The organism is Bradyrhizobium aeschynomenes (assembly GCF_013178945.1).
GTDB classification, from domain to species: Bacteria; Pseudomonadota; Alphaproteobacteria; order Rhizobiales; family Xanthobacteraceae; genus Bradyrhizobium; species Bradyrhizobium aeschynomenes.
The window spans coordinates 222,831-265,239 of the sequence record NZ_JABFDM010000010.1; the positions used below are offsets into that span (position 1 = coordinate 222,831).

Genomic DNA, 42,409 nt, shown 5'->3' on the forward strand with positions numbered 1-42,409 from the left:
CGCCATCGCGCGGAAGAAATCGGGCCCGGTGATGCGCTGCACCGCCGGATAGATCGCAATCAGCGACTCGATCAGGCTGACCGTGACGTTGTTGCGGTAGACATCGAACCGCCGCCCGGCGGCCTTGGCCCCGGGCGCCGTGACGGCAACGGGCGTCGCGCCATCCGGCGTCAGCAGCGCCGCGGCGAACTGGGCGGCGTAGCCGGAGGCCTGTTCAGGCTGCAGCATCGCGGACCTCCTGCGAGCAGTCCGGTGCGTGGTCATCGAGGATCGTCTGCGCGGCCGCCGCCTCTGCCTGCAGCACCGGCCAGTCCGGAATGTTGCTGTCCCATTCGATCAGCGTCGGCACCGGACCGTTGCGCGCGATCACGTTGGCGAACAGCGCCCACACGTCATAGGCGACGGGGCCGTCATGGCTGTCGATCAGCAGCGGTTCGCCTTCATCGTCGGCCTGCACGGCGTGACCGGCGAGGTGAATCTCGCCGACGGCGGCCAGCGGGAAGTCGGCCAGATAGTCCTGCGGCGAGAAGCCGTGATTGATCGCGGACACGAACACATTGTTGACGTCGAGCAGGAGCCCGCAACCGGTGCGGCGGACAATGGCGCGGATGAAATCGGTCTCGCTCATCGTCGACTCGTGAAAGGCCACGTAGGTCGACGGATTTTCCAGCAGGATCGGCCGGCGGATGGCGCTCTGGACCTCGTCGATATGGTCGCAGACCCGCGCCAGCGTGGCGGCCGTGTAGGGCAATGGCAGCAGGTCGTTGAAGAACGTCGTATCGTGCGTCGACCACGCCAGATGCTCGGAGACGAGGCTCGGCTGATAGCGAGCGACGAGCTTGCGGAAGCGTGCGAGGTGCTCGCGATCGAGCGGCTGCGGACCGCCGATCGACATGCAGACGCCGTGGATCGACAGCGGATGATCCCTGCGGATCGCCTCCAGCTGATGGTGCGGCGGTCCGCCGGCGCCCATGTAGTTCTCGGCATGCACCTCGAAGAAGCCGCGCTGCGGCGCCCCGGCGAGAATCGCCGTCAGGTGCGACGGCTTGAAGCAGGTGCCGGCGACGCCGCCGAGGGGCGGCGGAAAGCGAAGCGGCAGGGTCGGGCACGGTGCAGGGGGGGCATCGTTGCGCATGCTGCGTCTCCGCTTTCCGCTTGGGGTGAACGAGGTCGATCAGATCGGCTTCAGCGAACCCTTCTTGCCGCCGGGCACGTCGATGCTGGTGCAGGTGCCACCGGCAACGAACTTCCACGCGTTGCCCTGGTAGTCGACGGTCGACGTGCCCTGGCAGGTGGTGCCAGGGCCGGCGGCGCAGTCGTTCTGGCCCTTCAGCGACACGCCGAAGCACTTCTCCTTCTTGGCGGCCATGGCGGCATCGACCTGCTCCTTGGTCAGCGGGCCGGCCATGGCCAGGCTGGCGAGCGCGGTCGTGACGGCGCCGGCAAGCGCCAGCGTGGTGACGGTTTTCTTGGCAGACATGACATTCCCTCTCGTGTTCTGCATCGCTCGCTCGGCGACGCGCTTCTCTCTTTCGCCCGCGGCCACGAGAACGTTACGCGACGGCTCCACTCACGAGTCCGTGAGCGGTATTGCGTGCTCCAGAGTCGTCTCCATTCGGGCGCAAGCCTGCTCGGAGAGCCAATGCTTTCCAGGCATCGTCGGCTTAGCCAGTCGGCATTTGCCGGGCGCAGCCTGCCGATGTTGTGGTGCAGACCTCGGCACCCCGGTCCGACGGAGATCGATCTGCGATGATGGGCAGCCCAGACGACTCGGTACTGCGCGGCGCAGGCGGCGGCGAACGGCTGACCGTCAGCATTCGCTTTGCCGTCTCGGCGCTTGTGCTGACCGCGATCCTGTTGACCGCCTTTGCTTCGAGCCTGCTGTGGTGGCGCACGTCCGAGGCGATCAGCCGCCAGCTCGCCAGCACCATCAATGCGCAGATCGCGGGCGCGGTGCGCAAGGAGGTGACCGCCATCGTCGGCGAGGCGCGCGCCGCGCACACCGCCATCCGCACGCTGTTCCTGCAGAACGTGCTCGACACCCGCGAGGCCGACAAGCGCGAGTTCGTGTTCCTGTCCCAACTGCAGTCGCAGGCGACGATCTCATGGGCGGCGTTCGGCTGGCCGGACGGCTCGTTCTTTGCGGCCCATAAGCTCGGTGACCAGCGTCTGGAGATGATGGAGATCTCGCTCACCGATCACCCCGGCCAGCGTCGCGTCGACGAATACGACGTCGTGCCCGGCGACATCGAGTTCGCCGCTCGTCGCTTCGAGCCGACCAACTTCAAGGTTGCCGACCAGCCCTGGTTCAAGGAGAGCCTCGCCGCGGATGAGCCGCGCTGGTTCAGTGTCGATGTGCATCCCGGCGGCGACCGCCCTGCCATCGCGCTGGCTGGGCCGATCGACGTCTATCAGGAGCGGCAGGGCGTGCTCGCCATCATCATCGAGCACGCGCGCATCTCCCGTTTCCTCGCGCAGCTCCATGTCGGCAGCACCGGCAGCGCATTCATTCTCGAGGGCGACGGCCGCGTCGTTGCCGCGCCCGACGAGCGCGCGGACGAGGTCAATGCCGGGCAGGTCCGCCAGCCGCTGCTGCCGGTGGCGCAGCAGGCGATGCGGCTCTCGCCGGGAGGTGACGAGGCCTGGCGCGGGCGCGTGCAATCGGGCGATGACGCCTTCGAGGTGGCGCGCACGGCGCTGCCGTTTCCCGGCTGGTCGCTCGTCACGGTGATTCCGGAAGCGGAGTTTCTCGGCCCGGTCGACGCGGCGCTGAGGCGCGTCATCATCGGTCTCGGTATCGGTGCCGTGCTCGCGGCCCTGGTCTCCGCCGCGTTGGCGCGCGCGGTGATCGCGGCGCCGCTCGGGCGCGTGGTATCTGAGCTGCGCCACGTCGAGGCTTTCGCGCTCGAGCAGGTGCGCCGTCATCCGTCGCGGCTGCGCGAGATTGCCAGCCTGTCCGGCGCCATTCACGACATGGCCGGCGGTCTGTCGTCATTTGGCAAGTTCATTCCGGCCGATCTGGTCCGGCAATTGCTGCGGCAGGGCGTCGATGCCAGGCCGGGCGGCCATGTCCAGGAGCTCAGCGTGATGTTCATCGACATCGCCGGCTTCACCGGTCTGTCGGAGCGCATGGGCGACCGCGTCGTGCCGCTGCTGTCGCGCTATCTCGATGTGATCTCGACCGTCATCGTCGATCATGGCGGCACAATCGACAAGTTCATCGGCGATGCCGTCATGGCGTTCTGGGGAGCGCCGGTGGCGCAGCCGGATCATGCCGCGCTGTGCTGCCGTGCCGCGCTGGCCTGCCGTGCCGCCGTCGCATCCAGCGGCCTGTGCGACGATGACGGCCGGCCGCTCGCGATCCGCATCGGCATCAACTCCGGATCGATGCTGGTCGGCAATATCGGCTCGGAGCTGCGCCTCAACTACACGGTGATCGGCGACGCCGTGAACGTGGCGAGCAGGCTGGAGGGCGCCAACAAGACCTACGGCACCGCCATCCTGATCGGCGAGGGCACCGCGCGGCTCGCAGGCGCGGGGTTTCTCACCCGCGAGATCGACCGCATCGCCGTCTATGGCCGCGAGGAGGGGCTGCGGGTCCATGAGCTGATCGGGCTCGCGCCGGATGTATCGGCACAGGACATGCGCTGGATCGCGCATTACGCGCGCGGACTTCAGGACTATCGCGCGCAGGACTTCGCGGCGGCCGTTGCGGCCTTCGAGGCCGTTCTCGCGCTCAGGCCAGGCGATCGCGCCGCACAGCTCATGATCGCGCGCTGCCGGACGCTGTCGCAGACGAGGCCGGGTCAGGGCTGGCGGGCGGTGACGGCACTCACGACCAAATGAGACCCTCCGTCATGATCCGGCCGACCGCACCTTGCCGCGCAGCCGCCGCTCCGCAAACACGGCGGCGAGATCCTCGGTCGGCATCGATCCGTCCGCATCGAGCCGCAGCCGGCCCTCGACATGCAGGAAGTGCTCGCGCGACACCGCGATCGCGCGCAGCAGGTCGCGATCGCGCAGCGCCGCGACGATCGCGCCGTGCTCGTCGACCGCGCAGATCGACTGCGCCGCCGGCTCGTACACCGAGACCATCACCGAGGAGCGGCTCAGCAGGTCGGCCAGCATGCGCGACAATTCGGGATTGCCGAGCGCTTCGACGAGATGGACGTGGAAGGCGCCGGACAGCCTGACAGAGGCGGCGCGGTCGCCGCGCTGGGCGGCGCCGCGCTCCTCGGCGAGATGCGCATCGAGGCGGGCGAGCAGGAGATCGTCGACCCGCAGAACCAGCTGGCTGAGCACACCGGCCTCGAGCACGCGATGCGCCTCATAGACCCGCCTGACATCATCGAGCGTCGGCCGCGGCACGCGCGCGCCGCGGTTCGGGATCATCTCCAGCCGTCGCTCCGCGCCGAGGCGGTGAAGAACTTTCCGAATGCGCTCGCGCGAGACGCCGAAGATCGCAGCGAGCGGCGTTTCCGCGAGCTTGGTGCCGGCCTTGAGCTTGCCCTCCAGCAGCGCGCGCAAGACCGCCTGGTACACCGCCTCATCCTCGGCGGGATTGGCCTTTCCGATTCGCTGCGCTCGCATCGCCATGGCGAACTGCTAGGCCCAAAGGCGCGGCACGTCACCTCCAAAAAATGTGCACATTCTGCCTGTGGCGGGCCAGATGCGGCGTGGTGTGACTATGCTAGAATATTGATATAACTAATGAAAGAAAAAATGTGCACATTTGGCACGGCGCTTGCTGATCCCCTGCATGCCCCTCGACAGCACACACGGGATCTCCTCATGAATGCCTTCTCCCGACGCAGCCTTCTGAAGACCGGGGCGGCCTTCGCCGCCACTCTCGCCTCACCATCCCTGGTGCGCGCCGCCCCGAAAGAGATCGTGATCGGCGGCCCCGCCGGCGCCGCCAAATATTTCAACGCCGACCTGTTTCCGGCGCTGGAGAAGAAGCTCGACTGCAAGGTGCTCTATGAGGGCACCAACTCGCTGACTAACCTGCAGAAGATGCAGGCCGACAAGGCGAGCCCAAAGATCTCGGTCGTGATCATGGACGACCCGGTGATGCTGCCGGCCGCGGCCGAAGGGCTGATCACCAAGATGTCGTCCTCCAGCATTCCCAATCTCGGCAAGCTTGTCGGCGACGCCGTGCACCAGGACGGCATGTGGGCGAACTATCAGAAGCCGTGGGCCGGCATCGCCTACTCCACCAAGCGCGTGAAGACGCCGCCGGTCAGCTGGGCCGAGCTGTGGGATGCGAAATACGACTCCAAGATCGTCGTGCCGTCGCTGTCCAACACCGAAGGTTTCTGGACGCTATTGGCTGCAGCGCATCTCGAGACGGGCAAGCCCTACAAGGAGGCGCAATACGACATCGACGCCGGCTTCAAGAAGATCAAGAGCCTGAAGGCCAATCTGCTCAACGTCTATACCAACGCGCCGCAGGCCATCAACCTGCTGGAGCAGGGCGAGGCCTGGATGATCGGCGGCCAGTTCTCGGCCTACACCTTGATCCGCAAGGCCGACGGCTCGCCTGTCGATCTCGCGATCCCGAAGGACGGCGGCTTCTCGATGCCGTCGGGCATTGCCAAGGTGACGGGCGCTCCGGCCGGCGATCTCGCCGACGCCGTGATCGACTTCTATCTCAGCCCGGAGGCGCAGAGCATCCTCGCCAAGACGGCCTTCATCGCCCCGACCAATCAGGCAACGCCGCTTCCCGCCGGCTATCCCGATCCCGCATCCTTGTTCGCGCCCGACTGGGCGTTCATCGCCAAGAACCGCGCCGGCTGGGTCGATCGCTGGAGCAAGGAGATGACATGAGCGCCGCGCCGCATCTCGTCATCAGCGGAGTCTCCAAGCGTTTCGGCGCCGCGACCGTGCTCGACCGCGTCGATCTCACGATCCGCCGCGGCGAGCTGGTCACGCTGCTCGGGCCCTCCGGCTGCGGCAAGACCACGCTGCTGCGCGCGATCGCGGGGCTCGCGCCGCCGGACGGCGGCACGATCGCGCTCGCCGGGCGCGACGTCACCCATGTGCCGCCGCACCGGCGCAATGTCGGCGTGGTGTTCCAGAGCTACGCGCTGTTTCCGCATCTCACTGTCGCCGGCAACGTCGCGTTCGGCCTGAAGGTGCGCGGCGCGCCGAAGGCCGAGATCGATCGCGCGGTCGAGCGGGCGCTGTCGCTGGTCAAGCTCGGCCATCTCGGCAGCCGGCGCATCTCGGCGCTGTCGGGCGGCCAGCAGCAGCGCGTGGCGCTGGCGCGCGCGATCGCGGTCGAGCCGGACGTGCTGCTGTTCGACGAGGCGCTGTCGGCGCTCGACCGCAAGCTGCGCGAGGAGATGCAGGTCGAGCTGCGCCGCCTGCTGCAGGAGGTCAAGGCGACCGCGATCTTCGTCACCCATGACCAGGACGAGGCGCTGACGATGTCGGACCGCGTCGCGGTCATGAACAAGGGCCGCATCGAGCAGCTCGCCGAACCGCGCGAGCTGTATGCGCGCCCTGCGAGCCTGTTCGCGCTCAACTTCGTCGGGCTGTCGACGCGCATCGCCGGCCAAGTGGTCGGAGGGAGCAACGGAACGGTCGAGGTGGTGACCCCGGTCGGCCGGCTGTCGGCGCGCGGCGCGTTCCAGCCCGGCGCCTCGGTGATCGTCGCGACCCGGCCGGAGCAGTTGCGTCTCGGCACCGGCGACGGCGCCAACTCGGCAGCCGGTCGCGTGCGCTCGGTCGTGTTTCAGGGCTCGCGGACCCTGGTGGATGTCGACGCCGGCGCCGGCGCGAGCCTGCTCGCCGAATTGTCCGGGCGCGAGGCCGAGCTGCCGCGCGTTCACGACGAGGTCCGCTTCGCCTGGCCCGTCGCCGAAACCTTCGCCTTCGCCGCCGAGGCCTCATGACCGACGCCGTGCTACCAGCGCCCATCGTCAAGGCCGCGCCGGATCGCGAGCGGCTCGCCGCGTTCGGCTTCGTCGCGCCCTCGGTGCTGATCATCGCGCTGGTGTTCGTGCTGCCGCTTGCGCTGCTGCTCGGCGTCAGCGTGCTCGACCCGAAGGGCGGCGTCACCGTTGCACATTACGCGCGGCTGCTCGGCACGCCGTATTATCTCGGCGTGATCTGGAATTCGCTCCGGCTCGGCCTGCTGACGACGCTGATCGCCTTCCTGATCTCCTATCCCGCCGCCTTCGCGCTGGCGCGTGCCCGCGGCGCGCTGCGTTCGATCCTGCTGGCAACGTTGTTCCTGCCGCTGGCCGCCTCCGTCATCGTCAAGGCCTTCGCCTGGACCATCCTGCTGCGCAGCGACGGCCTCATCAACACCGTGCTGATCGCAGTGGGGATCATCGAGGATCCGATCCGCATGATCTTCACCCAGACGGCGCTGATCGTCGGCGCCGTCAACATCTTCCTGCCGTTCATGGTGCTGCCGATCTACGCCGTGGTCGCGCAGCTCGACGGCCGCTACGCCGAGGCCGCCGCGACGCTCGGCGCCTCGCCGCTCGTCGTGTTCTTTCGCGTCATCCTGCCGCTGACGCTTCCCGGCATCATCGCCGGCGTCGCGCTGGTGTTCTCGCTGTCGGTGTCCGCCTATGTGGTGCCGACGCTGCTGATCGGCGAGAAATATCCGACGCTCGCCACCACCATCGCCAAGGCCTATCTGCTGGCGCGCGAGCCCGGCTTCGGCGCCGCCGCCGGCGTGGTGCTGCTGGCGATCGCCATCATCGTCGTCGCGCTGAGCGCCATGCTGTCGCGGGAGCCGAAATGATGACGCGCACAGCCATCATCATCTGCTGGACGCTCGCGATCGGGCTCGCGCTGTTCCTGCTGCTGCCGCTGGTCGTGATCGCCGCCGCATCGTTCTCGCCGACGCCGGTGTTCGACCTGCCGCTGTCAGGCGCATCGACGCGCTGGTATGGCCGCATCGGACGGCTCGACGGTTTCTGGCCGTCGCTGTCGTTGTCGCTGCAGATCGCCGTGCTGTCCACCGCGCTGTCGCTGGTCGCCGGCACGCTCGCCGCCATTGCGATTGCGCGCGGCAGGCTGCCGGGCGCGACCGCGCTCGGTACGCTGCTGGTGTCGCCGCTGATGATGCCCGGCCTCGTGCTCGGCATCGCGCTGCTGCAATATTTCCGCATGATCGGCTTCACCGCGACCTGGAGCGCGCTTCTCGTCGCGCATCTCGTGGTCACGCTTCCCTACGTCGCGCGCACCATGATCGCCGGCCTGTCGCGCTTCGACTTCACCCTGATCGAGGCCGCGCGCACGCTCGGCTGCACCTATGCCGGCAGCGTGCTGCGCGTGATGGTGCCGGCGCTGGCGCCGTCGTTCCTGATCTCAGGCCTGTTCAGCCTGCTGGCGTCGTTCGACAACTATCCGGTCTCGATCTTCCTCACCGATGTGCGCTCCAAGACGCTGCCGATCCGCATGCTGCAATATATCGAGGAGGCGCCCGATCCGACGCTCGCCGCGCTCTCCACCCTCATTCTCGCCGGCACCTTGGTGCTGCTGCTGATCAGCGATCGCCTGGTCGGTCTGCACCGCATGGCCGGAACCGCGGACTGACCCGATGAGCTCACAGCCTGCCTTCCGCCGCGATCTCGCCGGCTATGCCGGCAGCCCGCCGCATCCGCGCTGGCCGAACGAGGCGCGCGTCGCGGTGTCGCTGGTGGTGAATTTCGAGGAGGGCTCGGAGTTCTCCGTGTCCGACGGCGATGCGACCAACGAGGCGATCTACGAGGTCGTGCACCGGCTCGACGGTCCCGATCCCTGCATCGACAGCCATTTCGAATATGGCACGCGCGCCGCGTGGTGGCGCATCATGGACCTGTTCGATGCCTATGGCGTGAAAGTCACGGTCAGCGCCTGCGGCCGCGCCGTGGAGCGTTCGCCGGATCTGGCGCGCGATGCGGTCACGCGCGGCCACGAGGTGTCGGCGCATGGCTGGCGCTGGCAGAGCCATGCCGGCATGGGCGAAAGCGAGGAGCGGCGCGTGATCGCGCGCACGGTCGAGACCATCCAGCGCGTCACCGGACAGCGGCCGCTCGGCTGGCACACGCGCTCGGCAAGCTCGCCGAACACGCGCCGTCTGCTGGTGGAAGAGGGCGGTTTCCTCTACGACAGCGATGCCTATAACGACGATCTGCCCTACTACCTCGATGTCGCCGGCCGGACGCATCTCGTGCTGCCCTATGCCTTCGACAGCAACGACATGCAGTTCTTCAACGGCTCGCGTTTCCGCGGCGCCGATTTCGCCGACTACGTCATCGATGCCTTCGAATGGCTCGCGCGCGAAGGCGCGAGCGCGCCGAAGATGCTGTCGATCGGGCTGCACCTGCGCATGATCGGCCGCCCCGGCCGCATCGGCGCGCTCGACCGCATCCTCGCGCACATCACCGGCAGCGGAGCTGCCTGGGTCGCGCCGCGCGCCGACATCGCGCGACACTGGCTCGCGAACGTGCCGCCGGCGCGCTGAGGATCAGTCGTCCTCGGCGAGATCGTCGGGCGTGAGCGGCAGCTCGATGTCGCCGCCTTCGCCGGTGGCGAGGTCGCGCTCGTCGTCGGCCGGCAACTCGGCGTCGGGCTCCTCCAGCGGCCAAAGGCCGCGGTCGTGTCCGTTGCGTGGCGTCATGGCAGGTCCTCCCGGCGGGATAAGAGTGGCAGCGCGCATTGGTTCACGCCGGCGCATCCGCACTGCGACGGTCTGGCGCGGCTCGGTTCCGGCGACTACATGTGCGTGGTCATGGCCGATCCCACAGCGCTGAAATCCTTCCTCGACAGCCACAGCCGCATCGTCGTGCTCACCGGTGCGGGCTGCAGCACCAATTCCGGCATTCCCGATTATCGCGACACCGACGGCCAGTGGAAACGCACCCCGCCGGTGACCTATCAGGCCTTCATGGGCGCCGAGGAGACGCGCCGCCGCTATTGGGCGCGCAGCATGGTCGGCTGGCGGCGCTTCGGCCGCGCCCAGCCGAACGGCGCGCATCACGCACTGGCGCGGCTGGAGGCGCAAGGCAGGAGCTCGCTGCTGGTGACGCAGAACGTCGACCGTCTGCACCAGGCCGCCGGCGCCAGCAACGTCATCGATTTGCACGGCCGGCTCGATCGCGTGCGCTGCATGGGCTGCGGCGCGACCCTGTCGCGTGCGGAGTTCCAGCACGAGCTGGCGCACGCCAATCCGCATTGGCTCGCGCATGATGCCGCGGATGCGCCCGACGGCGATGCCGATCTGGACGGCGTCGATTTCGCTGAGTTCACCGTGCCGGCCTGCCGCGCCTGCGGCGGCATCCTGAAACCCGACGTCGTCTTCTTCGGCGAGACCGTGCCGCGCGACGTTGTCGCCACCGCGCGTGATCACGTCGACCGGGCCGACGCGATGCTCGTCGTCGGCACCTCGCTGATGGTCTATTCCGGCTTCCGCTTCGTCCGCGCCGCCGCCGACCGCAACATCCCGATCGCCGCCGTCAATCTCGGCCGCACGCGGGCGGATGATCTGCTGTCGCTGAAGGTCGAGGCGCCATGTGACGAGGCGCTGGCGTTTTTGTTGGAGGGGTAGACTGCACTCTCTCAGCTGTCATGGCCGGGCTTGACCCGGCGATCCATCACTTTTCGCAAGGCGATGGATGCCCGGGTCAAGCCCGGGCATGACGAGTAGTGACGTTCGAGGACCTCACCGCGACTGCGGCTCCTCGCGCTGCTCGATGCGGTCCTTGTTGTTGACCTGCTCGCCTTCCGGCTTGCCGACCTCGACCGTCTTGCCGGCTTGGTTGCCCGGATTGTAGTGGAACTTGCCTTCTTGATGCTCGCCCGGCTGCTTCTGATCGGGATTGACGTTGTCGGCCATGAGACTCTCCTGTTGTCCCGGCGACAACGGGCCGAGGTCACGAGGGTTCCGCTACGCTCCCGTGACCCGCCAGATGCAGTTGCCGACGTCGTCGGCCACCAGCAGCGAGCCGTCCGGCCCCAGCGTCACGCCGACCGGGCGGCCGTAGGAGAAGCTCTCGTCGGGCGCCAGGAAGCCGGACAGGATGTCGCGCGCCGGGCCGGAGGGCTTGCCGTTCTCGAACGGAATGAACACCACCTTGTAGCCGGACAGCTTGCTGCGGTTCCACGAGCCATGCTGGCCGATCACCATGCCATCCGGGAAGCCGGGCACCGTGCCCTTGGGCAGCCAGCACAGGCCAAGCGAGGCGGTGTGGCCGCCGAGCGCGTAGTCCGGCGTCAGCGCGGTCGCCACCAGCGCCGGATCCTGCGGCACGCGGTCGTCGACCGTCTTGCCCCAATAGCAATACGGCCAGCCATAGAAACCGCCGTCGCGCACCGAGGTCAGATAGTCCGGCGGCGTCTCGTCGCCGAGCCCGTCGCGCTCGTTGACGACGGTCCACAGCACCTTCGTATTCGGCTCGAACGCCAGCCCCACCGCATTGCGCAGGCCGCCTGCGAAGATGCGCGACGCGCCGCTCGCGATGTCCAGCTCATAGACGCAGGCGCGGCCTTCCTCGACCTCAAAACCCTGCTCGGCGATGTTGCTGAGCGAACCGACGCCGGCATAGATCTTGGTGCCGTCGGGGCTGACCAGCAGGCTGCGTGTCCAGTGACCGCCCGGCTTGAACGTCGTCAGCCGCTTGCCCTGCGCGGTGATGCGCTCGGCGCCCGCGCTGTACGGGAAAGCGACGATGCCGTCGGTATTGCCGACATAGAAGGTGTCGCCGACCAGCGCCATGCCGAACGGCTGGCTGAGATTCTCCATGAACGCATTGCGCCGTTCGGCGGTGCCATCGCCGTCGGCATCGACAAGCCGGGTGATGCGGTTGGCGCTGACGCCGAGCGCGGCGGCGCGGCGCATCGTCGCCTGCATCGCATAGCCGAACATGTTGCGCACCGGGCTCGGCACCTGCGTCGCCTCCGCGATCAGCACCGACTTGTCGGGCATCGCATAGATCCAGCGCGGATGGTCGAGCCCGGTCGCGAACGCATTCACCTTCAGCCCCGGCGCCGCCACCGGCTTCTCGCCGTCGCGCCAGCCGCGCGCCGTCGGCATCTTCAACGTCGGCAGCATGCCTTGCGGCTTGGCTTGCGGAATCTGCGGCGCCGCGCCCCAGGCAGGCTGTGGCGTGTCCCCCTGCAATTTGCGCCACTGCAGCGCCGCATTGCCAACCAGCGCGACACCGCGCGCGACGATGGAGGAAAGCGTGGTCATGGAACGTCCTGTGGGGCTTGGGCGACGGATGTGGTGAGTGGCCATCGGGCGACGGCGGAAAAGACCATGCCGTTTATGGTCTACCACGGCCAACGTGACAACTGCATGCGCTGCGGATGGGGGCTGCGGAGTCGCGGGCACGCCGGCCTCAACCGTTCTGCGGTCACCGTGGCGCAGTCACTGAATTGCGCTAAAGTGCCGACGGATGCGAAGCGCGCGGGTGCAAGGGGAGGTGAGATCGGCATGACGGGGGTGATCGTTCCAAGCGCGGCCTTGCCCGCGAGGCGCGTTGCGGCTGCAGGCGCGTCGTTGACGCAGGTGGCTGCCTCGACACTTGGACCCCGCGCACGCGGAGCCCGCCGATGACCGCGCTCGACATGTCCGCGTTCACCCAGCATGCCCTGCGCGAGAGCGTGCTCAACGAGGTGCATGCGCGGCCGTTCACGCCGCTGATGCAGCCGGTTTCTGTCGTTCGCTTCGCGGTCATGGCGAAAGGCGACAGCGCGGATGCCGATCGCGACAGCCTTGCGGCGTTCTGCGCCCGGCATGGCGCGCCGGCGCCGGAGCCCGGCATCAAGCACCACCAGGTCGCCGTCGGACCGGCGCGGCTGCGCTGGGAGCAGCATTCGGAGTTCGCGACCTTCACCTGGATCTGGAGCCCGCCGGCCGACGCGCCGAAGCTTGCCTTCGGCGAGCTCGCGCCGGAGCTGCAGGCGCTGATCGCATCGCTCAACCTGTCCGGCGAACTGCTGGTGGCGGTCAAGCTTGGGGTCGAGAGCGTCACCGATCCGGTCAAGCGTGCGGAAGCGCTGTTCGACAAGAGCAGTTTGGCGCTGGTTGCGGTGAAGGGCTCGATCGGCGCGCTTGCCTCCGACTTCCGACTCGACGAGGAGGGCTTCACCCGCATCCTCGTGTGCATCGAGGGGCCGACGCCCGAACGTCTCGGCGCGCTGGTGCAGCGCGTGCTGGAGCTCGAGACCTATCGCACGCTGGCGCTGCTCGGTTTGCCCGCCGCGCTGGAGCTGGCGCCGCAGGTCGATCGCATCGAGCGGCGGCTCGGCGAGGTCTTGGTGGAGATGCAGGGCGCCGAGACGCTCAAGCTCAACAATCATCTGCTCACCGAGCTGACCGAGCTCGCGGCGTCGCTGGAGCGCGGCGCCACCGGCACGCTGTTCCGCTTCGGCGCCAGCCGCGCCTATTGGGAGTTGGTGCAGGCGCGGCTCACCGTCATCGAGGGCGAGCCGATAACGCCGTATTCGAGCTGGTCGTCGTTCCTGTCGCGGCGCATCGCGCCGGCGATGCGCACGCTCAACACGCTGGAGCGACGGCAGGACAATCTGTCGCGCAAGCTGTCGCGCGCCGCCGACCTCCTGCGCACCCGCGTCGACGTCGAGCTCGAGGAGCAGAACCGCGATCTCCTGCGCTCGATGAACGAGCGCACCAAGCTGCAGCTGCGCCTGCAGAGCACGGTCGAGGGCCTCTCGGTGGCCGCGATCGGCTATTACGTCGTCAGCCTGTTCGGCTATCTCGCCAAGGGCGCGCATGATTTCGGCCTGCCGGTCGACCCGACCTTCGCCACCGCCGCCTTCGTGCCCGTCGCGATCGCGCTGATCTGGTTCACGACGCACCAGATCCGCAAGCGGCACCTCAAGGAGGACCACGAGGCGGAAAAGGCCGAGCAGGAGTGATGCGCGGCGGGCGCTTGCCAGCGCGCGCCGAGGCGGCTAAGCGGCGTGCTGATCATGAAAGGGCGATGAGACGATGAGCGGCACGACGATCGATGTCCTGGTTCACGCAAACGGCGGAGCGACGCGGCAGCCTGTCACGCTGGACCGCCTCGTCATCGCCGGCTGGACCGGGCGCGATCCGGTCGCGCGCGACAAGCACATCGCCGAACTGGAGGAGCTCGGCATTCCCCGCCCGGCGACGACGCCAATTTATTACGAGGTCGCGGCGAGCCGGCTGACGACATCCGACCGCATCGAGGTCAGCGGCGGCGACTCCTCCGGCGAGGTCGAGTTCGTGCTGGTGAAATCCGGCGGCAGGCTGCTGGTCGGCGTCGGCTCCGATCATACCGACCGCAAGGTAGAGACCTACAACATCACGGTGTCGAAGCAGATGTGCGACAAGCCGGTGGCGCCGGAGCTGTGGCTGGTCGACGACGTTGCCGCGCATTGGGACCGGTTGATGCTGCGCGCCTACGCGACCATCGGCGGCGAGCGCGTGTTGTATCAGGAGGGCGCGCTGAGCGGTATGCTGGCGCCGGCCGATCTGATCGCGCGCCGCTATGGCGAGGCGGGGATGCCCGAGGGCACCGCGATGTTCGGCGGCACCTTCGCAGCCCTGGGCGGCATCCGCCCGGCCGATCGCTTCGACTTCGAGCTGGTCGATTCCGTGCTCGATCGCGTCATCCGTCACGGCTACGCGGTTCAGCAGCTCGTCATCGCCGGCTGAGATCGACGCGCGCGATCACGATCGCGTGCGGCGGGAGCGTGCGACGCGGAGTCCGCGGCGCGTCGTCGCGGTCGTCGCTGCGCATGGTGTCATGCGCGCAGGCGTTGCGGTCGGCAAGGGCCTGTTAAGCAAGGCGGCCTATGGTGCCGAGTGTGCCGAAGCGAGACCATAGCCGTGTTGTTCGTTCTGGTCCGGCACACATGTCGCAAATCGAGACGCGGCGAGGCTTATATATCCTTAACCGATCCTTACCTGATAGCAGCGGATTCGACGGGTCGGAGGACAAGGGCGATTAACTAGAAGTTTAGGATTGGTTTTGTGCGCGTGAACGCCTCCCTTAAGGGTTTGTTCAAATACCCAGGGACTTGGGAGAGCGGGATGCGCGTCGCGATCGTCCACGATTGGCTTTACGTTCTCGGCGGCGCCGAGAAGGTGCTGCAGGAGATCCTGCGCTGCTACCCCGGCGCGGATGTCTTCACGCTGTTCGATCTGCTCCGTCCCGAGGACCGCACCAAGCTCGGCTTCGAGCGGTCGCAGACGAGCTTCCTGCAGAAGATGCCGTTGCTGCGGAAGTATCACCGCTCCTACTTGCCGCTGATGCCGCTGGCGATCGAGCAGCTCGATCTGTCGAGCTACGACCTCGTGATCTCCTCAAGCTGCGCCGTGGCCAAGGGCGTGCTGACCGGGCCGGAGCAGCTGCACATCGCGTATGTGCATTCGCCGATGCGCTACGCCTGGGACCTGCAGCACCAGTACCTGGAGGAGAGCGGCTACGCGACGGGCATCAAGGGCCTCATCGCCCGCACCTTGCTGCACAAGATGCGGATCTGGGACGCGCGTACCGCGCACGGCCCCGATGCCATCTTCACCAACTCGCAATTCGTCGCCCGCCGCATCAAGAAGATCTACGGCCGCGACGCCAAGGTGATCTATCCGCCCGTGACGATCGGCCAGCGCGACGCGATCCTCCCGGTCGGCAACCACTTCCTGGCCGCGAGCCGTCTCGTTCCCTACAAGCGCATCGAGCCGATCGTCCGCGCCTTCAACACCATGCCGGACCTCGACCTGGTCGTCGCCGGCGACGGTCCGGAAGCGGCGCGGTTGAAGTCGATCGCGGGCCCGAACGTGACCTTCGCCGGCTTCGTGCCCGACAAGCAGTTGCGCGATCTCATGACCACCGCCCGCGCCTTCGTGTTCGCGGCGGAGGAGGATTTCGGCATCATCCCGGTCGAGGCGCAGTCCGAGGGCGCGCCGGTCCTGGCACTGGGCCGCGGCGGTGCGCGGGAGTCGATCCTGGCCACCGGGCCCCGTCCGACCGGCATGTTCTTCGAGACTCCCGAGCCCGCGGCGATCGCCGAATGCGTCCGCGCGTTCGTGGCCAAGGAGAAATCGATTTCGCGTCTCGACTGCCGCCAGCGTGCCGGCTTCTTCTCGGCCGATCGCTTCCGCAGCCAGTTCGTCGCGGCGGTCAACGAGGAGATCGAGAGCTTCCGTGCGGGACATCAGAGCCGCGCGACGCGGTTGATTGCGTGAGTTGGCATGTGGTGTGAGCGCAGATCATGAGGCAGGCGGCTCTCTCGGAGGCCTTGTCGGGCTTTGACGCCGTCGCCCGGATCTGGCGCCGCCGCGACGTGTTCGCCATTGTCGCGTGCGCAGTGCTCGGTCTTGCGATCGCCGCACTGGTCCTGTTGCCCGTGCGTTATCTGGCCACCGCGTCCGTGATCATCGCGGAGCAGGAACCCGGCGCCAACACGTCGGCGGCCTGGGCGCAGAAGATCGGCGATCCCGCCGACATGGAGAGCCAGCTCTTGGTGATCCGCTCGCCTCGCTTGTTGCGTCAGATCATGTCCTCGCCCGGCGTCGTCGACGCGGTGGTCGGCGAATGCGAGCGCGGCCGCCTGATGGGCTCGACGGATGCGTGCCAGCGTCTCAGGACCGACTCCGGTGCCTTCATCGATCACGTCGACGGCCGTTTCAGCGTCGCCTCGGCCGGCCGCTCGCGCGTCATCAACATCTCTTATCAGTCCGGCAGCCCCGAGGTGGCGAAGACGCTCGCCAATGCGCTGACGCAGGCCTTCCTCGAAGACCAGCGCACCGAAGGCGCCAACAGCCGCGAGGTCGCGACCTCCTGGCTCTGGCAGGAGCTGAAGCAGCTCGATCAGCAGCTGCGCGAGTCCGACGAGAAGATCCAGAAGTTCCGTCGCACCAAGGGCCTGATGCGCGGCGCCAATGCGCCGATCTCGTCGGAGCGGCTGACCAGCATCGGCCAGCAGCTGTCGCAGGCGGAGGCCGCGCGGGCCGAGGCGGCCGCGCGGCTGCAGGAGATCAAGTCGGAGCAGGAGCGCGGGCCGACCGACGCGCCGTCGGTGCTGCAGAGCCGCACCATCGCCGACCTCAAGCAGCAGCTGACCACGGTCAGCGCCCAGCTCGCGAGCGCCGCCGGCGTGCTCGGCCCGAAGCATCCGTCGATCCTGGCGCTGACGCGAGAGCAGGCGATCATTCAGCAGCGGCTCGTCGAAGAGATGCAGTCGATCGCAGCGAGCGCGCAGAAAACCTTCGACGCCAACAACGCGCTGGTGAACTCGCTGAAGAAGCAGATGGACACGGCCAAGGCCGAGGCCGGCTCGGCGACGTTGGACGAAGCGTCGATCGAGAGCATGGTGCGCGACACCGAGATCAAGCGCCAGCAATATGCCGAGCTGTACAAGAAAGCGAGCGAGCTCGAGACCGAGCGTCGCGTCCTGCGCGGCAGCACGCGCCTCGTCAGTCTCGCCGAGCTGCCGAGCAAGCCGTTTTTCCCGAAGAAGATTCCGTTCCTCGCTGCCGGCCTGACGCTGGCGCTGATCTTCGGCGCCGGCGCCGCGCTGCTCGCCGATCAGCTCGGTTCGCGCGTCATCGAGCCACCGGTGCCCGCGGCCCCGGACGCATCTGCGCAGCCGACCGACGCCCCCGACGTCGCCGAAGCTCCGACGATCGTCCCGGACCTGGCCGAGCCCGGCATTGCGCCGCCGGAGATGACGACGACGACGTCTGCCGCATCGCCGGAGCGAAGATCTCATCTCCCGAGCGTCGCCGACGTTTCCATTCTGGCCTGCCTGCCGCGCCTGAAGAGCTTGCGGCAGATGTCCGCCCTTGGCGCCATCCTCCAGGGGCATCAGCCGCTCGCGATCCCACACGTGCTGCGCCTCGCTTCCGAGGACACGGACTTTCAGCACACGCTGCACGACCTCGTCCACGAGCTCGGACTGGAGCAGTCGGCGCGGCCGCACCGCATCGTCGTGACATCTCCGGATGCCGGCGATGGCAAGACGACCACGGCCTGCGCGCTCGCGGAGCATCTGGCGGCCGCGGGCCGGCGCGTTCTCCTGGTCGAATGCGACATCGCGCATGCACGGTTCGCCGAGGTCATGGCCCTGCCGCCGAGCCGGGGATGGCTGGGCGCGCTGGAGCATGGCACGGCGTTGCACGAGGCGGTGCTGCGCACCGAGCATCCCTGCCTCGATGTGCTTCCTGCGGGCGCGGCCAACGGGCCGGTCGGAGACATCCTCGATGCGATCAGCCTCGACGTTCTGCTCTCCGGCCTCGATGGCTATGACGCCGTCATCGTCGATACGCCCCTGCCGTCGCAGCGCGACGATTTCCTGGCGGGCACCGACTGGGTGATCGTCTGCGTGCGCAGCGACCGTTCGCTGATCGAGCCGGCGGTCGCTACGGTGAACAAGAGCAGGGCGCTCGGAGCGATCGACGTCGGTATCGTCGTCACCATGACCGAAGCCGAGCAACACGCCACGACCGCGCCTCAGACCACCCCAGCGCCAGCCTTCGCCGGAGTCGGCTGATGTCGGCCGAGCGCGTCCTGTTCGTCGACCACACCGGACAGATCGGCGGCGCCGAGCTGATCCTGCTCGACGTGGTCCAGGGCCGTCGGGACTCGTCGGCTTTCCTGTTCGAGCCGGGGCCGCTCGCCAGGGCACTGTCAGACCGCGGACTGTCCGTGATCGCGTCGCGCTGGGGCCGTGGCCTGTCGCAATTCAGGCGCGACAGCTCGTGGCTCAGGGCGTTGCCGCTGTTCGGCCGCCTTGCTGCGATCACGGCCGAGCTCGCACGCGTCGCCCGCCGCCATGACGTGGTCTACGCGAATTCGCAGAAGGCGTTCGTGCTGGCGGCGATCGCCAACATCGTGGCGCGCCGGCCGCTGATCTGGCATCTGCACGACATCATCAGCCCGGCCCATTTCGGCAAGCTACAGCGGCGTATGCAGGTGTTCCTCGCCAATCGCTTCGCCGCGAGGGTGATCGTTCCGTCCGAGGCGGCCGCCGCCGCGTTCATCGATGCCGGCGGCCGGCGCTCGCTGGTCGACGTCGTGCCCAACGGCCTGGCCATCGAGCCCTTGCCGGTGTCGCAGCAGGAGCTGAGGCTGCGCCTCGGCCTGCCGTCTGGACCGCTGGTCGGCGTCTTCAGCCGGCTCGCACGATGGAAGGGCCAGCACGTTCTGATCGAGGCGCTGGCCAAGCTGCCAGGCGTTCATGGCATCGTTGTCGGCGATGCGCTGTTCGGCGAGCAGGACTATGCGACCGAGCTGAAGCGGCTCGTCGCCGAGCTCGGCCTCGGGGATCGCGTTCACTTCCTCGGCCATCGCAGCGATGTGCCGCTGTTGATGCAGGCCGTCGATGCGATGGTGCACCCGTCGATCGACCCCGAGCCATTCGGTCGTACCCTGGTCGAGGCCATGCTCGCGGGTGTGCCGGTGATTGCGACCGATGCCGGCGCTGCGCCCGACATTCTGGAGCATGGCCGCGCCGGCATGCTCGTGCCGCCCGGCGACGCGCGGGCGCTGGCCGAAGCCTTGGATGCCGTGCTCGTCGAGCCGGAGATCCTCAAGCCGCAGCTCGACTACGCTGCGCGCCGCGCGCGCACGCACTACGGTCTCGCGCGCATGCTCGACTCCATCGGACTTCTGATCCGCAGCGTCGGTGCCGGAGCGGCGGTGTGAGCGCCTCCGGTCACTCGCTCAAGCGCTTCAGTGCGCTGCTGATCAGCGGTGCGCTGGCGAGCAAGCTGCTCGGCTTCGCCCGCGAGGTGCTGATGGCGCATGTGCTGGGCGCCTCGCTGATCGCGGACGGGTTCCGTGCCGCCATGGCCGCCGTGCTCATCCCGCTCGCTTTCCTGCAGAACGAGAGCGTGCCGGCGATCATGATCCCGATGCATCGCGAGGCGCTGCAGCGGCCGAATGCCGCGCGCAGCCTCGGTGCGCTGACGATCGTCATCGCCGTCGTCTCGAGCGCGGTGACCGCGATCATCCTGCTGCTCGGCGAGCTCTGGGTGAGCGCGGTCGTCGGCGGCTTCTCGGCGGAGGGGCGCGAGCTCACCTTGCATTTCGTGCGCATGATGGCGTTCGGCATGCCGGCCTCGGCGATCCTCAACGTGCTCGCGGCCGGCGAGATCGCGCTTGGCCGCACCCGGCTGACCAATGTCCGAGCCAGCCTGCTGAACGTCGCAGTGATCGGCGGCATCGGCCTGCTCGCGCTGACCGGCGATGCCTATATGCTCGCCTGCGCCTTCACCGTTGCCTTCAATGGCCTTGCGGCATGGGGGCTGTTCTCGCTGTGGCGCGAGGGCGAGTTGAGCTTCTCCGGACTGACCGTCCGCACGGTCGCCGACAAGGGCATCGAGTTCTTCAAGCGGCTGCGCGTGCTGCTCGCGCTGCCTCTCGCCGAGCAGGGCAATGTCTGGATCGAGCGTCTCACCGCGTCGCGCCTGACCACGGGGGCCGTCGCGTCGCTGGACTACGCCCGCTCCCTGACCGAAAGCGCACTGCTCCTGATCAGCCAGCCGCTCGGCATGGCCGTGCTGTCGCAGCATGCGCCGGGCGATCCGCGGGCCCAGACCGAGGCGCTGCTCCGGCCGCTGCTCGCGCTGACCCTGCCGGCGTCCGCGTTCCTCCTGGTGTTCTCGACCGACATCGTGCGCCTGATCTATTTCCGCGGTGCCTTCGGTGACGAAGCACTGCTGCTGACCTCGCACGCTCTGAAGGGCATCGCCTGCGGCGTGTGGGCCGCGACGCTTGGCTGGATCCTGATCCGGCTGCTCAACGGCGCCGGCCGCAACGGCGTCGCCGCGCTGATCATCGTCTCGGCCTATCTGTCCAATATCGGCTTCAATCTGCTGACCCATCTGTTCGACCCGTCACCGGCCGCCGGCATGCAGCTGCTTGGCATCGGGGAGGCGATCCGCAGCCTCGTGCTGCTGGGTGGCGTCGTCTTCGTGCTCGGCGATGCGCGAAAGCTCCTGCTCGTGATCGGCCTGGCGCTGCTGCCGACGGCGTTGATGGTCGTGCTCGGCATGATGATCCAGGACGCAGTCCCGACCCTGCTGCCGCGTCTGTTCCTCGGCGGCTTGGCGTATCTGCTCTGCCTTGCTTTCGCGATCGGAATTCTGCTGCCGTCCAATGTGGCCGCTGCGTTCAGGCATGTTCGTCGCACGTTCAAGATGAAGGGAGAGCTGAGTTGACGATTTTGGCCCTCGCCGCCGCCAAGGCCATGATGGCGTCCAGCGCATTCGTTCTTCCGCTCGCCAAGGCCGCCGACCGCGTGCTCGGTCCGCGCGGCTGCTGCTTGACCTTCCACCGTGCGGCGCCGTCGCAGCAATGGGAGCGTCTGCCCAACCGCGACTTCTACGTCGATGCCGATTTTCTCGACCGCTTCCTCGGCTATGTCCGCGATCAGGGCTGGAATGTCGTGACCATCAGCGAGGCGTTGCGTCGGGCGGCGGGCGCCGAGTCGACCCGCCGCTACGTCAATTTCTCGATCGATGATTGCTACCGCGACACGTTCGAGCTGCTGGTGCCGGTGTTTCGTCGGCACAATGTGCCGGTGACGCTGTTTGTCACCACGGGGATTCCCGACGGCACCTTGCCGCTGTGGGCGGCCGGCCTCGAGGATGCGCTGCTGAGCGAGGATCGCGTGACGGTCGATGGTGAGGAGATGACGCTCTCGAGCCCCGAGCAGCGCCGCGCGGCGTTCGCCCAGATTGCGGCAAGCTGGGACGGCCCGCAGGCGGCCGATCGTTACGCCGCGTTCTGTGCCGCCAACGGCATCGACATCGATGCGATGCATTGGAAGCACGCGATCTCCTGGGAGATGCTCGAGACGCTCGCGCGCGATCCGCTGGTCGAGATCGGCGCGCACACGGTGTCGCATGCGCGGATCGCCTCACTGTCCCCTCGGGACGCGATGCATGAACTGGCAGACGCGCGGCTGCGTCTGAACGCGCGGCTGGGAATCGAGGTGGAGCACTTCGCGTTTCCTTACGGGCGCGCGGCCGATTGCGGTCCGCGCGATTTCGCGCTTGCGCAGAAGGCCGGATTTTCGAGCGCTGCGACCACGCGCAAGGGGCTGGTCCATGGCGGCCAGGATCCGTTCTCGATCCCGCGCAACACCATGAATGGATCGCATCGGTCCGTCGCGACGATGGAAATGCATCTGACGGGTCTGAGCGGTGCCGCAGCAAAGGTGATGGGCCGTGTCTAGCAGGGGGCGTTTGCGGATCGTCTCGATTGCGCATCCGGCCACCAGCAGCGAAGCGGGCCGGTTGCGTTATCGTCATCTCGCGTCCCGGCCGGACGTCGATCTGCACCTCGTCATGCCGGAGGTGTGGAAGGAGTTCGGCCGTACGATCACCGCTGCGCCCTTTGACGATCGTTATCCGGTCCATCGCCTGCCGATCCGGCTGCCGGAAGTCGGTCCGATGAAATGGTACCTGCATTTCTATCCGGCATTGCGCCGGCTGTTGCGCGAGCTCGATCCCGACGTGATTCACCTTTGGGAGGAGCCGTGGAGCATCGTGGCGTTGCAGGCGCAGATGCTGCGCGGCCGTGCAGCGCTGGTGCTGGAGGTCGACCAGAACATCCTGAAGCGGCTGCCGCCGCCGTTCGAGGCGATCCGCAGGTTCGTCCTTGGCCGCACCGACCACATTCTATCGCGCAGTCCCGCGGCAACCGATGTCGTTCGGGCGCGCGGCTATGCGGGTCCGGTGACGCCCATCGGCTATGGCGTCGATCTCGCGACCTTCGCTCCGGCCGGTGAGCGGCCGACCCGGATTGCGGATGCGCCGCTGCGGCTCGGCTATGTCGGCCGGCTCGTGGTCGAGAAAGGCCTCGATGACGCCCTCGAGGCGCTCGCGCGCACGAGGTCCGCGGCCACGCTGAGCATCATGGGCGAAGGCCCGCACGAGGCACATCTGCGCCAGCGGGTGAAGGAACTCGGCCTGGGTGCTCGCGTCGATCTGCAAGGGTGGGCCTCGCCAGCCGAAGTTGCTTCGTTCCTGCGCGGCCTGGATGCGCTGCTGCTGCTGACACGGACGACCGGTGCGGTGCGCGAGCAATTCGGCCGGGTAATCATCGAGGCGCAGGCCTGCGGCGTTCCGGTGATCGGATCGACCTGCGGTGCCATTCCGGATGTGGTCGGCGAAGGCGGCTGGATCGTGCCGGAGCGTGATCCGCACCGCCTGTGCCGGCTGATCGACGGTCTCACGGCCGACCGGCTGGAACTGGCGACGTGCGCACGGGCCGCGCGCACCAATGTGCTTGCGCGGTTCACCTACGACGCCGTGGCAAGTGCGATCGAGACGGCGTGTCGTGCTGCAGACATGTCGAGGAATGCGTCCCGCATGGTGCAGCGGCAGCCGCTCCAGGCGAGCCGTTAGCGCGCTATGCTTTGGCCGACAGCGTCATCGCCGACTGGCTCGGTGCCCGTTTGGCTGCATCGATCTGCCTGAGCAGCTCGATATATTTCAGCCCGACCTCATCCCAGCCATAGCGCTGCGCCGTTGCGCACGCGCCGTCCCGGAGCCGCTGCAGCAGCGCGGGATCATCGAGCACGGCAGCGATCCTGGTCGCGATGTCCTCCGCGTCCATCCGGACACGAAAGCCGTTGATGCCATCGCGGAGATAGTCCTCGATGCCGCCGGCCGGCGTTGCGAACACCGGCACCCCGCAGGCCATCGCCTCCATGCAGACCAGCGAGAAAGTCTCGTAGCTCGTCGGCAGGACGAACGCGTCGGCGGCGGAGTAGATCGCGGGCATGTCGGATCGCGAGCCGGCAAAGATGAGCCGATCCTGCGCCTTGCGCGTCAGCTTGCGATAGGGGGCCGGATTGTCCGAGCCGACCACCAGCAGCCGGACATCGTCGCCGAGCCGATCGAGCGCGCCGACGACATGGGCCAATCCCTTGCGATGGAATTCGTGCCCGACGAACAGCAGCACGCGCGCATGCTTCGGAATGCCGAACTCGTGCCGGATCACCTGTCCCGCCTGCTCGTCGCGGCTGAAGCGATGGAGATCGATTCCATTGGAGATGACATGAACGTGTGAGGAGGGAACGCGATAGAAGCGCTGCAGCTCTGCGGTCACGCGCTCCGATACTGCGACGAAGGCGCGATAGCGAAGCCCGCCGATCATGAACCGGTCGCGCAAGGCCACCCAGAGATGCATGGGATTGAGCAGCCAGCGCCAGCTGCCGGCGGCTCGTTTCTCGGCAAGGCTCTGCGCATTGACCGCGTGAACGATCAGCAGGTCGCCTTTGAGACTGTCGCCGTGGCTGATGACGAGGGCGTCAGGATGATGCGCAAGCGCCCGGGTCGCTGCGAGCGTGAACAGCGGCACGACGACCGCGCGACCGATGTACCGGAAGAGCCCGCGGGTCGGAATCCGCGCAAGCCATGGCGCAACCCGCTCCACCCGGATCGACTGTTCGAGATTCTCAGCCACCGTGCTGGCCAGAACGACATTCGATAAACCATTCCGGCCGAAAACACGTGCCAGCTCGATGGCAACGGTTTCCACGCCGCCGGCATTGCTTATCTCTTGAACGACCTGGACGATCTCAAACGTCATTACGGACATCTACGGGACTAGACATTGCGACTTCGTTCCAATCTGCTGGTCATTAGCATAGTGCTGTTAACGATTGGCTCGGCAACGCCGGGCGTTGCCGACGTTGTGAACGGTGCTACGATCCGGTCTTTCATGGGCGGCGGCAATCTCGTCACGCATCTCGCCGGCAAGAGCACCCAGCTGTACCAGGCGCTGCATGGCGTCGGCGCCAGGATGGGCCGGATGGATTCCTATGGCTGGCGTACGCTCGCGCGTGTTCCGACGCCGCGGGATTTCGATGCGGCCATGCTCGAAGCGCACCGGCACGGCATCACGCCGCTGATCCTGCTCGAATATGAGGGCAGCTATCAAACCCTGAGTCCGCCGCAGCCGATCGGATCCTATCAGGACTGGTTTGCTGCGGGACAGGCGATGGCGAAGCGGTTTCGCCCAGGGGGCGATTGGGGCTTGGAAAACGGCATTCCCGACTGGGGCGCAACCATCTTCACGGCGATCAACGAGCCCGACGTGCAGGCCTCGATTCCGCGCAAGGACTACCACGATGCGTTGGCGGGACTGGCCGACGGTGTCCATAGCATCGATCCGAAGCTGCGGGTCGTTCCCGGCGGCTTCGCCACCTGCAACTCGCATGGCGACGCGACGCTGCGCGGCTATGGGCCGGCGATTGCCGATCTGCTCGCGGACGGGCGGCTCGACGGGATCGATCTTCACACCTACTACAATGATCGATGGTATCCCATGACCAGGGGACGCGAGTTCTCGGTGCAGACCTGCTTCGATCGCGTCAAGCAGGCGATGGGCCTTCGTCGGGATGTCAACTTCTACACCACCGAGTTCAACGTCGCGCGCGCTGGCGCATGGGATAACGAGCAGGTGGCGGCCAGATTGTTTCTGAGTGCGATCTGGGATCAGCTCGCCGTGGTTGGGCAGGATGGTCGTTCGCCGGTCTCGGTGGTGGCTTTTCCCTGGAATCTCGGCGACACACCGCGTGTCGATGGCCTCGCTTATGCGATGGCCAGCGGTGAGGATCCGTGGGTGCCCGAGGCGCGCAGCCTGGTCTTGAAGACGGTGCTGCAGCTCGCCGGCCACATGAGGATCGTGTCGATCGACCGGCAGCTCGCGCTCTACCGGTTGACCGGCGCCGATGCCGAGCTGATCGTCTGGCAGAACATCGCCGGATGGACCGAGCGGCCGGGCCGCGCGGTCGAGATCGAATTGCCCGATTGGGCGCGCAGCCTCGAAGTGTGGGGATGGGACGGGCTCCAGCGTCGCATCGACGTAAGACCCGGCCGCTTCTTCGTCGACGGGCTCAATGCCAACGAGACCTACATGTTTCGCGTGCCGCGGCCGTGACCGACCGCCGCTGACGATGGCGGACGGCGGAATCCATGTCGCGCGTTAACGCGATGGTAATGACGGCACGATGTGGTTCACTGCGACACACCCATTTTAGGCTAATTGCAGCGGTAACATCGCTTGCTGCGGCGAGCGTGCACAACGATCATCGGTCGAGTAAATCCGGAATGCTGCCGATCAGAAAGACCGGTCTTGCGAGCGAGGGGGCTGTGCCGGCCCAGCCGGTCATTGGCGTGCGCATCCGCGAAATTGGAACGGCCGATCTTGCTGCAGTTGCTGCGCTGCTGACGCGCGGCTTCCCGTTCCGCCGTGAGGACTACTGGTTGCGCGGGCTCGAGCGCCACGCCGCCCGTCCACGGCCCGCGGGCTGTCCGACATTCGGCTATTGTCTCGACCATGGCGGCACGCCGGTCGGCGTCATCCTGCTGCTGTTTTCCGAAGTGCAGTGCGACGGCGTATCGATCGTCAGGGCCAACGTCTCCAGCTGGTACGTCGAGGCCGCTTTCCGTGCCTTCAGCTCGATGCTGGTTCGTGCGGCCACGCGCGACAAGACCGTGACATATTTCAACATCACACCGGCGCCGCACACCTGGCCGCAGGTCGAGGCGCAAGGCTTCTCGGTCTATTGCCGCGGCCAGATCTACGCGGCCCTGGCATTGTCACCGCCGAAGGCCGGAGTGACGATCGGCGAGTTCGCGGAGAGCAATTCAGCGGGGCTCTCCGCCTATGAGGTCGACCTGTTGCGGCAGCATGCCGACTGGGGCTGTCTCAGCATGGTCGTGCACGAGGCGGGCATCTCTTATCCGTTCGTGTTTCAGAAACACCGGGTCAAGAACTGGCTGCCGGTCTACAGGCTGCTCTATGTTCGGGACATGGCCGATGTCGCCCGCTTTGCCAGCGCGATCGGACGGTTTCTGCTCCGTCGGGGCGGACTCCTGGTGCGGCTCGATGCCAACGCGCCGATGACCGCGCTGGTCGGCTGGTACTCCGAACGGCGCGGCCGGAAATATGCCAAAGGACCACATCCGCCTGATCTCGGCGACCTTGCTTTCACCGAGGCTGCGCTGTTCGACGCATAGAGCAGTGGCGCGGCAGAAACGTCACCCGGGACCTCCAGCCGCCGACGCCCGCGCCCGTCACTCGTGGCGCGTGAAGTAGCGGAAGCCATGCTGCTTGATCAGCTCGTCGCGCTTGGCCGATTCGAGATCTTCCCGCATCATCTCGCGGACCAGCTCTGCAAACGTCGTCCGCGGCACCCAGCCGAGCTTCTGCTTGGCCTTCGATGCGTCGCCGAGCAGGGTCGCCACCTCGGTCGGCCGGAAATAGCGCGGGTCGACCGAAACGAGGCACTTGCCGGTGGCGGCGTCATAGCCCTTCTCGTCGGCGCCGCTGCCCCTCCATTCCAGTGCGAGGCCGATCTCGTCAGCCGCCAGATTGACGAAGTCGCGCACCGAGTGCTGCACGCCGGTGGCGATGACGTAGTCTTCGGCCTCGTTCTGCTGCAGCATCATCCACTGCATCTCGACATAGTCGCGGGCGTGCCCCCAATCGCGCAGCGCATCGAGGTTGCCGAGATAGAGATGGTCCTGCAGATTGAGGTGGATGCGGGCGAGCGCGCGGGTGATCTTGCGGGTGACGAACGTCTCGCCCCTGACCGGTGACTCGTGATTGAAGAGGATGCCGTTGCAGGCATACATGCCGTAGGCCTCGCGGTAATTCACCGTGATCCAATAGGCGTAGAGCTTCGCCACGGCATAGGGGGACCGCGGGTAGAAAGGCGTCGTCTCCCGCTGCGGGACCTCCTGCACCAGTCCATAGAGCTCCGACGTCGAGGCCTGATAGAACCGCGTTTCCTTCTCGAGACCGACGATGCGAATGGCTTCGAGCAGCCGCAGCGTGCCGAGTGCGTCGGAATTGGCCGTGTACTCCGGTTCCTCGAACGAGACGGCCACATGGCTCTGTGCCGCCAGATTGTAGATCTCGTGCGGGCGGACCTCGCCGACGATGCGGATGAGGCTGGAGGAATCCGTCAGGTCGCCATAATGCAGCCGGAACGGCGGATCCGACTCATGCGGGTCCAGATAGAGATGGTCGATCCGATCGGTATTGAACAGGGATGAGCGGCGCTTGATGCCGTGGACCTCGTAACCCTTGCTGAGCAGCAATTCGGCGAGATAGGCGCCGTCCTGACCCGTGACCCCGGTGATGAGCGCTCGCTTCTTGGTCATGAAAGGTCAGAACCCCGTTTGAATTTTCCAGGCAGTGTACCGTCTCGGCGATGGTCAATCCAGCTTGCAGCCACCGTGTGGGGTCGGTATCGACGGCGCGCTTTGCGCGCCGAATGCGGCGGCGGGCGGCGCTCCGTGACGGCGGACACAGTGCGAAAAGCCCCCATGGCCCATGGTCGCCGGCAACGGAGGAGGCGATCCATGTCCTACATGCTCGATCTGGTGCTGGCAGCGGCGCTGCTGTTCTTTCTGTTTCTGCCGATCACCGATCGCAGGACGGTCATGCTGAAGCTCGGCATGATGACTGCGGCTGTGATCCTGTTCGCGGCGGTGCTGGTCGCGCCGCACGCCGTCGCGCCGGCTGCCCCGTCGGCCCAGGCCCAGCTGGTCACGCGGAACTAGCGGCTCGTCATGTGGCGGCGAGTGTGTGATGGAGTCGTCGGCAGAGGTTGAACGGCGGCGTGATTGGCAGCGCATCCCTGATCGTGTAGCACCGGCCGAACGCCACGCACACCCCGGAGGATCCGGATGCCCGCTCTGTCCCATGCGCTGCTTGCCGCTCTGAAGGATCACGGCGCGCGCGAGATCTTCGGAATACCCGGCGATTTCGTGCTGCCGCTGTTCAAGGTCATCGAGGAAAGCAGCATCCTGCCGAGCGTGACGCTCAGTCATGAACCGGCGGTCGGCTTCGCGGCCGATGCTGCGGCCCGCTATCATGGCGGGCTCGGCGTCGCCGTCGTCACCTATGGCGCCGGCGCCTTCAATGTCGTCAATGCCGTGGCGGGCGCCTATGCCGAGCGTTCGCCGGTCGTCGTCATCGCCGGTGCACCGGGCGCGCGGGAGCGCGTCTCCGGCTTCCTGCTGCATCACCAGGCGCGCACCGTCGACACCCAGCTCGCGGTGTTTAAGGAGGTCACCTGCGATCAGGCGGTGCTCAGTGATCCGGCGACCGCGCCGGCCCAGATTGCGCGCGTGCTGCGCAGCGCGAAGGAGTTGTCGCTGCCGGTCTATATCGAATTCCCGCGCGACATGGTCGATGCCGAGGTCGAGCCGGTGCGGCCGTTGCCTCCGCGCGCGGCCAACCGCGAGGCGCTGGACGAGTGCGTCGACGAGATTCTCGCGCGCATTGCCAGGGCCGAGCGTCCGGTGATCGTCGTCGATGTCGAAATCCGCCGCTATGGCGTCGAGGACCGGATCGCGGCGCTCGCGCGCAAGCTCGGCCTGCCGCTGGTCACCACCTTCATGGGGCGCGGCCTGCTCGACAATGCCGACGACGTCGTTGCCGGCACCTATCTCGGCGCGGCCGGCGATCCGGCCATCACCCAGCTCGTCGAGGATGCCGATCTCGTGCTGATGCTCGGCGTCATTCTGTCGGATACCAATTTCGCGTTGTCGAACCGGGCGCCGGACCCGCGCCGCATGATCCTGGCGGCCAGCCGCGAGGTGCAGATCGGGCATCACGCCTATCGCGACATGCCGCTTGGCGATCTCATCGACGCGCTGGAGGCGCGCGCCACGCCGCGGGCGACCGCTGCGGGTCTCCTCCGGCAACGCTCGACCTATCCTCGCGGTCTTGCGGCGGACGACCTGCCCATCGCGCCGTCGGACATCGCAACCGCGATCAACGACATGTTCGACCGGCACGGCCGGATGCCGATGACCTCGGATATCGGCGACTGCCTGTTCACGGCCATGGAGATCGACAACACGGCGCTGGCGGCACCGGGCTACTACGCCGGAATGGGCTTCGGCGTGCCCGCCGGAATCGGCGTCGCCTCGACCGGCCTGCGGCCGCTGATCCTGGTCGGCGACGGCGCATTCCAAATGACCGGCTGGGAGCTCGGCAACTGCCGCCGCTATGGCCTCGATCCCATCGTCGTGCTGTTCAACAATTGCAGCTGGGAGATGCTGCGCGTGTTCCAGCCGGAGTCGCGCTTCAACGATCTCGACGACTGGCACTATGCCGAGATCGCCAACTCCATCGGCGGCACGGGCGAGCGTGTCGCCACCCGTGCCGAGCTCGTGGCCGCGCTCGAGCGCGCCGTGCATCGGCGCGGGCGCTTCTCGCTGGTCGAGGTGATGCTGCCGCGCGGCAAGACCTCGGACACGCTGGCGCGCTTCGTTGCCGGCTTCAAATCGGCTCGCGAACGGATGGCCAAGGGGTAGGTCAATCGGCCGGTGGCCCGAAGCGGAGAGCTCGTGAGTCCCGCTTTGCGCGTCCGGGCGATAGTGCGAGTCTCTCAGCCGGTTGCCGAGCGCAGTGCCGTCTTGATGGCGTCGCGGCCTTTCCAGGCGATGTAGGTCAGGCGGTCGCCGAACGAGCGGTGGCTGCGCAGCCTGTTGGAGCCGAGCACGTGTCCGACCTCGTCCGGGAAGCGCTTGACCTCGTCCTGGACCATCTTGGCCGTGTTGCTCATGATCGCGCTCAGACGATGGCCCCAGTCCGACTCCTCGATCCTGTCGATGCGAACCTGGATGGCATATTCGATATCATAGATGTTGGTCAGAATTTCCTTGGCCGTCACGACGCGGTTGTTCTTCAGGGCAACGCGTAGCGCGAGGCGCTTGTCCTCGAGCTGGTCGAGCACCATAGGCACGGTCATGGCGTAGGGCGCCGTGATCACGTCGGCGACGTTCTTGGAGCGCGCCGCCTTGGTCGCCAGACGCATCACTTGCCAGGGCTCCTTCAGGCGCTTGGCAACCAGCGTCAGCGCAAAGGGCACCGCCTCGGGCTCCTTCTTGCGGAGGCCGTCGAGCAGCAGCGCCATCTTCTTGACCTGCGGGTCGTCGAATTCCGCGATCCTGTCCGGCAGCGAGTCGGCAAATTTCGCCAGCTCCTCGCGGGCGCGCAGCGCCTTCATCAGCTTGACGACGTCGTCGAACACAGACGGAGAGGCCGTGTAGGCCTTGAGCTTGTCGCGAACCTGCTCGATGCCGTCGGCTCGCCCCAGCGTACCTTCCAGCGACTTCGTCACCTTCGTCTGGAACGCGCTCGCGGTCTTGAGGATCTCGCGCTGCTTGTCGGCCGCGATCAGATCCCTCATCTGCGCATTGTAGTCGCGGGCCATGGTCGGGAGCAGGTCGCGCGAAATCCATTCCCAGATCGGCGTCAGCGAACCGCGGGCAATGCGGCCTTCGTTGGCATGCTCCGGCGAGCCGTCGATGAGGAGCTGCTCGACCGGCATGAAGAAGTAGCGCGACGGATTGATGGTGCGGTGACCGCCGGCGCCGTTATTGCGGATCTCGGCGCGCAACCGGGCCTGGAGATCGGCCGACCCGGGCATGTCGACGCCGCTCAGCTCCAGTCGTTCGAGCTCGCTGAGCAGACAGCTCCGCGTCAACGGCGACAACCGCTGCAGGAATTCCCAGATCCGGTCGACCGGTCCCATGGCGTATCTGGCTGTCTGCTCGAGGTCTCAACGGCTCGTCTCAACGGACGAGAACGGGCGCATCGAACCACGAAACAGTTGGTGCCAAATTAATATCCGTAAATAATGGACGGAATGCACGATGGAGTTGATAGCCTGCGAAGACGGAAAATGACGGAGCCGATCACGCCCACTGACGCTCTGGGTTAACCTTCTCGAATTGCAACTCTTGAGGGAATATATCGACAATCGCGCGAGTTGGCCGAAATATCCCGTATTGTTACGGTTTCGAATGTTAACCATGATAAAGCCGCGGTTGCGCCAGAATGGGGCATGCCACAGCTCAGCAACAGCCTTTCTGACGATCGCGCCGGCCCGGTTCCGGCCACGAAAGTTAACGACCACGGCGTCGCGGTGGCCCGTGAGGGGGCGCTCGCGGCGGAGCCCTGCGATGATCAGGACTCACTGGCGCTGGCGCGCCAGCTCAACGGCTCGCTCACGGCCCTGATGCTCTACATGGGCGAGATCAAGCAGCGCAGCGACGAGATTGCCCGCAGTCCCGGTGAGCGCCGGCACGTGCAGATCGTGGTCGACAACGCGCTGCTGCAGACCGAGCGCGTGTGCGCCCTCGTGAACAAGATTTCCGGTGCGCAGCGCCAGTTCGGTCCGCTGTCGCGCATGGGCTCCGGGCGTGACCAGGAGCCCGCGCCGGCTGCAGCTTCCGTGCGCTCCGGACGTGCCAGCAAATCGCTGACCCCGCGCGAGCGCGAGGTTCTGAAGCTGATCAGCGATGGCCATTCGAACAAGGAAGGGGCATTGCGGATGGGCATCAGCCCTCGCACCTTCGAGAGCCATCGGGCCGAGGCCATGCGCAAGCTCGGCGCGCGCAACACCGCCGAGCTGGTCCGCGCGGCGCTTCTCAACCAGATCGGATGACCGTCGGCACGGGGGCGGGGCGCGCCCGTGCAGCGGGTTGAGCTCGTCGTCATGTGCTGACGTACTCCGCCGAGAGCCCGATCAGGTCCGTTGCACGAACGGATCGGGGTCCGGCTCGCAGTACGATCAGAAATAGTCCTCTGCGAAAGGACGAACGCGGGAGGTCGGCCGCAGCGGCGCCTGGGCCTTTGGCGGCGTCGGCACGATGGTAATGGTCCAACGCGGCGGTACGCTTGCTTCCTTTTCCATCACGGAACGGACGTGGCCGGTGATCGTCGCGCCACCGGATTTCACGGTCGCGGTCCGGCCGTTGAACTGCGCAATTCGGAAACGCCTGACTTCCTTCTGGTCGGCGGTTTCAAAAGTAAACATGGGACACATCTCCTATGTGACCGCAGTCTCGCAGCTCATGATTAGTTGATTGTGAAAATCGTGAGCCGTAGAAGTACGGCGTCAACCCATTGGTAGGGAATATGAAGATCGCGTTCTGCGAATCTCGCCCATGAACGCCCTGTTCGTCATCTCGGCCCCGTCTCGGCGACGACGAACGCTCGATATGCGCCGGCGCGATGCCGTGGCTGAGCGTGCGTTCAGTACTGCAGCTCCTGGGCCTTCGCGGCGGAGTAGGCGGCGTCGATGTTGTCGAGCAGCTCGGAGTATTCCTTGGGAGAGAGGCGCGGTGCACTTTTCTCCAGCGCGAGCGCAAAGGTCGCCAGACGCCTGTAGCCGAAGGTCCCGGCGGCGCTCTTCAGCGAATGCGCCTCGCGGCCGATCTTGATGCGGTCGCCATCCAGCGACAGTTTGCGGAACAGCTTCAGCCGCGCATCCGTCTCGCTGAAGAACACATCGCGGATCTCCTGCGCGGCATCGTCTCCGATCTCTCCGACCAGCTCCGCATAGGCTTCGCGATCGAGCGCAGGCTCGGGAGCAACCTCCGTGTCGGCAGAGAGGTCGGCCGGCCCGGCGTCCTGCTCGGCCGGCACCAGCGGAGCTGTGTCGGACGCCGCCATCTCCACGACCGGCGTGGGGGCCGGCAGCACGCGCAGGATGGCTTCCACGAGTGCCTTCTTGCGCGCGGGCTTGACGACGAAGTCGTTCATCCCGGCCTCGCGGCAGGCGCGGATGTCCTCCATGAATGCGTTCGCGGTGAAGGCGATGATCGGCACGTTGGAGCGGCGCTCGCCCCGCGCACGAATGGTCCGGGTCGCCTGGAAGCCGTCCATCTCGGGCATGCGGACGTCCATCAGGATCAGGTCGTAGTTGAAGCGGCTGGCGGCGGTGACGGCCTCGGCGCCGTCGCACGCCGTGTCGGTCTGGATGTCGAAATCCTTGAGCATCTTGGTGGCGACGAGCCGATTGGTCGGATTGTCGTCGACCACCAGCACGCGCAATGGCCTGCCGAACGCCGCGATGCGGTTCTGCAGCGAGGCGTAGATGCTGTCATCGTTCTGCTCGGGCACCGCCACGGCCTCGGCGATCGGCAGCGTCAGGCGGAACGAGAAGGTGGAGCCGCTGCCCAGCGTCGAGGTCACCTTGATCTCGCCGCCCATCTGCTCGGTGAGGCGCTTGCAAATGGCAAGCCCCAGTCCTGAGCCGCCGAAGCGCCGGCTGATCGAGTTGTCGGCCTGCACGAAATTCGCAAACAGCGAGCCGATCTTGTCGGCGGCGATGCCGATGCCCGTGTCGGTCACGGTCCACTCGACCGTCGCCTTCTCGTCATCCTTTTCGATGCAGCGCGTGGTGATGACGACTTCGCCCGACGAGGTGAACTTGACCGCGTTTGACACGAGGTTGAGCAGAATCTGACGAATGCGGCCGGCATCGCCCACCAGCGCCGGCGGCACCGTGGGATCGCTGACGTTCCTGAGCTTCAGATCCTTGGCGGAGGCGCGCGGCCCGATGATGCTCAGCGTGTTGTGGACCAGGGCTTCCGCGGAGAATGCGATGTCCTCGAGCGACAGCTGGCCGGACTCGAGCTTGGAGAAGTCGAGGATGTCGTTGAGGATCTCGAGCAGATTGTCGCCGGCATTGTGGATCGCGACCACCGAGCGGCGCTGCTCCGGGTCGAGGTTGGTTTCCAGCAGCGTAGTGGCGAGGCCGAGCACCGCATTCATCGGCGTGCGGATCTCGTGGCTCATCATGGCGACGAAGGTGGATTTCGCGGCATTGGCGGCCTCGGCCGCTTCGATCAGGTGCTCGTGGCGTTCCCACCAGCGCGAGATCAGGACCGCCGCGGCGAGCACGGCCATTGCGCTCACCAGCGATACGAGGACCAGCAGCGTGGCCATGGCGCGCCAGGCCTTCAGGACGTCGTGCTCGAACACCGACACGACGATCATCGCGGGATAGTTGGGCAGCATCCTCGCCGCCCGCAGGCGCATCTCGCCCGTCCTGGCGGAGGGCTCGCGCAGCACACCGCCGGCCGACAGTGCGCGCTGTCCGAAGCCGGAGGTCGGCTTGCCGATCTCGCTCGTGGGCGGGAAATGCGCGAGCAGCGTGCCATCCTCGCGCACCAGCGACACGGCGGCTTCGAGACCGAGCGCGGTGGAGCCGAAGAAGTTCTCCAGGTAGGGCACGGACATGGCGCCGAGCATCATGCCCATGAACTCACCCTTCGAATCGTCCAGACGTCGGGCGAAATAGATGTTCCAGGTGCCGTCGCCGCGATTTTGCACCGGCGTGCTGACGAAGGTCTGCAGTGCCGGATCGCCCTTCAGCGCCTTGAAGTAGTCGCGATCGGCGATGTTGACGTCGGGGATCGGCCAATAGCGGGAGAAGTTCAGGAGCTTGCCTTGCGCGTCAATCAAGGTGACCGCATCGATCTGCGGCAATCCGGCGATCTTCTCCTTGAGCAGGAGATGCGTCTGGTAGTCGGAGGCGACCTTGCGGTACGCCGCGGCGTCGATGGCGCCGCCGCGTGCAAGATAATCGCGCACGCTGGTGAGTACGAGGTCGACCGACTTCACCGAGCGGTCGGCATTCTCGGCGAGAGTAAGGCTGTGTCGGCTGAGATCTTCCTCGGCGTGCTGAAGCGCGTTCTCGCGCAGATTGGTCAGGAAGAACAGGTTGCTGCCGGCAATGACGCAGATGAGGATGAGCGCGATCGCGGCAGGCGCCCCCAGAAAACGTTTCTTGTTGCTCATTGTCTGCTACCAGCCCGCCGCTCTGACCAGCCTCTGGCGGTCGGTGTCGTGTGCGATCTGCTTCAACGTCTGTCGGAGCAGCGTCAGATTGATCGGCTTGGAGAAGGGGGGGTAGACGTTCAGTTCGAGAAAGTTCGCGATACGGACGGAAGCGTAGAGCGCGTCTTCCTCGGAGGCGCTGATGATCAGCACCGGACCACGAAATTTCAGCTCCGCGAGGCGATCCAGAACCTCGGTGCCGGATCGCTCGCCCAGCGAGAGATCGAGCGTCACGCAGTCGAAATGTCTCTTCTGCAACACGGCGGACGCAGCGTCGACCGAGTTGACGCCGGTCGTGTTGAAGCCGGCCTGAGCCGCGATCTTCCGCAGAATGGACAGATGCACTTCGGCATCTTCGATCACGAGGAGTTCGTTGCGCATGAATTCCCTGTCCCGCAGCCGGCTTGGAGCGTTATCGGCAAGCAGCGTTTTGTCTAACGGCCGGCTCTGACCCCCTCGTAAATTTTGGTTTCCGTACAACTACGGAGGAGGAGCGCACGGGGCACGCGATCGGCGCAGGGACCTCGGAGATCCCGAAGGCGCCGCTCGCTTAAACAAAACGGCCGGACTCCCGGTCCGGCCGTTGGACATCACATTCCGGAACGCCCGTGCTATTCGGCCGGCCCGAACACGGCTTCCATCTTGGTCTTGAGCGTCGCAGCGTTGAACGGCTTGACGATATAGTTGCTCACGCCGGCCTTCTTGGCGGCAATGACGTTCTCGGTCTTGGATTCGGCCGTGATCATGATGAACGGCGTCTTCGACAGCTCCGGGCTGGCGCGCACCTCGCGCAGCAGGTCGTAGCCGGTCATCGGTTCCATGTTCCAGTCGGAGATCACCAGGCCGTACTTCTTTGCCTGCATCTTGGCGAGCGCGGCCGATCCATCGCTGGCGTCGTCGACGTTCTCGAATCCGAGCTGCTTCAGCAGGTTGCGGATGATCCGAATCATAGTGGCGTAGTCATCGACCACCAGGATCGGCATCGACAGATCAAAGGCCATGTCATTACTCCGCGCGTTTGGTCAAAAGCCGAACACGGGCGAGATATATCAGCACGAACATTATTCGACGCTTCTTGGAACTCGCGCTCGTCAGCACATCGACAATTATCAGCGCCCGTTGAACAGCGCGTTAATTCCGTCGGGGCGAACGGGGGCGATCATGCCTTGAGCCGTAGTTGTACGGACTCTTCGGTGAGGCGGCCCGTCCACAACCGGCAGGCGAGCGAGGCTGCCCGGACAGGCGAGGCTGCTCAGGGCAGACAGCGCGGGCGCACCAGCTTCTCGTACTGACCCTTGACGGCGCCGTAGCATTCGCAGGCCGTCTTCTTCAGGCCCTCCAGGTCGATGATCTCGATATGGCCGCGGCTATAGTGGATGAAGTCGGCCTGCTGCAGCGTGCTCGCCACCAGCGACACGCTGTTGCGTCGTGCGCCGATCATCTGGGCCAGAGATTCCTGGGTGATGTAGAGCTTGTTGCCGCCAGAAAGATCGTGCGTCTGCAGCAGGCAGCGCGCCAGCCGCGACTCGACCGTGTGGGCGGCATTGCAACCGGCCGTCTGCTGGCTCTGCACGTAGATGGCAAGCGCATGCTGCAGCATCTGCGAGCGGAAGGTCGCGCTTTGCTCCGCAGCGGTCCGCACCCGATCGATGTCGACGACGGAGGCGACACCGGGCACGAGAACGGCCGCACTGTTGAGCACCACCGGATCACCCCCAGCAAGCAGCGACATGCTGCCGAAGAAGCTGTCGCGCCCGATCATGGCGACCTGAACGCGCTCGCCGCGTGCAAGGTTGACGACGAGCGAGATGACGCCGCGATGGGGGAAGTAGATGCGCGGAAGCTTCTCGCCGACCTCGGCGAGCACCGAGTCCTGCACGAGATCGACGGTCCGCAGATAGGGGCGGATCAGCTCGAAATCGTCGTCAGCCAATGACGACAGGAAGCCGTTCGGAGAACGCAAGCTGGGGTCCAAAGCCATCTCCTGCATTGCAGTCACAGAGCCTCTCGGATCTCAATGCACTCATGGTTCCATAAAGCCGCGTCCCGGCCGCTGACAAGAAGAATTACCAGGTAAGATTCCCAGTAGCAGTGGCTGGTTCCTGCTGTGCTCGTTGTTGTGCAGACATCTCGCGGATGCATCGACGTTCTTACCTCTCGACCCTCGCGTTGAGGTGATTTGATGGAGCGCAGCCTGTATACAAGCGGGAGCCAAGCTTGGCGCCCGCGCCGCCAGCCCCGGGCTGCCAAGCGGCGATGACCGACAAGCGGCGATGACCGAAGAGGCTCGTCCGCCTCTGGATCTGGTCGCTCCAATGAGCGCTGGGGACCCAGCCGGCTCCAGCCCTGATTGACAGCCGACATCTTGAGGCCAAAATCGCTAACAAGCGCGCTGATTCGTTGACGGATCTTTTTCTGTCGGATGCAACTCTCGTCCTGAATGGCTGGCATCGGCCCGGCTCCTATTTCCCGTGATGACGATCGCTCGTCGTGATGGGAGCGAGGTTCTCAGGCTCCTGGTGCGTCCAGCCGGAGCGCGATCGATGGTCGGCAACGACGGTGAAATCCCATGGCGAAGCCGAGCACGGCAGCGGAGCCGGCCCGTGTGCGTTCTGTCGGCAACCCGCCATCCTCCCCAACAGGTAGCTTAGGACTCATGGCGCTTTCTCATCATCAAGTGGCCGGCCAGCCTTCCTCGAATACGAGCGTCGAGGCCGCTGAGCCGGCGATGCACGACGTCAATCCGGGCTTGGCGATCGTTGGTCAGGTCGCCGGCGGCCTTCTGCACGACTTCAACAACATTCTCACCGTGATCACGGGCACCATCGACATTCTCGCCGAGGCCGTCGAGGACAGGCCTGAGCTTGCAGCCGTTGCGCGCCTGATCGACGAGGCGGCGACGCGTGGTGCACGATTGACCTCGCAGCTTCTGTCGTTTGCGAGAGGGCGCCCGCCGCGTCCATGTATCGTCGAGCTCGCCGAACTGCTGACCGACGTCGGAAGGCTGCTTCGGCCGACGCTCGGGACCGAGGTCGAGGTCACCACGTCTGTAGCCGCGGATGTCCCGGCCGTGTTCGTCGATCCCGGCCAGCTGATGGCCGCGTTGCTGTGTCTCGGAATCACGGCGCGCAACGGCATGGATGCCGGAGGCAAGATCGACATCGAGGCGATGAGGACGGGCTCGCATGCATCGGACGGCGGCTCCGATCGCGACGCAGTGATCGTGCTGCGCGCGTCGGCGATTGGGGAAGGCGCCAGGCGGCCCGAGGCGATGTTTCACGACATCCGGATGGTCGAGGATTTCGTCAGGCGGTCCAACGGACGCCTGGAGCTCAAGGAGCCGCACGGCGAAGCCGCCAGCGTCGAGATCAGTCTCCCGCGTGCGGATCGAGAACCATCCTCGTCGGCTCTCCTGCCCAGTTCATAGTTACCGTCGTCCTAACGAGGGAGGCGCATCGCTGGCAAACGCCGCGAGCGAGCGCGCCAGTTTCGCGGGAATTTGCCGACTTCACCCGCAATTGACGGAATTGATTAGCAGCCAATTAGGATTAACCGCGGTCGCCGGGCGCGCCCGCCGCCGTTCGCGGCTCAATTTAACGAACGGGTAGGATTCCGGGGACCAGTCTGCCCCGTCGCCGACAGAACGGTTCGGCGAGCACTACTCATGTTCATCCAGAAGGGAATGACAATGTCAGGTATCGTACTCTCTGCGTCGGTTCGCCAGAACCTGCTCTCGCTGCAGTCGACGGCTCAGCTCCTCGCCACCACGCAGAACAACCTCTCCACGGGCAAGAAGGTCAACTCGGCGCTCGACAATCCGACCAACTTCTTCACCGCCCAGGGTCTCGACAACCGCGCTTCCGACATCTCCAACCTGCTCGATGGTATCGGCAACGGCGTGCAGGTCCTGCAGGCCGCCAACACCGGCATCACCTCGCTGCAGAAGCTCGTCGACAGCGCCAAGTCGATCGCCAACCAGGTCTTGCAGAGCGCGGTGGGTTACTCCACCAAGTCGAACGTGACCTCGGCGGCTCTGACCGGTGCGACCGCCACCGACCTGCTGGGCTCCAGCTCGACGGCTGTGACCGGCTCTGCCGTGAACAACGACAACACCTCGAGCGCAGTGGCGATCACCGGCTCGACCAAGCTGTCGGGCACGGCGGGTACCGCGTCGAACAACCTCGCCACCGGTATCACCTCGGGTGAGACGCTGGTCGTCAACGGCACCACCTTCACCGTCGTCACCGGCACGTCCTCGACTGGCACCGGCATCGGCATCGGCGGCGGCGTCAGCAACCTGCTGTCGGCGATCCAGACCCAGACCGGCGTCACCGCGTCGATCACCGCAGGTGCGATCACCCTGACGCCGCCGGCGGCAGGATTGACGCTCTCGGGCAGCAGCGGCACCTTGGCCAAGCTCGGGTTGACTGCCGTCGGCGACGGCTTGTCAGGACAGACGTTGACGGTCGGCGCCACAGGAGGTGGCACGGCGACCAGTATCACGTTCGGCCTGGGCACAGGACAGGTCAAGTCGTTGAACGACCTCAACGAGAAGCTCGCAGCCAACAACCTGCAGGCCACCGTCGACTCGTCCACCGGCAAGATCACGCTCACCACCACCAACGACGCGGCCTCGGCCACGATCGGCACGATCGGTGGCACGGCGGCAGCATCGAGCCAGGCCTTCAACGGTCTGACCGCGGCGGCTCCGGTGGCTGATACGACCGCGCAGACGCAGCGCGCGAGCCTGGTCTCCCAGTACAACAACGTGCTGGCGCAGATCAACACGACCGCGGCTGACGCTTCGTTCAACGGCATCAACCTGCTGAACGGCGACACGCTGAAGCTGACCTTCAACGAAACCGGCAAGTCGACGCTGTCGATCACCGGTGTCACGTTCAACTCGGCGGGCCTCGGCCTCTCGACGTTGACCTCGGGCACCGACTTCCTCGACAACAACTCGGCGAACAAGGTCATCGGTGTGCTCAACTCGGCGAGCTCCACGCTGCGCAACGAGGCCTCCACGCTGGGTTCGAACCTGTCGGTCGTGCAGGTCCGTCAGGACTTCAACGAGAACCTGATCAACGTGCTGCAGACCGGTTCGTCGACCCTGACGCTGGCCGACACCAACGAGGAAGCGGCCAACAGCCAGGCGCTGTCGACCCGCCAGTCGATCGCGGTGTCCGCGCTGTCGCTCGCCAACCAGTCGCAGGCGAGCGTGCTGCAGCTGCTGCGCTAAGGCGCGGGCGGCACTCATCATCATCGGAGGCGGCGGGGCTGGTCCCCGCCGCTTTCGGCTAGACGATCCGGGATTCACGCCGGGCTCGATCGAAATCGACGGATGCTGCAGGCAAGCGCGGCGAGCGAGTGCAACGGCAGTCTCGTGTCGACGAGAGCGCAGCCTGCCGGCGATGCCGCTCCCGAAAGGAGACTCCCGAGAGGAGACCTGGGCCATGCCCTTGCGGGTCGAGCTGAAGCCTTTCGAACGAATCGTGATCGGCGACAGCGTGATCGTGAATTCGAACACACGCGCGCGCTTCATTGTCGAAGGCGATGCGCCGATCCTTCGCGAACGTGACACCGTCACCGCGGAAACGGCCGATACGCCGGCCAAGCGCCTCTATCTCTGCGTCCAGACGATGTATTTGAAGAACGACGCGATCCGCTATCGCGCGTCCTATCTCGCCTGCATGAACGAGCTGCGCAGAGCGCTTCCGGAAGCCGACGGCCAGGCTGAGGCCGTGGACCGCCATGTCACGGAAGGCGCGCTCTACAAGGCGTTGAAAGAGATCAGGACGTTGATCGAGCGCGAGAGCTTGGCCGTTGTTCAGGCCGAAGCGGTGACCTGAGTCCGGCGGCAGCCAGAGCGAAGGCGCGAGGTCTTCGGCATCGGTCTCGTCCGTATTAGCACGGACATTAAAATTAACGGGACGGAGAAAGGCCCCGCCTAACGATGGCAGCGAGGAAAGTCCGTTGAGCCGAGCGACGGGCGGTTTGATCCGCACGCCTTGGCGAAAGCACTGGACCGACCGTCGCTCTGACAGGATCAGCGATCGAGCCGCGATCGCAGCGCCAATTCTTGGAAGGCCAGTTTCATGGATGATCTGTTGCGTGAGTTCTTGACGGAGACCAGCGAGAGCCTGGATACCGTCGACAATCAGTTGGTGCGGTTCGAGCAGGAGCCGAACAACGCCAAGATCCTGGATAACATCTTCCGCCTGGTGCACACGATCAAGGGGACCTGCGGCTTCCTCGGCCTGCCGCGACTCGAAGCGCTGGCGCATGCTGCCGAAACCCTGATGGGCAAATTCCGCGACGGCATGCCGGTGACCGGCGAGGCCGTCACGCTGATCCTGACCACGATCGACCGAATCAAGGACCTGCTCGGACAGCTCGAGGCCAATGAGGCCGAGCCCGAAGGCGAGGACCGCGACCTCATCAGCGAGCTCGAGGCGATGGTCGAGCGCGGCATGGCCGCGATGGCCGCCGGTGAGGCTGCGCCGCCGGTCGCGCCCGCGGCTCCGGCCGCGCCGCCGGCGCCTGCGGTGACGCAGGGCTCGCTGATCGACCAGACGCTGGAACGTCCGCTGCGTCCGGGCGAAGTCTCGCTCGACGAGCTGGAGCGCGCCTTCCGCGAGACCGCGATCGAGACCCCGCCCGCGCATGAGAAGGCGCCCGAGCCCAAGCCCGTCGAGAAAGCGGCTGCGCCGAAGGCCGAGCCCGCCAAGGCCGAGCCGAAGAAGGCGGCGAGGGCCAAGGCCAATGCCGACGGCGAGGTGCACGAGAACGACAAGGTCGCC

39 protein-coding genes (1 of these 39 running past the window's edge) are annotated in these 42,409 nt (G+C 66.3%); 24 read left to right on the forward strand and 15 right to left on the reverse strand.

Annotated features, from left to right (window positions below; genetic code table 11):
- The 3 genes in view from HL666_RS26185 to HL666_RS26195 are tightly spaced (at most 39 nt apart) and all read right to left on the reverse strand, a layout consistent with a single transcriptional unit that may run on beyond the window.
- On the reverse strand, window positions 1–228 hold the beginning of the coding sequence (locus HL666_RS26185; protein ID WP_172184370.1) for an HvfC/BufC N-terminal domain-containing protein. Its footprint begins 555 nt before the window's first position; the window shows 228 of its 783 coding nt (coding positions 1–228); the start codon lies at window positions 226–228; the stop codon falls past the left edge of the window.
- Complete coding sequence (gene bufB / locus HL666_RS26190; protein WP_172184372.1) at window positions 215–1,135, reverse strand: MNIO family bufferin maturase; 921 nt, start codon at window positions 1,133–1,135, stop codon at window positions 215–217. The genes HL666_RS26185 and bufB overlap by 14 nt, the downstream gene beginning before the upstream one ends.
- 39 nt (window positions 1,136–1,174) lie before the next feature.
- Window positions 1,175–1,480, reverse strand: a complete 306-nt coding sequence (locus HL666_RS26195; RefSeq protein WP_172112866.1) for a BufA1 family periplasmic bufferin-type metallophore — start codon at window positions 1,478–1,480, stop codon at window positions 1,175–1,177.
- Between the two features lie 272 nt (window positions 1,481–1,752).
- On the opposite strand from HL666_RS26195, the gene HL666_RS26200 reads away from it, so the two are divergent.
- Complete coding sequence (locus tag HL666_RS26200; RefSeq protein ID WP_172184426.1) at window positions 1,753–3,846, forward strand: adenylate/guanylate cyclase domain-containing protein; 2,094 nt, start codon at window positions 1,753–1,755, stop codon at window positions 3,844–3,846.
- Window positions 3,847–3,855: 9 nt separating this feature from the next.
- Here the strand turns inward: HL666_RS26200 and HL666_RS26205 are convergent, their stop codons facing one another.
- Window positions 3,856–4,596: a GntR family transcriptional regulator gene (locus tag HL666_RS26205; RefSeq protein ID WP_172133624.1), complete on the reverse strand. Its 741-nt coding sequence runs from the start codon at window positions 4,594–4,596 to the stop codon at window positions 3,856–3,858.
- A 195-nt stretch (window positions 4,597–4,791) separates the two neighbouring features.
- Here HL666_RS26205 and HL666_RS26210 point away from each other — a divergent pair, with 195 nt between their 5' ends.
- The 5 genes from HL666_RS26210 to HL666_RS26230 are packed head-to-tail and all read left to right on the forward strand — an operon-like array spanning window position 4,792 to window position 9,466.
- Entirely contained in the window at window positions 4,792–5,826 is a 1,035-nt protein-coding gene (locus tag HL666_RS26210) for an extracellular solute-binding protein (RefSeq protein ID WP_172112864.1), read from the forward strand.
- Window positions 5,823–6,896 (forward strand): ABC transporter ATP-binding protein, encoded by a 1,074-nt coding sequence (locus tag HL666_RS26215; protein WP_172133623.1) that lies wholly within the window; start codon window positions 5,823–5,825, stop codon window positions 6,894–6,896. Before HL666_RS26210 ends, HL666_RS26215 begins: the two co-directional genes overlap by 4 nt.
- The gene (locus HL666_RS26220; protein ID WP_172133622.1) at window positions 6,893–7,759 is read left to right on the forward strand and encodes an ABC transporter permease; all 867 of its coding nucleotides are present in this window, start codon (window positions 6,893–6,895) and stop codon (window positions 7,757–7,759) included. Before HL666_RS26215 ends, HL666_RS26220 begins: the two co-directional genes overlap by 4 nt.
- Window positions 7,759–8,556 carry an ABC transporter permease gene (locus tag HL666_RS26225; RefSeq protein ID WP_172133621.1) on the forward strand — a complete coding sequence of 266 codons (798 nt, stop codon included), beginning with the start codon at window positions 7,759–7,761 and terminating at the stop codon, window positions 8,554–8,556. The genes HL666_RS26220 and HL666_RS26225 overlap by 1 nt, the downstream gene beginning before the upstream one ends.
- 4 nt (window positions 8,557–8,560) lie before the next feature.
- Window positions 8,561–9,466, forward strand: coding sequence for a polysaccharide deacetylase family protein (locus tag HL666_RS26230; protein ID WP_172184374.1), 906 nt, complete (start codon window positions 8,561–8,563; stop codon window positions 9,464–9,466).
- Between the two features lie 3 nt (window positions 9,467–9,469).
- Here HL666_RS26230 and HL666_RS26235 read toward each other — a convergent pair whose 3' ends face one another.
- The gene (locus tag HL666_RS26235) at window positions 9,470–9,622 is read right to left on the reverse strand and encodes a hypothetical protein (protein WP_172112859.1); all 153 of its coding nucleotides are present in this window, start codon (window positions 9,620–9,622) and stop codon (window positions 9,470–9,472) included.
- A gap of 111 nt (window positions 9,623–9,733) precedes the next feature.
- Here HL666_RS26235 and HL666_RS26240 point away from each other — a divergent pair, with 111 nt between their 5' ends.
- Complete coding sequence (locus HL666_RS26240) at window positions 9,734–10,549, forward strand: NAD-dependent protein deacetylase (RefSeq protein WP_246741624.1); 816 nt, start codon at window positions 9,734–9,736, stop codon at window positions 10,547–10,549.
- A gap of 114 nt (window positions 10,550–10,663) precedes the next feature.
- Here the strand turns inward: HL666_RS26240 and HL666_RS26245 are convergent, their stop codons facing one another.
- Both HL666_RS26245 and HL666_RS26250 read right to left on the reverse strand, forming a co-directional pair.
- Window positions 10,664–10,837, reverse strand: a complete 174-nt coding sequence (locus tag HL666_RS26245; protein ID WP_172184378.1) for a hypothetical protein — start codon at window positions 10,835–10,837, stop codon at window positions 10,664–10,666.
- 51 nt (window positions 10,838–10,888) lie between these two features.
- Complete coding sequence (locus HL666_RS26250; protein WP_172184380.1) at window positions 10,889–12,193, reverse strand: PQQ-dependent sugar dehydrogenase; 1,305 nt, start codon at window positions 12,191–12,193, stop codon at window positions 10,889–10,891.
- Window positions 12,194–12,555: 362 nt separating this feature from the next.
- Between HL666_RS26250 and HL666_RS26255 the strand changes: the two genes are divergently transcribed.
- From HL666_RS26255 to HL666_RS26290, 8 genes are all read left to right on the forward strand, one after another.
- Window positions 12,556–13,881 carry a DUF3422 domain-containing protein gene (locus tag HL666_RS26255; protein WP_172184382.1) on the forward strand — a complete coding sequence of 442 codons (1,326 nt, stop codon included), beginning with the start codon at window positions 12,556–12,558 and terminating at the stop codon, window positions 13,879–13,881.
- A gap of 73 nt (window positions 13,882–13,954) precedes the next feature.
- A complete protein-coding gene (locus HL666_RS26260; RefSeq protein ID WP_172184384.1) occupies window positions 13,955–14,647 on the forward strand; it encodes a DUF2848 domain-containing protein in 693 nt (230 codons plus the stop codon).
- A gap of 378 nt (window positions 14,648–15,025) precedes the next feature.
- Window positions 15,026–16,180 (forward strand): glycosyltransferase, encoded by a 1,155-nt coding sequence (locus HL666_RS26265; protein ID WP_172184386.1) that lies wholly within the window; start codon window positions 15,026–15,028, stop codon window positions 16,178–16,180.
- 26 nt (window positions 16,181–16,206) lie between these two features.
- The gene (locus tag HL666_RS26270) at window positions 16,207–18,486 is read left to right on the forward strand and encodes an exopolysaccharide transport family protein (RefSeq protein WP_172184388.1); all 2,280 of its coding nucleotides are present in this window, start codon (window positions 16,207–16,209) and stop codon (window positions 18,484–18,486) included.
- Window positions 18,483–19,640: a glycosyltransferase family 4 protein gene (locus HL666_RS26275; protein ID WP_172184428.1), complete on the forward strand. Its 1,158-nt coding sequence runs from the start codon at window positions 18,483–18,485 to the stop codon at window positions 19,638–19,640. Before HL666_RS26270 ends, HL666_RS26275 begins: the two co-directional genes overlap by 4 nt.
- Window positions 19,637–21,157 (forward strand): lipid II flippase MurJ, encoded by a 1,521-nt coding sequence (locus HL666_RS26280; protein ID WP_172184390.1) that lies wholly within the window; start codon window positions 19,637–19,639, stop codon window positions 21,155–21,157. The genes HL666_RS26275 and HL666_RS26280 overlap by 4 nt, the downstream gene beginning before the upstream one ends.
- Window positions 21,154–22,176: a polysaccharide deacetylase family protein gene (locus HL666_RS26285; RefSeq protein ID WP_172184392.1), complete on the forward strand. Its 1,023-nt coding sequence runs from the start codon at window positions 21,154–21,156 to the stop codon at window positions 22,174–22,176. Before HL666_RS26280 ends, HL666_RS26285 begins: the two co-directional genes overlap by 4 nt.
- Window positions 22,169–23,350: a glycosyltransferase family 4 protein gene (locus HL666_RS26290; RefSeq protein ID WP_172184394.1), complete on the forward strand. Its 1,182-nt coding sequence runs from the start codon at window positions 22,169–22,171 to the stop codon at window positions 23,348–23,350. The genes HL666_RS26285 and HL666_RS26290 overlap by 8 nt, the downstream gene beginning before the upstream one ends.
- 4 nt (window positions 23,351–23,354) lie before the next feature.
- Here the strand turns inward: HL666_RS26290 and HL666_RS26295 are convergent, their stop codons facing one another.
- Complete coding sequence (locus tag HL666_RS26295; RefSeq protein ID WP_172184396.1) at window positions 23,355–24,539, reverse strand: glycosyltransferase family 4 protein; 1,185 nt, start codon at window positions 24,537–24,539, stop codon at window positions 23,355–23,357.
- A 132-nt stretch (window positions 24,540–24,671) separates the two neighbouring features.
- Here HL666_RS26295 and HL666_RS26300 point away from each other — a divergent pair, with 132 nt between their 5' ends.
- Both HL666_RS26300 and HL666_RS26305 read left to right on the forward strand, forming a co-directional pair.
- A complete protein-coding gene (locus HL666_RS26300) occupies window positions 24,672–25,892 on the forward strand; it encodes a hypothetical protein (RefSeq protein ID WP_172184398.1) in 1,221 nt (406 codons plus the stop codon).
- Between the two features lie 170 nt (window positions 25,893–26,062).
- Window positions 26,063–26,974, forward strand: a complete 912-nt coding sequence (locus tag HL666_RS26305) for an acyl-CoA acyltransferase (RefSeq protein WP_172184400.1) — start codon at window positions 26,063–26,065, stop codon at window positions 26,972–26,974.
- A gap of 57 nt (window positions 26,975–27,031) precedes the next feature.
- On the opposite strand, the gene gmd is transcribed toward HL666_RS26305, so the two are convergent.
- Window positions 27,032–28,123 (reverse strand): GDP-mannose 4,6-dehydratase, encoded by a 1,092-nt coding sequence (gmd, locus tag HL666_RS26310; RefSeq protein ID WP_172112840.1) that lies wholly within the window; start codon window positions 28,121–28,123, stop codon window positions 27,032–27,034.
- A 201-nt stretch (window positions 28,124–28,324) separates the two neighbouring features.
- On the opposite strand from gmd, the gene HL666_RS26315 reads away from it, so the two are divergent.
- Together HL666_RS26315 and ipdC are read left to right on the forward strand one after the other, a co-directional pair.
- Window positions 28,325–28,525: a hypothetical protein gene (locus HL666_RS26315; RefSeq protein WP_172112839.1), complete on the forward strand. Its 201-nt coding sequence runs from the start codon at window positions 28,325–28,327 to the stop codon at window positions 28,523–28,525.
- 126 nt (window positions 28,526–28,651) lie between these two features.
- A complete protein-coding gene (gene ipdC / locus HL666_RS26320) occupies window positions 28,652–30,289 on the forward strand; it encodes an indolepyruvate/phenylpyruvate decarboxylase (protein WP_172184402.1) in 1,638 nt (545 codons plus the stop codon).
- A 74-nt stretch (window positions 30,290–30,363) separates the two neighbouring features.
- Here ipdC and HL666_RS26325 read toward each other — a convergent pair whose 3' ends face one another.
- The gene (locus HL666_RS26325) at window positions 30,364–31,512 is read right to left on the reverse strand and encodes a hypothetical protein (RefSeq protein WP_172112837.1); all 1,149 of its coding nucleotides are present in this window, start codon (window positions 31,510–31,512) and stop codon (window positions 30,364–30,366) included.
- A gap of 312 nt (window positions 31,513–31,824) precedes the next feature.
- Here HL666_RS26325 and HL666_RS26330 point away from each other — a divergent pair, with 312 nt between their 5' ends.
- Window positions 31,825–32,427, forward strand: coding sequence for a response regulator transcription factor (locus HL666_RS26330; RefSeq protein ID WP_172184430.1), 603 nt, complete (start codon window positions 31,825–31,827; stop codon window positions 32,425–32,427).
- Between the two features lie 126 nt (window positions 32,428–32,553).
- Here the strand turns inward: HL666_RS26330 and HL666_RS26335 are convergent, their stop codons facing one another.
- The 5 genes from HL666_RS26335 to HL666_RS26355 form a co-directional block, all read right to left on the reverse strand.
- On the reverse strand, window positions 32,554–32,799 hold the full coding sequence (locus tag HL666_RS26335; protein ID WP_172112836.1) for a hypothetical protein: 246 nt from the start codon (window positions 32,797–32,799) through the stop codon (window positions 32,554–32,556).
- Between the two features lie 218 nt (window positions 32,800–33,017).
- The gene (locus HL666_RS26340) at window positions 33,018–35,570 is read right to left on the reverse strand and encodes a hybrid sensor histidine kinase/response regulator (RefSeq protein ID WP_172184404.1); all 2,553 of its coding nucleotides are present in this window, start codon (window positions 35,568–35,570) and stop codon (window positions 33,018–33,020) included.
- Between the two features lie 6 nt (window positions 35,571–35,576).
- The gene (locus HL666_RS26345; protein WP_172112834.1) at window positions 35,577–35,990 is read right to left on the reverse strand and encodes a response regulator; all 414 of its coding nucleotides are present in this window, start codon (window positions 35,988–35,990) and stop codon (window positions 35,577–35,579) included.
- 230 nt (window positions 35,991–36,220) lie between these two features.
- Window positions 36,221–36,610: a response regulator gene (locus tag HL666_RS26350; protein ID WP_006614400.1), complete on the reverse strand. Its 390-nt coding sequence runs from the start codon at window positions 36,608–36,610 to the stop codon at window positions 36,221–36,223.
- 251 nt (window positions 36,611–36,861) lie between these two features.
- Entirely contained in the window at window positions 36,862–37,584 is a 723-nt protein-coding gene (locus HL666_RS26355; protein WP_172133609.1) for a Crp/Fnr family transcriptional regulator, read from the reverse strand.
- Window positions 37,585–38,265: 681 nt separating this feature from the next.
- Between HL666_RS26355 and HL666_RS26360 the strand changes: the two genes are divergently transcribed.
- From HL666_RS26360 to HL666_RS26375, 4 genes are all read left to right on the forward strand, one after another.
- Window positions 38,266–39,036: a histidine kinase dimerization/phospho-acceptor domain-containing protein gene (locus tag HL666_RS26360; protein WP_172112832.1), complete on the forward strand. Its 771-nt coding sequence runs from the start codon at window positions 38,266–38,268 to the stop codon at window positions 39,034–39,036.
- Window positions 39,037–39,297: 261 nt separating this feature from the next.
- The gene (locus HL666_RS26365; RefSeq protein ID WP_172184406.1) at window positions 39,298–40,848 is read left to right on the forward strand and encodes a flagellin N-terminal helical domain-containing protein; all 1,551 of its coding nucleotides are present in this window, start codon (window positions 39,298–39,300) and stop codon (window positions 40,846–40,848) included.
- A 214-nt stretch (window positions 40,849–41,062) separates the two neighbouring features.
- A complete protein-coding gene (gene flbT / locus HL666_RS26370; protein WP_172115615.1) occupies window positions 41,063–41,458 on the forward strand; it encodes a flagellar biosynthesis repressor FlbT in 396 nt (131 codons plus the stop codon).
- A gap of 246 nt (window positions 41,459–41,704) precedes the next feature.
- A partial coding sequence (locus HL666_RS26375) for an Hpt domain-containing protein (protein WP_172184408.1) occupies window positions 41,705–42,409 on the forward strand: 705 nt, incomplete at its 3' end.

What these genes read in the sequence shown, in the direction of transcription:
- HL666_RS26195 (WP_172112866.1), bottom strand. Translation starts at nt 1,480, where the DNA reads ATGTCTGCCAAGAAAACCGTCACCACGCTGGCGCTTGCCGGCGCCGTC.
- HL666_RS26245 (WP_172184378.1), bottom strand. Translation starts at nt 10,837, where the DNA reads ATGGCCGACAACGTCAATCCCGATCAGAAGCAGCCGGGCGAGCATCAA.
- HL666_RS26230 (WP_172184374.1), top strand. Translation starts at nt 8,561, where the DNA reads ATGAGCTCACAGCCTGCCTTCCGCCGCGATCTCGCCGGCTATGCCGGC.
- HL666_RS26340 (WP_172184404.1), bottom strand. Translation starts at nt 35,570, where the DNA reads ATGAGCAACAAGAAACGTTTTCTGGGGGCGCCTGCCGCGATCGCGCTC.
- bufB (WP_172184372.1), bottom strand. Translation starts at nt 1,135, where the DNA reads ATGCGCAACGATGCCCCCCCTGCACCGTGCCCGACCCTGCCGCTTCGC.
- flbT (WP_172115615.1), top strand. Translation starts at nt 41,063, where the DNA reads ATGCCCTTGCGGGTCGAGCTGAAGCCTTTCGAACGAATCGTGATCGGC.
- HL666_RS26220 (WP_172133622.1), top strand. Translation starts at nt 6,893, where the DNA reads ATGACCGACGCCGTGCTACCAGCGCCCATCGTCAAGGCCGCGCCGGAT.
- HL666_RS26365 (WP_172184406.1), top strand. Translation starts at nt 39,298, where the DNA reads ATGTCAGGTATCGTACTCTCTGCGTCGGTTCGCCAGAACCTGCTCTCG.
- HL666_RS26205 (WP_172133624.1), bottom strand. Translation starts at nt 4,596, where the DNA reads ATGGCGATGCGAGCGCAGCGAATCGGAAAGGCCAATCCCGCCGAGGAT.
- HL666_RS26300 (WP_172184398.1), top strand. Translation starts at nt 24,672, where the DNA reads ATGGGCGGCGGCAATCTCGTCACGCATCTCGCCGGCAAGAGCACCCAG.
- HL666_RS26305 (WP_172184400.1), top strand. Translation starts at nt 26,063, where the DNA reads ATGCTGCCGATCAGAAAGACCGGTCTTGCGAGCGAGGGGGCTGTGCCG.
- HL666_RS26260 (WP_172184384.1), top strand. Translation starts at nt 13,955, where the DNA reads ATGAGCGGCACGACGATCGATGTCCTGGTTCACGCAAACGGCGGAGCG.
- HL666_RS26255 (WP_172184382.1), top strand. Translation starts at nt 12,556, where the DNA reads ATGACCGCGCTCGACATGTCCGCGTTCACCCAGCATGCCCTGCGCGAG.
- HL666_RS26265 (WP_172184386.1), top strand. Translation starts at nt 15,026, where the DNA reads ATGCGCGTCGCGATCGTCCACGATTGGCTTTACGTTCTCGGCGGCGCC.
- HL666_RS26330 (WP_172184430.1), top strand. Translation starts at nt 31,825, where the DNA reads ATGCCACAGCTCAGCAACAGCCTTTCTGACGATCGCGCCGGCCCGGTT.
- HL666_RS26350 (WP_006614400.1), bottom strand. Translation starts at nt 36,610, where the DNA reads ATGGCCTTTGATCTGTCGATGCCGATCCTGGTGGTCGATGACTACGCC.
- HL666_RS26235 (WP_172112859.1), bottom strand. Translation starts at nt 9,622, where the DNA reads ATGACGCCACGCAACGGACACGACCGCGGCCTTTGGCCGCTGGAGGAG.
- HL666_RS26225 (WP_172133621.1), top strand. Translation starts at nt 7,759, where the DNA reads ATGACGCGCACAGCCATCATCATCTGCTGGACGCTCGCGATCGGGCTC.
- gmd (WP_172112840.1), bottom strand. Translation starts at nt 28,123, where the DNA reads ATGACCAAGAAGCGAGCGCTCATCACCGGGGTCACGGGTCAGGACGGC.
- HL666_RS26325 (WP_172112837.1), bottom strand. Translation starts at nt 31,512, where the DNA reads ATGGGACCGGTCGACCGGATCTGGGAATTCCTGCAGCGGTTGTCGCCG.
- HL666_RS26215 (WP_172133623.1), top strand. Translation starts at nt 5,823, where the DNA reads ATGAGCGCCGCGCCGCATCTCGTCATCAGCGGAGTCTCCAAGCGTTTC.
- HL666_RS26250 (WP_172184380.1), bottom strand. Translation starts at nt 12,193, where the DNA reads ATGACCACGCTTTCCTCCATCGTCGCGCGCGGTGTCGCGCTGGTTGGC.
- HL666_RS26200 (WP_172184426.1), top strand. Translation starts at nt 1,753, where the DNA reads ATGGGCAGCCCAGACGACTCGGTACTGCGCGGCGCAGGCGGCGGCGAA.
- HL666_RS26360 (WP_172112832.1), top strand. Translation starts at nt 38,266, where the DNA reads ATGGCGCTTTCTCATCATCAAGTGGCCGGCCAGCCTTCCTCGAATACG.
- HL666_RS26240 (WP_246741624.1), top strand. Translation starts at nt 9,734, where the DNA reads ATGGCCGATCCCACAGCGCTGAAATCCTTCCTCGACAGCCACAGCCGC.
- HL666_RS26270 (WP_172184388.1), top strand. Translation starts at nt 16,207, where the DNA reads ATGAGGCAGGCGGCTCTCTCGGAGGCCTTGTCGGGCTTTGACGCCGTC.
- HL666_RS26210 (WP_172112864.1), top strand. Translation starts at nt 4,792, where the DNA reads ATGAATGCCTTCTCCCGACGCAGCCTTCTGAAGACCGGGGCGGCCTTC.
- HL666_RS26335 (WP_172112836.1), bottom strand. Translation starts at nt 32,799, where the DNA reads ATGTTTACTTTTGAAACCGCCGACCAGAAGGAAGTCAGGCGTTTCCGA.
- HL666_RS26315 (WP_172112839.1), top strand. Translation starts at nt 28,325, where the DNA reads ATGTCCTACATGCTCGATCTGGTGCTGGCAGCGGCGCTGCTGTTCTTT.
- ipdC (WP_172184402.1), top strand. Translation starts at nt 28,652, where the DNA reads ATGCCCGCTCTGTCCCATGCGCTGCTTGCCGCTCTGAAGGATCACGGC.
- HL666_RS26345 (WP_172112834.1), bottom strand. Translation starts at nt 35,990, where the DNA reads ATGCGCAACGAACTCCTCGTGATCGAAGATGCCGAAGTGCATCTGTCC.
- HL666_RS26295 (WP_172184396.1), bottom strand. Translation starts at nt 24,539, where the DNA reads ATGACGTTTGAGATCGTCCAGGTCGTTCAAGAGATAAGCAATGCCGGC.